This window comes from Geomonas anaerohicana (assembly GCF_016458305.1).
Classification (GTDB): domain Bacteria; phylum Desulfobacterota; class Desulfuromonadia; order Geobacterales; family Geobacteraceae; genus Geomonas; species Geomonas anaerohicana.
In genome coordinates this window covers 517,371-575,041 of record NZ_JAEMHL010000002.1, presented here as the reverse complement: position 1 = coordinate 575,041, position 57,671 = coordinate 517,371, and the positions used below count along the sequence as shown (strand labels likewise).

The 57,671-nt window shown below is 59.0% G+C and carries 52 protein-coding genes (2 of these 52 cut by a window edge); 6 read left to right on the top strand and 46 right to left on the bottom strand.

Annotated features, from left to right (window positions below; genetic code table 11):
• From JFN91_RS05845 to JFN91_RS05820, 6 genes are all read right to left on the bottom strand, one after another.
• Positions 1–228: the 5' end (the start) of a tetratricopeptide repeat protein gene (locus JFN91_RS05845; protein ID WP_199388247.1), read on the bottom strand. Its footprint begins 525 nt before the window's first position; only the first 228 of its 753 coding nucleotides appear in the window; it begins with the start codon at positions 226–228; its stop codon lies beyond the left edge, outside the window.
• Between the two features lie 102 nt (positions 229–330).
• The gene (locus JFN91_RS05840) at positions 331–1,248 is read right to left on the bottom strand and encodes a PfkB family carbohydrate kinase (RefSeq protein WP_199388246.1); all 918 of its coding nucleotides are present in this window, start codon (positions 1,246–1,248) and stop codon (positions 331–333) included.
• A 90-nt stretch (positions 1,249–1,338) separates the two neighbouring features.
• Complete coding sequence (gene mtnP, locus JFN91_RS05835; RefSeq protein ID WP_199388245.1) at positions 1,339–2,202, bottom strand: S-methyl-5'-thioadenosine phosphorylase; 864 nt, start codon at positions 2,200–2,202, stop codon at positions 1,339–1,341.
• A 106-nt stretch (positions 2,203–2,308) separates the two neighbouring features.
• Positions 2,309–3,343, bottom strand: a complete 1,035-nt coding sequence (gene rlmN / locus JFN91_RS05830; RefSeq protein WP_199388244.1) for a 23S rRNA (adenine(2503)-C(2))-methyltransferase RlmN — start codon at positions 3,341–3,343, stop codon at positions 2,309–2,311.
• A 65-nt stretch (positions 3,344–3,408) separates the two neighbouring features.
• Positions 3,409–3,822, bottom strand: a complete 414-nt coding sequence (gene ndk, locus JFN91_RS05825; protein WP_183346629.1) for a nucleoside-diphosphate kinase — start codon at positions 3,820–3,822, stop codon at positions 3,409–3,411.
• 147 nt (positions 3,823–3,969) lie between these two features.
• Positions 3,970–4,176: a hypothetical protein gene (locus JFN91_RS05820; RefSeq protein WP_199388243.1), complete on the bottom strand. Its 207-nt coding sequence runs from the start codon at positions 4,174–4,176 to the stop codon at positions 3,970–3,972.
• A gap of 495 nt (positions 4,177–4,671) precedes the next feature.
• Between JFN91_RS05820 and amrA the strand changes: the two genes are divergently transcribed.
• The gene (gene amrA, locus JFN91_RS05815; RefSeq protein ID WP_199388242.1) at positions 4,672–5,223 is read left to right on the top strand and encodes an AmmeMemoRadiSam system protein A; all 552 of its coding nucleotides are present in this window, start codon (positions 4,672–4,674) and stop codon (positions 5,221–5,223) included.
• Positions 5,224–5,590: 367 nt separating this feature from the next.
• On the opposite strand, the gene JFN91_RS05810 is transcribed toward amrA, so the two are convergent.
• The 5 genes from JFN91_RS05810 to JFN91_RS05790 all read right to left on the bottom strand — a co-directional run bounded on the left by JFN91_RS05810 (position 5,591) and on the right by JFN91_RS05790 (position 12,330).
• A complete protein-coding gene (locus JFN91_RS05810; RefSeq protein WP_199388241.1) occupies positions 5,591–6,916 on the bottom strand; it encodes a citrate (Si)-synthase in 1,326 nt (441 codons plus the stop codon).
• 216 nt (positions 6,917–7,132) lie between these two features.
• Positions 7,133–8,323 carry a M24 family metallopeptidase gene (locus tag JFN91_RS05805; protein ID WP_199388240.1) on the bottom strand — a complete coding sequence of 397 codons (1,191 nt, stop codon included), beginning with the start codon at positions 8,321–8,323 and terminating at the stop codon, positions 7,133–7,135.
• A gap of 127 nt (positions 8,324–8,450) precedes the next feature.
• Positions 8,451–10,100: an AMP-binding protein gene (locus tag JFN91_RS05800; protein WP_199388239.1), complete on the bottom strand. Its 1,650-nt coding sequence runs from the start codon at positions 10,098–10,100 to the stop codon at positions 8,451–8,453.
• A gap of 666 nt (positions 10,101–10,766) precedes the next feature.
• The gene (locus tag JFN91_RS05795; protein WP_199388238.1) at positions 10,767–11,729 is read right to left on the bottom strand and encodes a D-2-hydroxyacid dehydrogenase; all 963 of its coding nucleotides are present in this window, start codon (positions 11,727–11,729) and stop codon (positions 10,767–10,769) included.
• Between the two features lie 10 nt (positions 11,730–11,739).
• Entirely contained in the window at positions 11,740–12,330 is a 591-nt protein-coding gene (locus JFN91_RS05790) for a DUF502 domain-containing protein (RefSeq protein WP_199388237.1), read from the bottom strand.
• Between the two features lie 385 nt (positions 12,331–12,715).
• On the opposite strand from JFN91_RS05790, the gene JFN91_RS05785 reads away from it, so the two are divergent.
• From JFN91_RS05785 to mtaB, 4 genes are all read left to right on the top strand, one after another.
• Positions 12,716–14,095, top strand: coding sequence for a S41 family peptidase (locus JFN91_RS05785; protein ID WP_199388236.1), 1,380 nt, complete (start codon positions 12,716–12,718; stop codon positions 14,093–14,095).
• A complete protein-coding gene (miaA, locus tag JFN91_RS05780) occupies positions 14,095–15,021 on the top strand; it encodes a tRNA (adenosine(37)-N6)-dimethylallyltransferase MiaA (RefSeq protein WP_199388235.1) in 927 nt (308 codons plus the stop codon). Before JFN91_RS05785 ends, miaA begins: the two co-directional genes overlap by 1 nt.
• Positions 15,022–15,339: 318 nt before the next feature.
• On the top strand, positions 15,340–16,008 hold the full coding sequence (gene cysE, locus JFN91_RS05775; protein ID WP_199388234.1) for a serine O-acetyltransferase: 669 nt from the start codon (positions 15,340–15,342) through the stop codon (positions 16,006–16,008).
• Between the two features lie 252 nt (positions 16,009–16,260).
• Complete coding sequence (gene mtaB / locus JFN91_RS05770; RefSeq protein ID WP_199388233.1) at positions 16,261–17,556, top strand: tRNA (N(6)-L-threonylcarbamoyladenosine(37)-C(2))-methylthiotransferase MtaB; 1,296 nt, start codon at positions 16,261–16,263, stop codon at positions 17,554–17,556.
• On the opposite strand, the gene JFN91_RS05765 is transcribed toward mtaB, so the two are convergent.
• The 5 genes from JFN91_RS05765 to JFN91_RS05745 form a co-directional block, all read right to left on the bottom strand.
• Positions 17,553–18,773: a hybrid sensor histidine kinase/response regulator gene (locus tag JFN91_RS05765; protein ID WP_199388232.1), complete on the bottom strand. Its 1,221-nt coding sequence runs from the start codon at positions 18,771–18,773 to the stop codon at positions 17,553–17,555. The two genes, mtaB and JFN91_RS05765, sit on opposite strands and share 4 nt — an antisense overlap.
• A 255-nt stretch (positions 18,774–19,028) precedes the next feature.
• Positions 19,029–20,285, bottom strand: coding sequence for a DUF6178 family protein (locus JFN91_RS05760; RefSeq protein ID WP_199388231.1), 1,257 nt, complete (start codon positions 20,283–20,285; stop codon positions 19,029–19,031).
• A 185-nt stretch (positions 20,286–20,470) separates the two neighbouring features.
• Positions 20,471–20,752 (bottom strand): YcgN family cysteine cluster protein, encoded by a 282-nt coding sequence (locus JFN91_RS05755; protein ID WP_236014975.1) that lies wholly within the window; start codon positions 20,750–20,752, stop codon positions 20,471–20,473.
• A 5-nt stretch (positions 20,753–20,757) separates the two neighbouring features.
• Positions 20,758–21,603 carry a hypothetical protein gene (locus tag JFN91_RS05750; RefSeq protein ID WP_199388230.1) on the bottom strand — a complete coding sequence of 282 codons (846 nt, stop codon included), beginning with the start codon at positions 21,601–21,603 and terminating at the stop codon, positions 20,758–20,760.
• 22 nt (positions 21,604–21,625) lie between these two features.
• Complete coding sequence (locus JFN91_RS05745) at positions 21,626–22,510, bottom strand: ExeA family protein (protein ID WP_236014974.1); 885 nt, start codon at positions 22,508–22,510, stop codon at positions 21,626–21,628.
• A gap of 92 nt (positions 22,511–22,602) precedes the next feature.
• Between JFN91_RS05745 and JFN91_RS05740 the strand changes: the two genes are divergently transcribed.
• Positions 22,603–23,049, top strand: a complete 447-nt coding sequence (locus JFN91_RS05740) for a hypothetical protein (protein ID WP_199388229.1) — start codon at positions 22,603–22,605, stop codon at positions 23,047–23,049.
• Here the strand turns inward: JFN91_RS05740 and JFN91_RS05735 are convergent.
• The 30 genes from JFN91_RS05735 to JFN91_RS05590 form a co-directional block, all read right to left on the bottom strand.
• Positions 23,037–24,476, bottom strand: a complete 1,440-nt coding sequence (locus JFN91_RS05735) for a capsule assembly Wzi family protein (RefSeq protein WP_328745914.1) — start codon at positions 24,474–24,476, stop codon at positions 23,037–23,039. The genes JFN91_RS05740 and JFN91_RS05735 overlap by 13 nt on opposite strands.
• A 247-nt stretch (positions 24,477–24,723) precedes the next feature.
• On the bottom strand, positions 24,724–25,098 hold the full coding sequence (locus tag JFN91_RS05730; RefSeq protein WP_199388227.1) for a GxxExxY protein: 375 nt from the start codon (positions 25,096–25,098) through the stop codon (positions 24,724–24,726).
• Positions 25,099–25,211: 113 nt separating this feature from the next.
• A complete protein-coding gene (locus JFN91_RS05725; protein ID WP_199388226.1) occupies positions 25,212–27,158 on the bottom strand; it encodes a polysaccharide biosynthesis protein in 1,947 nt (648 codons plus the stop codon).
• Positions 27,159–27,441: 283 nt separating this feature from the next.
• Complete coding sequence (locus tag JFN91_RS05720; protein WP_199388225.1) at positions 27,442–28,410, bottom strand: GDP-L-fucose synthase family protein; 969 nt, start codon at positions 28,408–28,410, stop codon at positions 27,442–27,444.
• Positions 28,403–29,452, bottom strand: a complete 1,050-nt coding sequence (gene gmd, locus JFN91_RS05715) for a GDP-mannose 4,6-dehydratase (RefSeq protein ID WP_199388224.1) — start codon at positions 29,450–29,452, stop codon at positions 28,403–28,405. Before gmd ends, JFN91_RS05720 begins: the two co-directional genes overlap by 8 nt.
• Positions 29,453–29,503: 51 nt before the next feature.
• The gene (locus JFN91_RS05710; RefSeq protein WP_199388223.1) at positions 29,504–30,103 is read right to left on the bottom strand and encodes a sugar transferase; all 600 of its coding nucleotides are present in this window, start codon (positions 30,101–30,103) and stop codon (positions 29,504–29,506) included.
• Positions 30,100–31,251 (bottom strand): DegT/DnrJ/EryC1/StrS family aminotransferase, encoded by a 1,152-nt coding sequence (locus JFN91_RS05705; protein WP_199388222.1) that lies wholly within the window; start codon positions 31,249–31,251, stop codon positions 30,100–30,102. The genes JFN91_RS05710 and JFN91_RS05705 overlap by 4 nt, the downstream gene beginning before the upstream one ends.
• Positions 31,248–31,859, bottom strand: coding sequence for a GNAT family N-acetyltransferase (locus JFN91_RS05700; RefSeq protein WP_199388221.1), 612 nt, complete (start codon positions 31,857–31,859; stop codon positions 31,248–31,250). Before JFN91_RS05700 ends, JFN91_RS05705 begins: the two co-directional genes overlap by 4 nt.
• Positions 31,859–33,091, bottom strand: a complete 1,233-nt coding sequence (locus JFN91_RS05695; RefSeq protein WP_199388220.1) for a glycosyltransferase family 4 protein — start codon at positions 33,089–33,091, stop codon at positions 31,859–31,861. Before JFN91_RS05695 ends, JFN91_RS05700 begins: the two co-directional genes overlap by 1 nt.
• Positions 33,088–34,221, bottom strand: coding sequence for a dTDP-4-amino-4,6-dideoxygalactose transaminase (rffA, locus tag JFN91_RS05690; RefSeq protein WP_199388219.1), 1,134 nt, complete (start codon positions 34,219–34,221; stop codon positions 33,088–33,090). The genes JFN91_RS05695 and rffA overlap by 4 nt, the downstream gene beginning before the upstream one ends.
• Positions 34,218–34,949, bottom strand: a complete 732-nt coding sequence (locus JFN91_RS05685) for a GNAT family N-acetyltransferase (RefSeq protein ID WP_199388218.1) — start codon at positions 34,947–34,949, stop codon at positions 34,218–34,220. The genes rffA and JFN91_RS05685 overlap by 4 nt, the downstream gene beginning before the upstream one ends.
• Positions 34,946–36,229: a glycosyltransferase gene (locus tag JFN91_RS05680; RefSeq protein ID WP_199388217.1), complete on the bottom strand. Its 1,284-nt coding sequence runs from the start codon at positions 36,227–36,229 to the stop codon at positions 34,946–34,948. The genes JFN91_RS05685 and JFN91_RS05680 overlap by 4 nt, the downstream gene beginning before the upstream one ends.
• A gap of 31 nt (positions 36,230–36,260) precedes the next feature.
• A complete protein-coding gene (locus JFN91_RS05675) occupies positions 36,261–37,037 on the bottom strand; it encodes a TylF/MycF/NovP-related O-methyltransferase (protein WP_199388216.1) in 777 nt (258 codons plus the stop codon).
• 32 nt (positions 37,038–37,069) lie between these two features.
• The gene (locus JFN91_RS05670; protein WP_199388215.1) at positions 37,070–38,269 is read right to left on the bottom strand and encodes a glycosyltransferase family 4 protein; all 1,200 of its coding nucleotides are present in this window, start codon (positions 38,267–38,269) and stop codon (positions 37,070–37,072) included.
• Positions 38,270–39,514 (bottom strand): hypothetical protein, encoded by a 1,245-nt coding sequence (locus JFN91_RS05665; protein WP_199388214.1) that lies wholly within the window; start codon positions 39,512–39,514, stop codon positions 38,270–38,272.
• A gap of 70 nt (positions 39,515–39,584) precedes the next feature.
• The gene (locus JFN91_RS05660) at positions 39,585–40,763 is read right to left on the bottom strand and encodes a glycosyltransferase family 4 protein (RefSeq protein WP_199388213.1); all 1,179 of its coding nucleotides are present in this window, start codon (positions 40,761–40,763) and stop codon (positions 39,585–39,587) included.
• A gap of 2 nt (positions 40,764–40,765) precedes the next feature.
• Positions 40,766–42,664, bottom strand: coding sequence for an asparagine synthase (glutamine-hydrolyzing) (gene asnB / locus JFN91_RS05655; RefSeq protein WP_199388212.1), 1,899 nt, complete (start codon positions 42,662–42,664; stop codon positions 40,766–40,768).
• Between the two features lie 3 nt (positions 42,665–42,667).
• Positions 42,668–43,876: a lipopolysaccharide biosynthesis protein gene (locus tag JFN91_RS05650; protein WP_268898688.1), complete on the bottom strand. Its 1,209-nt coding sequence runs from the start codon at positions 43,874–43,876 to the stop codon at positions 42,668–42,670.
• Between the two features lie 130 nt (positions 43,877–44,006).
• Positions 44,007–45,134: a non-hydrolyzing UDP-N-acetylglucosamine 2-epimerase gene (gene wecB, locus JFN91_RS05645; RefSeq protein WP_199388210.1), complete on the bottom strand. Its 1,128-nt coding sequence runs from the start codon at positions 45,132–45,134 to the stop codon at positions 44,007–44,009.
• Entirely contained in the window at positions 45,131–46,231 is a 1,101-nt protein-coding gene (locus JFN91_RS05640; RefSeq protein ID WP_199388209.1) for a DegT/DnrJ/EryC1/StrS family aminotransferase, read from the bottom strand. The genes wecB and JFN91_RS05640 overlap by 4 nt, the downstream gene beginning before the upstream one ends.
• The gene (locus JFN91_RS05635) at positions 46,218–46,883 is read right to left on the bottom strand and encodes an acyltransferase (protein WP_199388208.1); all 666 of its coding nucleotides are present in this window, start codon (positions 46,881–46,883) and stop codon (positions 46,218–46,220) included. Before JFN91_RS05635 ends, JFN91_RS05640 begins: the two co-directional genes overlap by 14 nt.
• 19 nt (positions 46,884–46,902) lie before the next feature.
• The gene (locus tag JFN91_RS05630) at positions 46,903–47,889 is read right to left on the bottom strand and encodes a Gfo/Idh/MocA family protein (RefSeq protein WP_236014973.1); all 987 of its coding nucleotides are present in this window, start codon (positions 47,887–47,889) and stop codon (positions 46,903–46,905) included.
• A 41-nt stretch (positions 47,890–47,930) separates the two neighbouring features.
• On the bottom strand, positions 47,931–49,211 hold the full coding sequence (locus JFN91_RS05625) for a nucleotide sugar dehydrogenase (RefSeq protein ID WP_199388207.1): 1,281 nt from the start codon (positions 49,209–49,211) through the stop codon (positions 47,931–47,933).
• Positions 49,212–49,315: 104 nt separating this feature from the next.
• The gene (locus JFN91_RS05620; protein WP_199388206.1) at positions 49,316–50,494 is read right to left on the bottom strand and encodes a GumC family protein; all 1,179 of its coding nucleotides are present in this window, start codon (positions 50,492–50,494) and stop codon (positions 49,316–49,318) included.
• Positions 50,495–50,548: 54 nt separating this feature from the next.
• Positions 50,549–53,317 carry an SLBB domain-containing protein gene (locus JFN91_RS05615; protein WP_199388205.1) on the bottom strand — a complete coding sequence of 923 codons (2,769 nt, stop codon included), beginning with the start codon at positions 53,315–53,317 and terminating at the stop codon, positions 50,549–50,551.
• Between the two features lie 719 nt (positions 53,318–54,036).
• Positions 54,037–54,798, bottom strand: a complete 762-nt coding sequence (locus tag JFN91_RS05610) for an AglZ/HisF2 family acetamidino modification protein (RefSeq protein ID WP_199388204.1) — start codon at positions 54,796–54,798, stop codon at positions 54,037–54,039.
• A complete protein-coding gene (gene hisH, locus JFN91_RS05605; RefSeq protein ID WP_199388203.1) occupies positions 54,798–55,403 on the bottom strand; it encodes an imidazole glycerol phosphate synthase subunit HisH in 606 nt (201 codons plus the stop codon). The genes JFN91_RS05610 and hisH overlap by 1 nt, the downstream gene beginning before the upstream one ends.
• A complete protein-coding gene (locus JFN91_RS05600; RefSeq protein WP_199388202.1) occupies positions 55,400–56,575 on the bottom strand; it encodes an N-acetyl sugar amidotransferase in 1,176 nt (391 codons plus the stop codon). The genes hisH and JFN91_RS05600 overlap by 4 nt, the downstream gene beginning before the upstream one ends.
• Positions 56,562–57,521, bottom strand: a complete 960-nt coding sequence (locus JFN91_RS05595) for a methionyl-tRNA formyltransferase (RefSeq protein WP_199388201.1) — start codon at positions 57,519–57,521, stop codon at positions 56,562–56,564. The genes JFN91_RS05600 and JFN91_RS05595 overlap by 14 nt, the downstream gene beginning before the upstream one ends.
• 49 nt (positions 57,522–57,570) lie before the next feature.
• Positions 57,571–57,671, bottom strand: the 3' portion of a protein-coding gene (locus JFN91_RS05590; protein ID WP_199388200.1) for a class I SAM-dependent methyltransferase. Its footprint extends 877 nt past the window's final position; the window shows 101 of its 978 coding nt (coding positions 878–978); the start codon falls outside the window, past its right edge; it ends in the stop codon at positions 57,571–57,573.

Genomic DNA, 57,671 nt, shown 5'->3' with positions numbered 1-57,671 from the left:
CTTGCGGAAATAGGTAAGGCCCAAAAGGTTAAGCAATTCCGGGTCTTTGGGCGTGAGCTTCTCGGCCTCGGTCAGCTCCTGGAGGGCGCCCGTGAAGTTGTTCTCGGCAAAGAAAGACTGCCCCATCTGGTAGTGATAGATGGACTGGTTCTTCTCGGCCTTGCTCAGGGCGCATCCCGAGGCAAGCAGGAGGAGGACAACCGGCATGAAGGTTCTGGGACGGATCATAAACCTCACGGAATAACTGGCGAAAATGCACCTGCAAAAATTAACAGATATGATGATCATTGTCAATGAGGAGCCCTTAGCCGAGGCCGCCCCAGCGTGCGGTTACAGCTCACCTACCCCCTGGAAATGGGTCATGTTCTTGAAGCTGCGATAGCGGGCCTCGATCTCCGGGTAGGTCAGGGTCTTCAAGCGGTCCAGGCTGAAGGCCTCGACGTTGAAGGAGGCCATCACCGAGCCGAAGATGATCGCCTGGCGGATCCCCTCGTCCGAGAGGTTACCGGTGTTGGCGAGATACCCCATGAAGCCGCCTGCGAAGGTGTCGCCGGCGCCGGTGGGGTCGAAGACCTCCTCGAGGGGATAGGCGGGTGCAGCGAACACGGAGTGGCCGTTGAACATGAGCACGCCGTACTCGCCGCGTTTGACGATCAGGTTCTTGACCCCGAGGGCGATGATGGCGCGGGCGGCCTTGACCAGGTTCACCTCGCCGGAGAGCTGGCGCGCCTCACCCTCGTTGATGATCAGGAAGTCGACCCGGCTGATCACCTTCTTGAGCGCCTCGATCTTGGAGGAGATCCAGAAGTTCATGGTGTCGCAGGCCACCACGCGCGGCTGCTTCACCTGGTTCAGCACCTCCGTCTGAAGTTCCGGGTCGATGTTGGCCAGGATCAGGTACTGGGCGTCGGCCCACGACTCGGGGATCACCGGCTTGAAGCTCTCGAACACGTTCAGGTGGGTTTCCAGGGTCTGCGCCTCGTTGAGATCGTAGCCGTAGCGCCCCTTCCAGTGGAAGGTCTCGCCCGGCACGCGGGAGAGGCCGGTCAAGTCGATGTTTCTCGAGGTGAGGAAGCGGGTATGTTCTTCGGGGAAGTCCTCGCCGACCACGGCGACCAGGTTGACGTCGGTGAAGAAGCTGGCCGAGGTGGAGAAGTAGGTGGCCGAGCCGCCAAGGACACGGTCCCTCTCCCCGAACGGGGTCTGCACGGAATCAAGCGCTACGGATCCAACGACGAGTATGCTCATAAAGCCTCCGGTGTGCTGCGGGATCAGGGTTGGTTCTGCTTGCAGATGAAAAGCGGCGCCGCCGGTCCGACCGGGGCGCCGCAACGGGCGTTACAGGTATTTGCCGAGGATCAGCTCCAGGTTCTCACGGGTCTCGACCGGGATCACCGAAGTATCGCTGATCACCGCGTACTTGAGGGCCTCGCCGCAGGCGCAGCCGCGTCCGGCGGCCACCTGGGCCACGGCCTGGCGAATGATCTTCTTGGCGGTGGCGACGTTGTTCTTGATGATCTCGATGATCGCCTCCACCGAGACGTCGTCATGGGACTCGTGCCAGCAGTCGTAGTCGGTGGAGAGGGCGATGACGCCGTAGCAGATCTCGGCCTCGCGGGCGAGTTTCGCCTCGGTGAGGTTGGTCATGCCGATGATGGAGGCGCCGAAGGAGCGGTACATGTGGCTCTCGGCGCGGGTGGAGAAGGCCGGCCCCTCCATGCAGACGTAGCAGCCCCCCTTGTGCACCGTGGCCCCCACCTCGCCCGCCGCGCGGTAGAGGATGTCGGAGAGTTCGCCGCAGACCGGGTCGGCGAACTGGACGTGGCCTACGATGCCGTTGCCGAAGAAGGTGTCCTTTCTGAAGCCGCGGGTGCGGTCGATGAACTGGTCCGGCACCACGATGTGCCCGGGGACGATCTCTTCCTTCAGGCTCCCCACGGCGGAAACGGAGATGATCCGGGTGACGCCGAGCTTCTTCATGCCGTAGACGTTGGCGCGGTAGTTCACCTCGCTGGGGGTGAAGCGGTGCCCCTTGCCGTGGCGGGGCAGGAAGACCATCTGCACGCCGTCCAGCGTGCCGGTCACGTACTCGTCGCTGGGGCGGCCGAAGGGGGTATCAACGGTCACCTGGGTCACCCCGGTCATCCCCTCCATCTCGTACAGGCCGCTGCCGCCGATTACACCGATTACCTCGTTAGCCATAAGCTCCCTCCTGCGTCATTGAAATATGTAGTAGCGATATCTTGTGTCAGGCACGTCCACATCCCCTCTCCCTCCGGGAGAGGGTCAGGGTGAGGGCAAGCAGCGGCTAATCCTGCTGCTGCATCTGGTCCAGCTTCCCCTTCAACTGCCCGCAGGCGGCGGAGATGTCGCCGCCGCGGCTGGAGCGGGTGATCACCGTGACGTGCTTGTCCAGGAGGTACTTGTGGAAACGGTCGATGGTCTCCTGGGTCGGGCTCTTGAAGCCGCAGCCGTCGTGCTCGTTGAACGGGATCAGGTTCACCTTGGACGGGATGTTGCTGATCAGGCGCACCAGGCGCTTGGCGTCGTCCAGGGTGTCGTTCAAATCCCGGATCATGACGTACTCGATGGTGATCCAGCGCCGCGAAGGAAGCGGGAACGCCTTGCAGGCGGCCAGAAGCTCCTTCAGGGGGTAGGCGCGGTTCACCGGCATGATCTGGTCCCTGACCTCGTCGGTGGTGGCGTTCAGTGAGACCGCGAGGTTCACGGTGCAGCCGCGCCCCAGCTCCGCCATCTCGGGGACCAGCCCGGAGGTGGATACGGTGACCTTGCGGGTGGAGAACTGGAAGCCGTCCGGGTCGGTGAGGATGTTCACCGCCGGGATCACGGCGCCGAGGTTGGCCAGCGGCTCCCCCATGCCCATGAAGACGATGTTGTTCACCGGGTGCTCGCGCTTCACCGCGCAGACCTGGTTCACGATCTCGGCCGTAGTCAGGTTGCGGGCAAGGCCGAAGGTGCCGGTCAGGCAGAAGGCGCACTTCATGGCGCAACCGACCTGGCTGGAGATGCAGAGCGTGTTTCTCCCCTCGTCGGGAATAAGGACGCTCTCGACACTGGCGCCGTCGGCGAGCCGGAACAGGTACTTCCTGGTGCCGTCCCCGGAGGCCTCGACAGCCTCGGGGATCAGGTTGCTGATCTCGGCCCGCTCCTTCAGTACCGCCCGGAATTCCTTGGAGACGTTGGTCATCTCGTCGAAGTCCATGGCGTCCATCTGGTAGAGCCACTTGAAGATCTGCTTGGCGCGGAAACGCTCCTTGCCCAGGCCGGAGATGTAGGCCTCGAGCCCGGAGAGGGTCAAATTCTTTATATCGGTCTTTTCCATGCTTTCCGGATACTAAAAAAGCCCTTCTCGCGAAGGGCTCTTGATCTGCCTGAACCTGCTTCGAATTAAACCAGTTCCAGCTGATTGAAGAAGTAGGGGATCTCGTAGGAAGCGGACTCCGGGGAGTCGGAGCCGTGTACGGTGTTCTCCTCGATGCTCACGCCCAGTTCCTTGCGGATGGTGCCGGCCTCGGCGTTAGCCGGGTTGGTGGCGCCCATCAGGCCGCGCCAGTCGGCGATGGCGTTTTCCTTTTCCAGCACCAGCGCGATGACCGGGCCACGGGACATGAAGGTGCAGAGGTCGCCGAAGAACGGACGCTCTTTGTGCACGTAGTAGAAGCCCTCAGCCTGTGCCCTGGAGAGAAGGATCTTCTTCATGCCGACGATCTTGAAGCCGCCCGCCTCGATCATGGCGAGCACCTTGCCGGTGACGTTCCTCTCGACTGCATCAGGCTTTATGATGGCAAATGTTCTTTCCATTGTTTCCTCCGAACTCATTGTAGTTGACGACCCTTCTAATTAGCATTCCGGTCCGCCCGTTGTCAAGGCAAATGGCCGGATAGAGAGACAAAAAAAGCCCACAGATGGATCTGTGGGCTTCGTGAAACAGGGTGACCCTGCTTCAGCTTACTTCTTCTCAGCCGGAGCGGCCGGAGCAGCCGGAGCAGCCGGAGCAGCTTCCGGAGCTTTAGCGGAGGACATCGGAGCCTGAGCCGGAGCAGCCGGAGCAGCCTGCTCAGCAGCCGGAGCCGGAGCCTCTTCTTTCTTCTTGCAGCCAGCAGCAAAGGACAGGGCCAGAGCCAGGCAAAGTGCCAAGGAGATCAGTTTTTTCATTGACGATATCACCTCTTTTCTTTTTAGATTTACCATTACTGCGCAAAGCGCATGGTTTTTTCGTGCGACAACAAAGGGCGAATATACTAGCATTCCTGGAAAAGTCAATACTTTTTAAAGCTGGAAATCGCAAAAAAATATTAAAGGATTATCCCGAACTTTTGGATGGTTTAGCCAAACATGCAGGAAACGGAATTTCACCGTTCGATGCCCACGGAGGGTGCTTGGCAAAAGGAGAAGCGTCCGTGCAAGGTACTGTTTTATCGCCGAAAACCTGTACGGACGCGGCTTACACCAGGCTCGACTCCACGCTCTCCCTCCTTCTTCACCCGGCAAAGCAAGCGCTCCGCATTTGCCATGAGCGGCCAGGGGTGAAAAAACGGGACAGAATCAGGGTGCCCAGCACGCTTCTTTCTTGTAAACGGCTCGCAAATATATTATTTTGGCCCCATTAATCTCCGGCGAGCACGGAGCAACGCCACCCAGGGGGACGCCGTGAACGATACGCTCAATTCTGCAGACAAAAAACTTCTTCTGGACCTGGCCCGGGAGGCGATCACCGCCACCGTCCAGACCGGCAAATTGAAAATGCAGCAAGTCACCGACGAGAAACTCTCCGTACCGCAGGGGTGCTTCGTCACCATCAAGAAACAGGGGGCGCTCAGGGGCTGCATCGGCAATTTCAGTTCCGATAAGCCGCTTTACCAACTGGTGCAGGAAATGGCCGCCTCCGCCGCGACCAGGGACCCGCGTTTCTACCCGATGAAAGAGGCCGATCTGGGCGATTTCGAACTGGAGATATCCGTGCTGTCGCCCCTGAGCAAGATCTCCTCCCCCGAGGAGGTAGAAGTGGGCAAACACGGCCTGTACCTGGAGAAGAACTTTTCCCGCGGCGTCCTGCTCCCGCAGGTAGCCGTGGAGCACCACTGGGACCGGGAGACCTTCCTAAACCAGACCGCCCTCAAGGCCGGACTCAAGATGGACGACTGGAAGGAAGGGGCCGACCTTTACGTCTTCAGCGCCGAGGTATTCGGCGAGCAGCAGTAATTAAGTGACCAGCGTCGGGAGCCGCTCATCGCCTGAGCGGCTTACCTTCCCCTTCCCCTGCCCCACTCCCTCCCGCTTGCCCTACTATTGCACAACGCCAAAAGCTGTAGCGCAAAGAACGCAGAGCATCCGCTGAGAACGCAAAGACTGCTTTTCCTGGTTCCCAAGCTCCAGCTTGGGAACCCATGGCGCAGAGCTCCAGCTATGTATCCGAGGGAAGCTGGAGCTTCTGAAAGGCTTTGCGTTCCCAAGATAGACCCTGGGAACGAGATCAAAGCAAATACCAACACGGATCACTGATACAGCCATAAAAAAAGGGGGCACCGAGGTGCCCCCTTTCTGTTGTGCAGTTTACGGCAGAGCCAAATTACATCTTCCTGCCGCCCTCAGCAGCCCACTTCTCGAGCATGTCGGTGGTGACGGACTTCGGACGCTCGATGGCGTAGCCCAGACCACGGTCCCAGGTGATGTTGGCCATGCAGCCCAGGGCGCGACCCACACCGAAGAGAACGGTGTAGAAGTCCCACTCCTTGAGGCCGTAGTACCACTGGATGACGCCGGACTGTGCGTCGACGTTCGGCCAGGGGTTCTTGGTCTTGCCGTGCTCGGTGAGGACGCCCGGGGCGGTCTCGAAGATCATGGCGACCAACTTGAACAGCGGATCGTCCTTGAGGCCCGGGGTCTTGAGGCAGAACTCGCGCTGTGCGGTGTAGCGCGGGTCGGTCTTCCTGAGAACGGCGTGGCCGTAGCCCGGAACGACCTGGCCGGCGTTGAGGGTATCCCAGAGAGCCTTGGTGACGTTCTCTTTGGTCGGCTCGGCGCCGTTAAGCTTCTTCTGGAACTCCATGATCCAGCCCAGAACTTCCTGGTTGGCAAGGCCGTGCAGCGGGCCGGCCAGACCGTTGAGGCCTGCGGCGTAAGCGTAGTACGGGTCGGAGAGGGCCGAGTGCACCAGGTGGGTGGTGTGGGCCGAAACGTTGCCGGACTCGTGGTCGGAGTGGAGGATGAAGTACATCCTTGCCACGTCCTTGTACTGCTCGCTCTGGCCGATCATGTGGGCGAAGTTGGCGCCCATGTCGAGCTTCGGATCGATGCCGATCTGCTTGTCACCGCGGTACTTCAGGTTGTAGATGAATGCGGCGAGAACCGGGATACGGGCGACGATGTCGCTGGCATCCTCGTACACGTACTCCCAGGCGTCCATCTTGTTGAACTTGCCGCCGCTGTAGAAGGCAGCGAACTTGGAGTCTTTCTGCATCGCCATGATGCCGACGGAGAGCATTACCATCGGGTGGCTCTCTTTCGGAAGGGCGCGTACGGCGGTGTAGACGTACTCGGGCACAACCTGGCGGGTCTTGAACTCGGCCTCAACAGCGGCGACCTGGTCCAGGGTCGGGACTTCGCCGGTCAGCAGGAAGTACCAGAAGGACTCGACGGTCGGGTACTCGGAGCCGGCAGCTTTCGGCAGAGCCTCGAAGGTCTCCGGAATGGTCTTGCCGCGGAAACGGATGCCTTCCTGCGGGTCGAGATAGGAGATGTCGGTGACGAGCGACCTGATGTCGCGGGCGCCGCCGATGCACTGGCCGATGTCCACCTTGTCGATGACCACGGAGCCGAACTCCTTGGTCAGCCTGGTGATACGGGGGCGGTGGGCCTGGATCTTCTCAAACAACTTCTCTTTCAATTGCGTCATGTGCCAGATCTCCTTTTCTGTTGGGGTTGAGGTACATACGTCGAATTACAAAATCGAATCGCCCGCTGACACCGTGCCGGTCGCCAATGACACTCGGCCGGTTGCGTGAGGTAGGTATACTGTATACAAAGATTTTTCAAATGTATACCATTGCGCAGATCCAATTTCAACACAAAAAAATTGTGTTCTAGTATTTTGCATACATTTTAATTCACGTTATAGCAGTACCAGTTCCTGACTTGAGAAGGTGAGACGCTTAAGTCCCTGTTCGGAGAGATAAAATGAATTTTCGATGCCGACCGCGCCCTCCCCGGGAAACACGAGTTTCGGCTCGAAGGCGAAGGCCATACCTACCTGCAGTGTCTCATCGGAGAACCCTTTTGCTATGAAGGGATATTCGTCTATTTCAATGCCCAGACCGTGACCGATGAAAGAGATCTGGCTGCCGGGAGTCCCCATGAAGTGTTCCGCGTACCCCATGCGCCGTGCCAGGTCCAGACAGGCATCGTAGATCCCCCCCCAACTGGCGCCCTCCACGGCGCGCTCCACCATCAGTTCCTCGACGCGCAGCATGTCCTCGTAACCGCGCCGCATGCGCTCCGAAACCGATCCGATGGCGAAGACCCTGGTCTGGTCCGCCAGGTAGCCGTCATAGCAACTGGCCAGGTCGACGATGATGGGCTCGTCGCGCCTGATCCTGTTGTAGCTGGCGCCGTGGCCGAAGGCAGGAGTGAGCCCCATCCCTCCAAGGGCCGTGTTGGTGCAGGCGGGAGCGGCGCCGTCAGCGCCCGAGAGCACCTGGACACCGGAGAGCTCCCCGTTGAAAGCCCGCATACGGACGTACCCCTGGTGCCCCTCCTGGCGCGAAAGGTGTTCCAGTTCGGCGGCGAGATCCACCTCGCTCATCCCCTCGCGGATCACCTCGACGGCGCGCCGGTAAACCTTATCGGCCTGGGTGCCGGCGTCCTGTAGGATGTGGATCTCGTAGTGGCTCTTGATCATGCGCACCCGCCTGATGGCGGGAGAGGCGTCCAGCGCCTGTGCGTTGGGAAAGAGGGAGAGGTACTTCTGGTAGAGGTTGACCGGCAGGACGTCCAGTTCGAGACCCAGACGTTGCGGCAGCGGGTGGCCATGTTCGGTGATGAGGCCGGCCAACTGGTTCAGGGAAGGAAGCGGGACCACGTGGGCGAGCCCGCTCTCCATGCGCGCCCGCATGAAGTCGCGGCGCACCAGGTAGAGCGGTGCACCGGAAACGGGGACGTAGAGCACACCGGTCTGCACGGTCCCGGTGAAATAAAAAAGGTCGGCGTTTTGCACCATGAGGACCGCGTCCATGCCCGCGGCCGCCATCTCGACTTGCAGCTTCCTGTAGCGGTATTCCAGTTCGTTCTTCGGCGTGAGCCGCATATCCCCTCCCCTCTCCCCACGAGCAAAGCTCATGAGGAGGAGAGGGAAAGATAACTCACAATCGGGACTGCGTCAACCCCTGCACTCCAGTCAGATCAAGGGGTTATTAGAGAAGCTGCACCGGGGATCAGACATTTTCTTCCAGCTGCAGTTCGCGGATCGCCATCTCGCGCAGCTTGAACTTCTGGATCTTGCCGCTGGCGGTCATCGGGTAGGAGTCTACGAAGCGGACGTACTTGGGGATCTTGTAGTTCGCGATGCGCCCGCGGCAGAACTCCTTGACCTCCTCCTCGGTCATCTCGCTCCCCTGCTTCAGGACCACCGCGGCCATCACCTGCTCGCCGTACTTGCGGTCGGGAACGCCGTAAACCTGGATGTCGGAGATCTTCGGGTGGGTGTAGAGGAATTCCTCGATCTCGCGGGGATAGATGTTCTCGCCGCCGCGGATGATCATGTTCTTGATCCTGCCGGTGATCTTGCAGTAGCCGTTCTCGTCCATGACGGCGAGGTCGCCGGTGTGCAGCCAGCCGTCGGCGTCGATCGCCTTGGCGGTCTCATCCGGCATCTTGTAGTACCCCTTCATGACCAGGTAGCCGCGGGTGCACAGCTCCCCCTGCTTGCCCGGGGGGAGTTCAGCGCCGGTCTCGATGTCGACGATCTTCAGCTCCACGTTGGGGAGCACGCGCCCCACCGTAGCGACCTTCAGCTCGATGGGATCGTCGGTGCGGGTCTGGGTGATCACCGGGGAGGACTCGGTCTGGCCGTAGGCAATGGTGATCTCGCTGGCGTGCATGTCGCGAATGACGCGCCGCATCACCTCGATGGGGCAGTTGGAGCCGGCCATGATGCCGGTCCTAAGCGAGGTGAGGTCGAACTCGGCGAAGCGGGGGTGCTCCAGTTCGGCGATGAACATGGTGGGCACGCCGTGCACGGCGGTGCAGCGCTCCTGCTCGATGGCCTGCAGCACCTTGAGCGGATCGAAGATTTCCACCGGGACCATGGTGGTGCCGTGGGTGACGCAGGCCATGACGCCCAGGACGCAGCCGAAGCAATGGAAGAAGGGAACCGGGATGCAGAGGCGGTCCTTCTCGGTGAAGCGCATGCACTCGCCGATGTTGAAGCCGTTGTTGACCACGTTGTGGTGGGTCAGCATGACCCCTTTCGGGAACCCGGTGGTGCCCGAGGTGTACTGCATGTTGATCACGTCGTGGATGGAGAGAGTCCGCTCGACCGCCTCCAGTTCGGCGTCGGCAACCTGCGCGCCCAGTTCGACGATGTGCTCGAAGTTGATCATGCCGTCCGGGGCACCGTCGCCGAGATAGACCACGTGCTTCAGGCAGGGGAGCGTGGCGCTCACGAGCTGCCCGGGGGTGCTGCCGGCAAGCTCCGGGACCACGCTCGCCAGGGTCTCTATATAATTGGTGTCCTTGAAGCCCTGCACCAGGAACAGCATGCTGGCGTCGGACTGCTTCAGAAGGTACTCCAGCTCTGCCGATTTGTAGCTGGTGTTGACGGTGACCAGCACCGCGCCGATTTTGGCGGTGGCAAACTGCAGCGTCACCCACTCCGGCACGTTGTAGGCCCAGATGGCGAGGTGATCGCCCTTCTTCACCCCCATGCGCAGCAGCCCCTTGGCCACCTGACGGCACCGCTCGTTGAACTCGCGATAGCTATAGCGCAGACCGCGCTCCACGTAGACCAGCGCCTCGTTATCCGGATATTTTCCGGCGATGTCATCCAAAAGCGCCCCGACCGTCAAATTGATCTCTTTCGACATGATCCCCCCTGCTGTTTCTTCATATCAAACAGTCGTTCGCGTAAAAACAACTTATTGGAAATAAAAGGTTTTACCAATTAACACAGCCTCCCGCGGCATGTCAAGAATTAAGGAATGCCGATCATTTGTTCGATGAGTGCAACAAGAGTGCGTCGCAAACCTGCAGAAAAAGCTTGACACATCTTTTCCCCGCGAGACCGGATGCTTAGCGTAACCAACTGAAATCATTGACGGTAGCGATGAAACTTCGTTACGATGAAGGTGCCTATTCTGTAGGCAATCTGCAGAGGCGGGCAATTTACAAAGGGTTTTCCCTGTCTTCAACGTCTTTTCCACAACGCTTTCCACAAACGGTGTGGACCAGGCAGGCAAAACAGGATTTTCGCAGTAGATATGAGCAGTTGCGACAACAGACGCAAGAATGACTCTCATCACAGAGTGCGCTTTGTGCGGAAAAAGTAAGTCAATGGCGGAAACTCGGGGGAGCCTCGGGTGACCTTTGCCACGAAGTGTTGCACGACAAATCACGTCCCACCCCTTTGCCCAGGTTCGAGGCTGATCTCCCCCTCCCGCAGGGGGAGGGGGGACCAGAAGCAGGCGTCGTTCGGAATCCCTAGAAGAACCTTGGAAGGGACAGGGGGGATTTTGGCTTGGTGGTTCGACCAGCTACAGTCCGTTCACCACGTTCTGCGGGGTACCTGCGAGGAAAGCGGCGATGTTGCCGGCGGTGGTCGCCATGAGACGGCGCCGGGCGGCCAGGGTGGCCCAGGCGATGTGCGGGGTGATGATGCAGTTCTCGGCGTGCAGCAACGGGCTGTCGGCAGGAATGGGCTCGGTGGCGGCGACGTCGACGGCGGCCCCGGCGATCACCCCGGCGTTGAGTGCCTCGGCCAGGTCGCGCTCATTGACCAATCCTCCTCGCGAGGTGTTGAGGAACAGCGCGTGTGACTGCATCAGGCGGAGCCGGTCTGCATCAACCAGCCCTGCGTTTGCATCCGTAAGCGGGCAGTGCAGGCTGACCACGTCCGCTTGGGCAAAGAGATCGTCCAGCTCCAGCCACTGGACTGCCACCCCGCCCGGAGCCACCCTGCTCCTCGGGTTGCAGGCAAGGATCTCCATGCCCAGGGCAGCAGCAATGGCAGCCACCCGGGCACCGATGCGCCCGAGCCCTACGATCCCGAGTGAGCGCCCCTTGAGCTCGGTAAGCGGCTGCGCTACCAGCGTGAAATCGGCGCAACGGCTCCACTCCCCCCGCTGTACCGCGGCGTGGTACTGGGCCACGCGGTTGGTCAGCTCCAGCAGCAGCGCAATGGTGTGCTGAGCCACCGAATCGCTGCCGTACTCCGGGACATTGACCACCGGTATCCCCTGTTGCGCCGAGGCCGCCAGGTCGACCACGTTGTAACCGGTCGCCAGCACGCAGACAAGCCGCACTTCGGGAAGCTGGGCCAGGGTGGCGGCGCTCAGGCGGGTCTTGTTGGTGAGCACGATCTGTGCACCGTGACAGCGCTCCAGCACCAGTTCCTCAGGGGTGCGGTCGTACACCACCAGTTCCCCGAAAGCGGCGACATCATCCCAAGGGTTGTCGCCCGGGTTCAGGGTGTAGCCATCGAGCACCACGATCTTCACGAGAGCCTCCCTAGTGAACCACCACACCGCCGGATACGACGAACTTCACCGCGTCCTCGACGCTCATGCCGCAGTCGTACACCTCGGTCTCCCGGAAGAACAGGGCAAAGCCGGAGGTGGGATTGGGCATGGTGGGGACGTACACCACCACCAGCTTCTCGCCGTCGCGCTCCACCTCGGCGGTAACGAAGCCGACGGCACGGACGCCGGTGCGTGGCCATTCGACGAACACGGCCCTGCGGTAGGAGGTCTTCCCCTCTTTGAACACCTGGGTCAATTGCTTGCTGGAGTTGTAGATGGACTTTACCAGCGGGATGCGGGAGAAGAGTTCGTCCCACCACCTGAGGATCCTGGTTCCCATCACGTTGGTCGCCAGCAAACCGGAAAGGTAGATGACGATGACGCCGGTCAGCATGCCCAGGCCCGGGATGTACGAGTGGTCGTTGATGAGCGCGGCCAGCAGCGAGTCGAGGTAGCTCCCCAGGATGCCGTCCGCGAAGTTGAACAGGAACTTCAGGATGAATATGGTGATCCCCAGGGGCACCACCACGAACAGGCCGGTGATGAATTTCCCCTTGAAATGCTTGATGATCTTATCCACTTGTGCCTCCGTAATAGACTTCGATGCGTTATGCTACAAAGTTGCCGCAGTGTCAACGGATTTGGGGACGCAGGCGCAGGCGCCTCGACTGCCGTTGCGTCGCTCCCTCCTTAACAAAGATTGTTCCGGGAATTCGGGGAAAGGAAAGCGTCACCTACGAAGTGATGCACGTGAACCAGCCCCCCCCCCTTTGCGAAGGGGGGGCGGGGGGGATTTAGCCACGGTAGCCATGGCACCCAGGGCCGCTACAGAGTCAAATCCCCCTAAATACCCCTTTGCAAAGGGGGACTTTTAGGGGCAAATGGAGTTGACAACTACACGCGCAAAAACATACAGTAGCACGTTGCAGACTTATCCCTCAGGTTCCACGTCAAAGGCTCCCCCGATGTTGAAAAAAGCATTTGCCATAACGGCCGTCGCCGCGGTCCTTTCCGCCGTTTTTTATATCGCCCCCCTTTTGGACAAGGATGAGCGTGCCCGCAGGAGTGAAGCGGAATACGTCTCCATGTTCAAAGAGGTGGTCGACATCGTCAAGGAGAGCTATGTCGACAAGGTCGACGACAAAAAGCTCATGACCGGCGCCATCAACGGGATGCTGGCCGCGCTCGACCCGCACAGCACCTACATGCCCGTCACGGAATACTCCGAGATGAAGGTGCACATGGCAGGCGCCTTCGGCGGGGTGGGCATAGAACTGGACATGCGCAACGGGAAGCTCATGGTGAACGCCCCCATCGAGGACACCCCCGCCTTTCGGGCCGGCATCCTGGCCGGTGACCACATCTTCCAGATCGACGGCAAGCCGACCAAGGATCTCCCCATCAATGAATGCGTGAGCCGGATGCGCGGCACCCCCGGCACCCAGGTCACCCTCACCATCGTCAGGGAGGGAACGGCAAAGCCCCTCACCTTCCGCCTGACCCGTGCCATCATCAAGACCAAGAGTCTCAAGGCCCGTCTTTTGGAACAAGGCTACGGCTACGTCCGCATCGCCGAATTCCAGGAACGTACCGGCGAGGACTTCGACAAGGCGCTGAAAACCCTGGCCGCCGACAACGGCGCCCCCCTCTCCGGCCTCATCCTGGACCTGCGCTACAACCCGGGCGGGCTGGTGGACCAGGCCTACCGCGTCGCGGACCGGTTCATCGGCGAAGGGCTCACCAACGGCGACATCGTCACCACCAAGGGTCGTGACGCGAAATCGGTGCAGACCCTGACGGCGACCATCGGCGAGAAGGAACCGAAGTACCCCATGGTGGTGCTGATCAACGGCGGCTCCGCCTCCGCCTCCGAGATCGTGGCCGGCGCGCTGCAGGATCACAAACGTGCGGTGATCATGGGCACCCAGAGCTTCGGCAAAGGGAGCGTACAGTCCGTCATGACCCTCAACAACGGCGACGGCCTCAAACTCACCACCGCCCGTTACTACACCCCGAGCGGCCGCTCCATCCAGGCCAAGGGGATCACCCCCGACATCGTGGTGGAATTCGCAAAACCGGCAGCGGCGAAAAAGGAAACCGATCCGGAAATCCGTGAGCAGGACCTGGACGGACACATGCAGGGAGCGCCGGAAACCAAGCCGGAAGCACCCGCGACAAAGCCGGCTGCGCCCCCCAAGCCCGCACACCCGACCCTGCTGCCCAAGGTCAATGGAGCCGGCAAGGAGCTAAGCGAACAGGAACTGCTGCAAAAGGATAACCAGCTCGCCCGCGCCCTCGAACTCATCAAGGGGGTCAACGTCCTCAAGAAGGGCCTCGCCCGTTGATGGCCACGGGCGTCAGCAGCGCGCCCGGCACCCCGAATCTGCTGGTGATCCTCGGGGCGACCGCCTCCGGGAAAACCCGGCTCGGGGTCCAGCTTGCCGGGCGGTTGCAGGGAGAAATCATCTCGGCCGATTCACGCCAGGTGTTCCGCGGCATGGACATCGGCACCGGGAAAGACCTGCACGAGTACCAGGGCATCCCCTACCACCTGATCGATGTGGCCGCTCCCGGCCACGAGTTCAACCTGTTCCAGTTCCAACGCCTTTTCCTCGACGCCTTCGCCGACATCTCCAACCGGGGCAGGCTGCCGGTCCTGGTCGGCGGCAGCGGCATGTACCTCGACTGCGTGCTGCGCGGCTACCGGCTGGTAGAGGTGCCGGAGGATCACGCGTTGCGGGAGGAACTTGCCCCCCTGTCCATGACGGAGCTCGCCGAGCGCCTGGTCCGGGCCAATCCCAGGCTGCACAACAGCACCGACCTCACCGAGCGGGATCGCTTGCTGCGCGCCATAGAAATCGCCGAGTACCGAGGGGGGGACCAGGAGCCCTGGCCGGATATCATCCCCTTCACCATCGGCATCCGGTGGGAGCGCGCGCAACTCAGGGAGAGGATCACCAAAAGGCTCAGGGAGCGCTTAGACGCCGGGATGATCGAAGAGGTGCAGCGGCTGCACGATGCCGGCACCGGCTGGGACAGGTTCGAGTTTTACGGGCTGGAGTACCGTTACGTGGCGCGCCACCTCAAGGGGGAGCTCTCCCGAAACGACATGTTCCAGAAGCTCAACGCCGCCATCCACGACTTCGCCAAGAAGCAGGAGAACTGGTTCAAGCGGATGCAAAGCCACGGCACGGTGATCCACTGGGTGGAGGGAGCGGGCGACCCGCTGGCGGAGGCGCTGGAACTGCTAACATCATTGAAACAGGGATAAAGGGGATAAAAGGGATAAAGGCGAAAACCTTTTCTCACGCGAAGCCGCAAAGGCGCAAAGTCGGGCAAAACCGACAGCACGCTTGTTTTACCCCAAGTTTTTGGTTTCAGGTGTTATCCCGGTGATCCCTTTTATCCCTGTTAAATGATGTTGTCTTTAGGTTTACTTTGCGCCTTTGCGGCTTGAGTGAGCGTAGCGAACGGGCGTGAGCGGCCGTGGCAGTTAATTATTGACGTAATCAGTGTGGTATGTTACGAAAAAAAGGCGAAGCAGATACTGCTTGTTTCGTAAACGTACTAAGAGCCAGGGAGGGTACCGATGTTTGCAAGACTGAAATCGGACATTAAGGCGGTGTTTGACAGGGATCCGGCGGCAAGAAGCGTGCTGGAGGTGATCTTCTGTTATCCCGGCCTGCACGCGCTCTGGTTCCACCGGGTCGCGCACTGGCTTTGGAAGCACGAGTTCTATTTCTTGGGAAGGTTTACCTCCCACATCGGCCGTTTCATGACCGGCATCGAGATCCACCCCGGCGCCACCATCGGCAAGGGTTTCTTCATCGACCACGGCATGGGGGTGGTCATCGGGGAGACCGCCGAGATCGGCGACAACGTCACCCTCTACCACGGTGTGACCCTGGGCGGGGTCAGTTGGGAAAAGGTGAAGCGCCACCCTACCCTGATGGACAACGTCGTGATCGGCTCGGGCGCCAAGATCCTCGGCCCGTTCACCGTGGGCAAGGACAGCAAGGTCGGCTCCAACTCCGTGGTGGTCAAGGAAGTCCCGGCCAACTCAACCGTGGTCGGCATACCGGGACGCATTGTCATGGCGACCGAGAAGCCGCAGGACCGTCCGGACCTCGAGCACGGCAAGATGCCCGACCCGGAGGCAAAGGCCATCTCCTGCCTCTTCGACCAGATCAGGGAATTGGAGCGGAAGTACAACGCCCTCGCTGCCGAGCATGAGGCTCTCAAGAAGAAAATAGGCTAAAACCGTTATCTTAACGCCCGTTCGCTCCGCTCACTTAAGACGCAAAGACGCAAAGCAAACAAGGCAAAACGTGTTGAACAGGGATAAAAGGGATAAACGGGATAAAGACTAAGACGACAGCTTCTGGTTTTAAATCCCTTTATGTCCTTTATCCCTGTTTTCTTTGCGCCTTTGCGGCTTTGCGTTAGATAGAGAATTTGAAGTTATCCCCTTCATCCCCTTCATCCCCTTTATCCCTGTTTATAGGTTTTTATGACTAAAAGAATCGCCATCACTACCCTCGGCTGCAAGATCAACCAGTTCGAATCCGCCGCCATGACCGAAGCACTGGAACAGGACGGCTACAGCTTCGTCCCCTTCTCCGAAAGCGCCGACATCTACGTTATCAACAGCTGCACCGTCACAGCCAAGACCGATGCGGAGTCCCGCCGCCTGATCAGACGGGCCACCCGCATGAACCCGGAAGCTCGCGTCGTAATCACCGGCTGCTACGCCCAGATGGCCGGCGATGAGCTGCTGAAACTACCGGGCGTAAACCTCATCCTCGGCAACAGCGAGAAGAAGGATATCGTCGGTTTCATCAAGGGACTCGGAGATGAACCACAGGCGGTGGTGAGCGATATCTCGCAGCAGCGGTCTGGAGAACGAACACAGCTGGAAAGCTTCGCCGAACACACCCGTGCCTTCCTCCAGGTGCAAAACGGCTGCGACGCACGCTGCGCTTACTGCATCGTACCCTACGCCCGCGGCGCCAGCAGAAGTGTCGCGCCCCAGGAGGCACTGGACGGCATGGCAGCCTTCGCCGCCAAGGGTTTCCAGGAGATCGTGCTGACCGGCATACACCTGGGCGCCTACGGCCTCGACCTCGAGCCCGCCACCGACCTGCTCGGCCTGATGCGTCTGGCTGAGCACCAGGGAGTGGTACGGCGGCTGCGGGTCGGCTCGGTGGAACCGACCGAGGTCCCCACGGAGATGATCGAGTTCATGGCCGGATCAAAGATGGTCTGCCCTCACCTGCACCTGCCGCTGCAAAGCGGCTCGGACGGCGTCCTGGCCCGCATGAACCGCGGCTACGACACCGCGCTCTTCCGCTCCGTCGTCGAGGCTCTGGTGGCAGCCATGCCCGACGTCAGCATCGGTTCCGACGTCATCGCCGGCTTCCCGGGCGAGACCGACCAGGAGTTCCAGGAAACCCTCTCCTTCATCGACTCGCTCCCCTTGGCCTACTTGCACGTTTTCCCCTTCTCCCAGCGCCCCGGGACCCCGGCCGCGACCATGGCAGCACAGGTCCAACCGCGGGTGATCAAGGAGCGGGCCGAGGCGCTTCGGATCCTGTCGGAAAAGAAAAAGGCGGAGTACGCGGCACGGTTCGTCGGGCGGGAACTGCAGGTCTTGGTGCAGAAGGATGAGGGGGGACGCAAAGGCTTGTCCAGGAACTACCTTCCGGTGCTCATCGAGGAGTGTGACGGGTTGATCAACCAGGAGGTCACGGTGTTGATTACCGGGACTCGCGGCGGGGAATTGACCGGCAGACTGGCGGCCCGCTAGACGGTGAAGGTCACCGTAGCGCCCCGCCCCACTTCAGCTTCTATCTTCACCTTGCCGCCGTGGCGGCTGACGATCCGCTTGACGATGGCCAGCCCGATGCCGCGCCCGGGGAACTCGTCCTGGCCGTGCATGCGCTGGAACGGCGAGAACAGCTTCTCGGCGTAGGCCATGTCGAACCCTGCCCCGTTGTCCCGGACCGCGAAGGCGGAGTGCCCCTCCCACTCGGTGGGGAAAATTTCCACCACGGCGTGCTCCTGCGGCTGGGTGAATTTCCAGGCATTGCCCACCAGGTGCTCCAGCACCACCTTCAAGAGGCGCGCATCCCCCCGCGCCGCCATCCCCTCCGCCACATGGGCAGCAACCTTGCGTTCCGGTTGCGATCGGGCCAGTTGCCCCACGACCTCCCTGGCCAGCGCGCTCAGGTCCACGTCCTCCCTGGCCAGCTTTCCCCTGACGCTTCGGGACAATTCCAGGATCGCGTCCAGCATGTCCGCCATGCGACGGCTGGAGCGCCTGATACGTTCCAGGTAGTCGTTGCCTATGGTGTTGAGCTTGGCAGCGTACTCCTCGGTAAGCGCCTGGCTGAACCCTTCGAGGTGCCGCAAGGGCGCCCGCAGATCGTGAGAGACGGAGTAGCTGAACATCTCCAGGTCGCGGTTGGCTGACTCCAGCTGCGACGTCCGCTCCACCACCCTGCGCTCCAACTCGCCGTTCAGCCTGAGCAGGCTCTCGTTCTCCTCGGTCAGCTCCCGGACCTTCTCTTCCAACCGGGTTGCCACCACCTGGCTGTAGTCCCTGAGGAATTCCTCCTCGTGCATCTGGTTCGCCTGTGCCTGGCGTTCGCTTGCCAGCTCCGCCGCCAAGAGCCGCCCCACCGCATCCCATAACTCGTCGGGCCGCATCGGTTTCTCAAGGAAGGCCGTGGCCCCCAGGGCAGCCGCGAGCTCAGCCTCCCTGCTGCCGGTGTAGATCGCGGAATAGAATATGAAGGGGATGGTGCGGAGTTCCTGGAACTTCTTGAGTTCGTGGAGGAATCTGAAGCCGTCCATGACCGGCATCAGGCAGTCGGAGATGATGAGGTCGGGGAGTTCGGCCGCAGCGACCTCGAGCCCCTGTTTGCCGTTGGCGGCCTCGACGACGTGGCAGCCGTGCCACTCGAAGTTGTAGCGGATGACCTTGCGATCGTTTCTGGAATCGTCGACGACCAGAACCTTCATCCTACCCCCTTAGCGGCTGCGGCAAATGACTAAGAGGATACCAATGAGGGAGAGGATTGCAACGAAAGGGGATGCAGGAGGGACCCGGAAAGAAACCTAAAAACGGTTAACAGGGATACAAGGGATAAAGGGGATAATACATCTTTGGCTCCAACCAGAGGTGTACCTGTTTCCAGATTTACTCTGCGCCTTCGCGTTAGAACCTGATTTTGGGACTTTATCCCTTTTATCCCCTTTATCCCTGTTAAACGGGTTTTATTGTCCCTGCAACTGAGCCAGCAGGTCGGATACGCGCCGCACGTCGTCGAGATCGCGGAACTCGCGGTAGCCGTCGACACCGTCGGCATCGAGACCGCGGTAGAAACGGGGACGCTTGGACTTCAGCCCGCCCAGGAGCTTCCCGGTGGCGTAGTCGACGGTTTCGGTGTCACGTGCGGTGAACTTGAGCTGCAGCACAACACTGTACCCCAGCTGGAACAGCCGCTTCAGTTCCTCCTCGGCCAGTATCTGCGCCGCTTTGCTCTCATCCCCGGGCGCCAGCGTCTCCAAGGCGATGTTGAGGTAGCCGCAAACCCGGTGCATCACCGCGAGCATGGACTCGGGTTCGTGAAAAGCCTGCCCCTCGGCAACCAGGGCACTGTTGACCAGGTAGTTCAACTCCTGTGACACGATTTCCGAACCGGACCGCGCCAAGGCGCGCGACAGCAGGGTCCCTTCGTCGGCAAAGACCGGCATCAGGTGCCCCCCCTCCCCCGCCGAGGCCAGTTCCTTCCCCCCCTGGAGTTCGAAACGGTCCGGGTGGATCCGGGCATAGATCGACAGCGCCTCGTCCAACGGCGGGAAGCCCAAGTCCTGCAGCCTGCCGGTGCGGAACCGCTGGCATTGCTCCTCGAGCTCCAGGTCCACATCCCCTTTCACCCCTTCCATGAGTGCGGTGTACAACTGGTTGTCCAGCTTGACCAGCATGGAGAGGAAAGAGCCGATCAACTGGCTGTGCTTGGGGTTCTTGAACTTGATCATGAAGACATCGTCGAAGGTGTGATCGTAGTCACCCAGGCGCTCCTCATCGTTGCCCTGGTCGCCGATGCCGCCACCGACGATGATCTCGCGGCTCAACAGGAGTTGCAGCAGCTCGAAATCGAGGTGCTTGAGCAGCTCATGAACGCGCGGCTCGCCCCCCTCCATGAAGTAGGTGAGCCAATGACAGGCCTGATCTTCGGAGAAGGTCCAGCCATCCCAAAGCTCCATATCCATGATGAAGACGCACTGCTCCGCGGAAGCCAGGCGCAGCAGGTCCACGGAATCCGCCTCACCCACCTCTTTCATGAGCCAAAAGAATTCCTGCGGCTGCAGACCTGCGGCAAGCCTCCTGGCGTCGGGGTCGGCAACGATGAGGTCCATCTTTTCCTTACCGGAAACCGTCCCCAGGTAGTCCTTTTTCTGCTGTAGGGGAAGCGCCTGGAAATCGCGCTCAGAAAGTTTCACTACCGCTACTTGCTTCATTTCTGCCATTTCACTCCCTTTGAAAACCGTTTCTTAACAGGGATAAAAGGGATAAAGGGGATAAACCAAAGACTCTTGTTTACCCCCCGGCCCTGTGCCTGTATTCATGTTTTCTTTGCGCCTTTGCGGCTTTGCGTTAAAAATTGTCTTTTATGCCTCTATCCCTTTTATCCCCTTCATCCCTGTTAAACGCCTTAAAGAATGCCTTTCCGCATGGCCTTCTTGTAGCCGCAGCTGCGATGCAGCCACTTGAGCTCCTTGACCAGTTCCGGGGTGAGTTGCACGCATTCGGGGAAGATCTTGAAGCGCTTCTTGTAGATCTTGCAGCGTCTGGTGGTGATGTCGAGGTAGCGACAGGGGGTCGAGGTGAACATGATCCTGCCGTCTTCATCCTCCAGCTTCTCAAAACAACAAAGGCCGCATTGCTCGCAAAGGGCCTCCCACTGCTGCTGATCCATTTCGGGTCCTGATGACATGCGACCTACTCCTCGCCCGCCCCCAGCGGCACCACCAGGGTATTCCCCTTGCCGTTGGAAAACCGGACGCTGTCTTCATAGATCTGCTCGATCTTGTAGCCATTGACGACGTTGCCCTGGCGCATGGCACTACCATTTACCATGGCGAAGCTCGCCTCGCTGCTGTTCTGCCAGGCGATACCGCTCACACGGATCTCCGGTCGCGACTTCTGCGGGGCCACCGGCGCCGCGGCTGGTGCCGATGCGGCAACTACCGGCGCCGGTTGCACGACCGCCTGGTGCACCGGAGCCGGTTGGGCAACGGTAGGAGCCTTGGCGGCGACGGAAGGCTGGGCCAGTTGCTTTGCCGCTACCTTTACCGGGATCTGGGGCGGAGTGGCCGCCTTGGCAGCCGCCTGGGTGACCGGTTTGGCAACCGGTTGCGCCGCCTGTTTGGTCGTGGCCGCAGGAACCGGGGCCGATTTGGCCGCAATCTTGGCAGGCTCGGTGACCGGCTGCGCAGGCTTCACGGGCGCGACGGGTGCGACCGCAGGAGCGGCAGCCGTCCGCTCGGCGACGACCTCCTTGGCCTCAACGCGGACAGCCGGCGCCGCCTTGGCCGGAGCCGCGGCTACCGGGGCGGCAGTCACGGTATCGGCGCCCTGCACCGCAACCTGTGCGGGGCGATGGGAGAACCCGCCCATGAGGGCGTAAGTCGCCAGGGTGGCAATGGCCGCTCCGCCAAGAGTGCAGACCGGGATCATCCATGCCGGACGACGCCCCCTGGCCTTGGGGAGTCCCCCGGTGCCGGCAGGACGACGGGAGCGCTGCGACTCGTCCACTTTCTCCAATGCTTTCAGTATTGAACTCATAAATCCCTCGAAAAGTTGAGAATCAGCTGCGCCAGCGCGGGAGGGCGTCGGCCAGGCGCCGCAACACCTGCGCCGTCAGGCCGTAGGGAGAACGCCCGCCGACCTCGGCAACAGCCTGTGCCGCCATGCTCCCGGTGATGGTACGGGCCTCCTCGGTGAACCCGATCAGGAGGGCTCGATCGCAAACGACGTTGACCAAGCGCGGCACCCCTCCGGAAAAGCGGTAGATGTGCTTCATGGCCGCACTGGAAAACTCGGCGGCGCGGTAACACCCCGCCAACTCCATGCGGTGATCGATATAAGAATGGGTGCTGTCAAAGTCCATGGGCCGCAGATGGTAACGCACCGTGATGCGCTGGTTCAACTGGCGCAACTCCTTGCGCCCCAGAACAGTGAGCAACTCGGGCTGCCCCGAAAGGACGATCTGGATCAGCTTGTCCGTCTCCGTCTCCAGGTTGGAGATCAGGCGGATCTGCTCCAGCACCTCCATGGGGAGGTTTTGCGCCTCATCCATCACCAGCACCACGCTACGCCCGGCCTGTTTCTGCTCCAGAAGGAAAGCGTTCAGCACCTGCAGCAGTTCCACCCTGCTCTCCGACTCCCAGACCAGACCGTACTCGCGGTTGACGCTCTTCAAAAGCTCCAGGTCCGAAAGGCAGGGGTTGAAGATGAGGGCGGTGCGGTGCCCCTCCTGGTCCAGACGGTTCAGGAAGGTGCGCAAAAGCGTCGTCTTGCCGGTGCCGACCTCTCCGGTCAGTTCCACGAAACCGGCGCGGTTGTCCACCGCGTAGAGCAGGTGCGCGTAGGCCTCCCGGTGCTGCTCGCTCATGAACAGGAAACGGGGATTGGGAGTGATGGTGAACGGGCTCTCCCTGAAGCCGTAAAACTCGCAGTACATCGCAGGCATGTGGGTCCTTTGTGACGGTTGCCGTTATCGAGGGAGAGAATATAGCGCGAATCTGCTGAGAAATAAAGGGGAAAGGGGGGCAAGGAACACAGATGACATCATATGGTCAGTGGTCCGGACGTGACCTCTTGGTTAGTGGGCACGTCCCCCTAGTTAGGGAACACGACCTCCTAGTTAGGGAACACGACCTCCTAGTTAGGGAACACGACCTCCTAGTTAGAGGACGCGACCCCCTAGTTAGGGGACGCGACCTCCTAGTTAGGAGACGCGACATCCTAGTTAGGGGACGCGACATCCTAGTTAGGGGACGCGACATCCTAGTTAGGGGACGCGACATCCTAGTTAGGGGGCGCGACATCCTAGTTAGGGGACGCGACATCCTGGTTAGGGGACGCGACATCCTGGTTAGGGGACGCGACCTCCTGGTTAGGGGACGCGACCTCCTGGTTAGGGGACGCGCGGACCTAGTTAGAAGACGCAGGTGCAGGGAAAGCGCCCGTGGTACCCGGCGAAGGATTTCTTTTTTTCAGTACTTGTAGGAGAGTTCGGCTCGAACCAACTGGTTCATCTGCGTATCGCCTGCGCGCAACTCGTAGTTGTGGATCCACTCCTGCCCGTAGAGGAGCAGTGCGTTCCACTCTTTTGAGAACGGGAAGGTCCAGGAGGCGCGCAGGGCGTTCTTGCGCTCGATGGACTGCATCACGCCTGCGGCATCGAAGCGACCGGTGGCGTCGACGGTCATCCGGCCGTAGTCGCCGCGCCTGGTGTGGAAGGCTTCGAGAGCGAGGTTGTTGCGCACCGAGAACCAGTGGCTGTAACGCAGGAAGAAGTCCTGGGTGGCGCCCCCCTGCGAATGACCGACGGGGAGATCATGTCTGAGGTATCCTTCGGGGAAGGTGCTGTTGGTGTAGAGGATACGGTTGCCGCGAAAATACTCGAAACGGAGGTCATCCTTGCCGCTTTCGCTCACTCGGGGAATGTAGAAACCAGCTACGTAGCTTTCGACAATTGGCCAGAACGCGGCGGCATCCTCACCCGAGAGTTCACCGTAGAGTTCGGTGTTGCGTAGCCAGGGAAACCGAAGGCGCAGGTCGAACCCCGCAATGGTGTTTGAGTTGTCGTCGCCGGTGCCGCCAACCATTCCGCGGATGATGGCGCCAAAGCTGTTGTTGACTCCGGGGCCGCCCACCTGACGCCCCAGGTTGATGCCGAACTCGAGGTTGTCGAGGGGCTTCATGGCCAGCTTTCCCGAGAAAAGGTAAGGCTGCCGCTCCTGCCCGTCCGTTATCGTCTTCTCAAACCGGGAAAAAATGATGGAATATTTCAAGTCCCACAGGTACTTGGATTGCACGGGCTCCGGGCTGGAAAGCTTGATGATATCGAAATTCTTCGCATTATTGGTGAGGGTGATCGCCCCACGGTAACCGGGTCCCAGCCAGTTCTCGTCGCGGCCGGCCTCCAACTCCAGCCCCTTCCCGCCCAGCTTCGCGTACCCCCGGTTCAACCTGAGGGTAGCCTCGTCGCGCGCTTCGGACCACAGCAGCATCGGCTCGATGGCCACGGAAGCGATGGAGCCGAAATAGGCTTCTCCGCTGCCGCGCAGGTCGAGATTGGAGCCTTTTTGGTGGACCACACCGTCGTTATTTTCGAACAGAGGAGTGCCCTCGCTGCCGCGCTGCTGATCCGGGAAAGGGTAAGGTGTCGCCGGGCGCAGGCCGCTACCTATCCCGAAGACGCCATCGTTGCCCGGGTCATGGACCGCGCGAAAATAGCTCCTGGGGACGCCCTCCAGGTAGACATAGCGCAGGCGCGCGGTCTTCACTGGGTCGTAATCGAATGCCGGTGCGGTTGCATCACGGCCATAGTAGGACAGTTCGCGCGGCAGCAGTTCTTTCAAGCGATCGAGCAGGTCCGCGGCCAAGGCGGAATGTCCGGTAGCCGCCGCCCGCGCCTCAGCCTCTTTCACCAGGCGCGCAGCCTCCGCCCTTGAGAAGGGGCGGATGCCCTTGATGTCTGAGGAGATAAGCCCGAAGCCCGACAACTTCTCCAAGTAAAAATAAATAGGGCTGTCGAGGGGGATGTTAGGGGAGGAAAGCGCAAAGGCAAGACAGGGATATAAGAGGGCTATAGATGTCGCGACCACCACGATAAACTTGGAAAATTTCATTTAATTCTCAATCATTTAACAGGGATAAAAAGGATAAAAGGGATGACTACGAACACAATCTGTTACCTAATCTTCGATACTCCGACTTCGGAGATCCAAAGTTGATCAGTAAACCGATGCCAATGCCTGTGGCCTTAAGGTAATTTAAGATCTGCGCTACATGCTCGGGAGCTAAAGCTTTTACAGCTTTTAACTCTAGCAACACCATTCCCTCAACAACGATGTCCGCATAAAAGTCGCCAACGTTTTTGTTGCGGTAAAAGACCTGTAGCGGAACTTGTCTCTGTGCCCGAAGACCTGCTTCTTCAAGAGCTATCAGAAGAGATTTTTCGTAAACCGACTCAAGGAACCCGTTCCCTAGTTCATTACTCACGTCAAAGCAGGCCGCCAGAATCTTCCCCGTCACGTCTTCATAAATCATCGGTGGACTCCTTAGATTCAGAAGTTGAGATAGATGATTCTAAGAAGTGTGCTTCGTTTTATCCCCTGTATCCCTTTTATCCCTGTTCAATAGGGGTTGAGTCTCGATTCTGTTTATGCCGCCGTTCCCTCGCTGGTGCCGGCGACACGAAGGTTCCTGATGAAGGTGAGTTTCTGGGGCGGGAACAGGTCGGGCCTCACCCGCTGGAAGGCAAAAGGCGGCGCCACGTCGAACTCGTAGCGCGGCACGAACTCCGGCACGATGCTGCGCAGCATGTCCAGCACCGCCCCCAGGTCATGCGCCTTGGCATGATTGAAGAGTTGCTCCAGATCGGCCGTGGCCTTCTTCAAATCGGTCTCCACCGGCGCCATGACCCTGATCTTCTTGTGGCTAGTGGGCTTGATCCCCTCCCCATCGATCAAAAGCTCCTCGAAGAGCTTCTCGCCGGGCTTCAACCCGGTGAACTGGATCTCGATCTCCTTGTGCGGGATGAAGCCGGACAGCCTGATCAGTTCCTCGGCCAGCGACAGGATGCGGACCGGCTCCCCCATGTCGAGCACGAAGATCTCGCCGCCATGCCCGATGCAGCCAGCCTGCATCACCAGTTGCGACGCCTCCGGAATGGTCATGAAGTAGCGCACCACGTCCTTGTCGGTCACGGTAACCGGCCCGCCCTTGCGGATCTGCTCCTTGAAGAGCGGGATGACGCTCCCGTTACTCCCCAAGACGTTGCCGAAACGGACGGTGGTGAACTTGGTCTGGCTCTTCGCCGCCAGCGCCTGCACGTAGATCTCGGCGCTTCTCTTGGTAGCCCCCATGACATTGGTCGGGTTCACCGCCTTGTCGGTGGAAACCATGACGAAATTGCGCACCTTGAACTTGTGCGCGGCGTCCGCGACGATCTTGGAGCCCATCACGTTGTTGAGCACCGCCTCGGCCGGGTTGTACTCCATCATGGCGACGTGCTTGTATGCCGCCGCATGGAAGACCACCTCAGGGCCAAACTCGTCGAAGACCGTCTCAACCCGGTCCTGATTCTTCACATCCCCCACCATCGGGATGATGCGCAGGTCAGGAAAGGAGGCAGCGAGTTCCTTTTCGATGTAGAAGAGCGGCGTCTCGGCGTGGTCGAACAGCACCAGCTTGGCCGGCTTGAAAAGCGCCACCTGCCGGCAGATCTCGCTGCCGATGCTGCCGGCTGCGCCCGTCACCAACACCCTCTTGTCCGTCAGGTAGTTGCGGATCGCCGTCTGGTCCAGCACCACCGGGTCGCGGCCGAGCAGGTCCTCGATCTCGACGGCCTTGATCTGGCTCATGGAAAACTTGCCGTCGATGATGTCGGTGATCCCCGGCAGTGTCTTGAAGCGCGCCTTGGCGCGCTCGCAGTTGGCGATCACACGGCGCATCAACTCCGGCCCCCCCGAGGGGATGGCAAAGATGACCTCTTCGATACTGTACTTGCGTACCAGGGCACAAAGCCGGTCAGTCCGCCCCAGCACCCGAACGCCGGAGAGGCGCATGCCGGTCTTCTCAGGGTCATCATCCACAAATCCGATAACGTTGTAGGCGCCGTCGACCTGTTTGCGGATCTCCTTGAGCAGCAGGTTGCCCGCCTCGCCCGCACCGATGATGAGAGTCCTCCTCCCCTTGCGCAGACTGGGGATCAACTGGGTTTCCCGGTAGATGCGCCAGAGCAGCCGGCTGGCCGCCACCATGGAAAAGAGCAGAAACCAGTCCAGGATGTAGATGGACCGAGGCAGGGCGAAAGGGCCCTTCATGAAAACGAGTGCAAGGGCCGAGAGCAGCGAGGAGAGCGTCACCACCTTGAAGATCTCGTAACCGTCCTGCAGCGATGCATAGCGCCAGATGCTGCGGTACATGCCCGAGGCGATGAACATGATCGGCTTGGCCGAAAGGATTACCAGCAATCCATGCAGCAGGTTATTAAACTGCTCGGAGGGTATTTGAAAGTCAAAGCGAAGCAGGAAGGAAAGAACGAAAGCACCAGCGATGAGCACAACATCGAGGAAAAACACAAGGATTCTTCTAGTGCGGAACATGTCCCCCCCACAGCACGACAGGTCAATATGAAGCTAAAGACTATACATTAATACAAACAGAGAATCACTATATCATCTGGCTCGGAAAAAGCAAACTCTAATGTCAGTTTCTCATTTTCTGAAACCAGGCCTGTCACAGCGTAAGTGGTATCCTATGTGAGGCCCCTTGAAGGGGGTGGCTGTCGCATGAGTATCAGTTTTTGCAACTCGCACAAGCCGCAAGAAAAACGTTAAAAAGGGCCGCTCGAACGATGCCCCCACGAGCCCCTCCTGTTTATACTACCTACCCGTGCAGGTAGTTCTCCAGGTACCATTGGTAGGTGCGGGAGATCCCCTCCTCGAGCCCGACCGTGTGGCGCCAACCGAGCGCCTGGATGCGGGACACGTCTTGCAGCTTGCGCGGCGTGCCATCGGGCTTGCTCGCGTCGAAAGAAAGCATTCCCTGGAAGCCCACCACCTGCGCCACCGTCTGGGCGAGCTCCCGTATGGTGACGTCCTCCCCGGTGCCGAGGTTCACAAAGCATGGCGTCGGATAGCTTAAAAGCTCCCGCTCGACGACCTCGTCAGAAAGTCCCATCAGGTGCAGGCATCCCGCAGCCATGTCCTCCACATAGAGGAGTTCCCGCTTGGGCGTCCCGCTCCCCCAGACCACGACCTCGGACGCCCCGGCAACCTTTGCCTCATGGAAGCGCCGAATCAGGGCGGGAAGGACGTGGCTGTTTTCCGGGTGAAAATTGTCACCGGGGCCGTAGAGATTGGTTGGCATCACGGCGACGAACTTGGTGCCGTACTGGCGGTTGTAGGACTCGCACATCTTGATCCCGGCGATCTTGGCTATGGCGTACGGCTCGTTGGTCGGCTCGAGCAGACCCGTTAAAAGGTGTTCCTCTTTCATCGGCTGAGGGGCGAGCTTCGGGTAGATACAGGAGGAGCCGAGGAACAAAAGCCGCTTCACACCGTTTAGGTACGCGTTGTGGATCACGTTGTTCTGGATGGCGAGGTTCAGGTAGATGAACTCCGCCGGGTAGGTGTTGTTGGCGTGGATCCCCCCCACTTTGGCGGCGGCCAGCATGACGTATTCCGGCTTTTCCGCCGCGAAGAAGTCGGCTACCGACTGCTGGTGGGTTAGGTCAAGTTCGTCAATCTCAGGTGTGATGAGGTTGGTGTAGCCCGAGGCGGTCAGTCGGCGGCGTAGTGCGCCGCCGACCAAGCCCTTGGACCCGGCAAGGAATATCTTTGCTGTTTTATCCATTGGCCCTCCTCTCCCGTTCGGCAAGCTTCAGATCGGCGTCCGTCATCATGTTCACCAGCTCTTCGAAACTGGTCTTCAGCTGCCAGCCGAGCTTCTCCTTCGCCTTCGTCGCGTCCCCCAGAAGGAGATCCACCTCGGCCGGGCGGAAGTAGCGCGGGTCGATCCGAATCACGCTCCTCCCGGTCGCCGTGTCGATCCCTACCTCGTCGACGCCCTCGCCTTTCCACTCAAGCTGCATCCCGAGGCGAGAGAAGACCAGTTCCGCAAAGGTGCGCACCTTGTAGGTCTCGCCGGTGGCGACCACGTAGTCGTCCGGCTGGTTCTGCTGCAGCATGAGCCACATCGCCTCCACGTAGTCGCCGGCAAAGCCCCAGTCTCTTTTTGCATCGATGTTGCCCAAGTAGAGACAATCCTGAAGCCCAAGCTTGATGCGCGCGGCGGCTCGAGTGATCTTCCTGGTCACGAAGGTTTCCCCCCGGCGAGGGGACTCATGGTTGAAGAGTATACCGTTGCAGGCGAACATGTCGTAGCTCTCACGGTAATTCATTGTGATGTAGAAGGCGTACGCCTTAGCGCAGGCGTACGGAGAGCGCGGGTAAAACGGGGTCGTCTCCTTCTGCGGGGTCTCCACCACCTTCCCATAGAGTTCGGAGGATGAAGCCTGGTAGAAGCGGGTGCCGAGGCCGGCCTCCCTGATCCCCTCGAGGATCCTCACCGCTCCAAGTGCGTCCACCTCGCCCGTGTACTCGGGGACGTCGAAAGAAACCCGGACATGGCTCTGGGCGCCGAGGTTGTAGATCTCGTCGGGACGAATGTCGCGCAGCAGCCGGTTGATCGAGCTCGCATCGTTCAGGTCGCCGTAGTGAAGAAACAGCCGCGTCTCCGCGTCATGCGGGTCGCGGTAGATGTGGTCGATGCGGCCGGTATTGAAAGAAGAGGAGCGGCGGATCACGCCATGCACCTCGTACCCCTTTTCCAGCAGAAGTTCCGCAAGATACGAACCGTCCTGACCAGTGATGCCGGTGATCAGCGCTTTTTTCATCAATTTCTCCAGGAGTGATTTTTTAAACAGGTTGTAGCAAAGGACACCGTGTCACCTCTTGCCGGCAATGGCAACCAAAGTAGCCAAGATAAGCTTGAGATCGACCCAGAAGGAGCGTTCCATGATATAGCGCACGTAGTAGCCGATTTTCACGGGCAGGATTTCCTCAACATAGGCCCGATCCGGGTCTTCAGCCTGCCCGAGAATGGTATTTTCGTCCTTGTACTCGATGGAGGCGTAATCGGTGATGCCCGGCCGCACCGAGAGCACGATTTCACGCAACTCGTCCGGGTAGAGCGAGATATAGCGTGGCACCTCAGGACGCGGCCCCACCAGGCTCATTTCGCCCTTCACGACGTTCAGCAACTGGGGGAGTTCGTCCAGTTTGTATTTTCGTAGAAATGCGCCGGAACGGGTGATGCGGGGATCGTCCCCCACCGTAAGCTGGCGCCCCTTTGCCTCGGCGTCAAGGCACATGGTCCTGAACTTGAAGATCCTGAAAGGGGTGCCGAACCTGCCCACCCTCTCCTGCCTGAAAAAGACCGGACCGGGAGAATCGTACTTGATCCAGAAGGCGACCAACAGCCAAAGCGGCGCCAAAAGGATTAGCCCCATACCTGCGAAGAACAAATCAAAAAGCCGCTTGATCATGCCAGGATTTCCCGCACCGCTGCGGCTACCCGCTGCTGGTCCGCCTCGGTCATCCTGGTGTACATGGGGAGGCTCACCGACCGTTGATAGTTGCCATAGGCGTGGGGGAAGTCCTCCGGCTGGAATCCATAACGGTCACGCCAGTAGGGGTGCAGATGCAGCGGGATAAAGTGCACGCTGCACCCGACCCCCCGCTCGGCCATGAGTTCGATGAAGCGGTCGCGGTGCACCGGGGCGTCATGCTTTAGGCGCAATACGTACAGGTGCCACGCGTGGGTTTCACCGGGCGCCGGATGTGGCGGGAGCTCCACCGGCAGGTCGGCAAGGGCGGCGTCGTACCAGGCCGCCATGGAGCTTCGTTTTTCCTGGAACGACCAGGCCTTTTTCAGCTGGTGGATGCCGATGGAGGCGGCGATGTCGGTCATGTTGTATTTGCAGCCGGGCGCGACGACCTCGTAGTGCCAGGAAGGCTTGTTCGAGGTATAGCGGTCGAAGGCGTCGCGGCTGATGCCGTGCAAGCGCATGACGCGGCAACGCTTGGCGATGGCGGGATCCCGCGTAACCACCATCCCCCCTTCCCCAGTGGTGATGGTCTTGGTGGCGTAAAAGCTGTACACGGTGGCATCGCTGCCCAGGGAGCCTACCATCCTGCCGCCACAAGTCGCCGGCAGGGCGTGTGCCGCGTCCTCCACCACCTTCAGCCCGTGCCGCCTGGCGACGGCCAGGATGGCTTCCATGTCGCAGGCAAGTCCCGCGAAGTGCACCGGGACGATCGCCTTGCTGCGCGGGGTGATCGCGGCTTCCAGCCTGGCGGGATCGATGTTGAAGGTCCGGGGGTCGATGTCGACGAAAACCGGATCGGCACCAAGGTAGCGCACCACTTCGGCGGTGGCAGTGAAGGTGTATGGGGTGGTGATCACCTCATCTCCCGGTCCGACGCCGATCGCTTCCATGGCCAGATGGAGCCCGGCTGTAGCGGAGTTGACCGCGACAGCCTCGGTACCGGCTCCGATGAAGGCGCCGAATTCCTCTTCGAAACGCTTAGTCTTGGGGCCGGTGGTAAGCCAGCCGGAGCGGAGCGAGTCGAGAACTTCGTTGATCTCTTCCTCACCTATCTCGGGGAGGGCAAATGGGAGAAAAGTGGTCATGGTTGCTTCCTGTCTGCGAGGGATATCCAGTATTGATTCATCCGTCTTCCTTCCGGGGTGACATACTGCTGCTCTAGCGAGAAACCGAGGCTGTGGTAAAAGCCGTTGACCGGATCGTTGTTGTCGCGGTCGGTGGTGAGAAAGACCCTCCGGCACCCCCGTTGCGCGGCCTGCTCCAGGAAGGCCTGCACGAGTTTCTTACCCGCACCGCTCCCCTGAAGCTCGGGAAGTACGCCGATGGAATAGAGCCCCGCCACCTCCTCGCCCACCGGGTTGTCGGACGGGTGGGTCAGGGCCCGCAGCAGACGGAACAGCACCGTCGGACGTCTGAAAAGAGCCCCCAGCGAGGCGAAGGCGAACTTGATCCCGTCCCGCTTGAGAAGCCGTCCGTAGAAGCCGCGCGGGTTGGCCGTCCCCGCGACGAAACCGGCGGGTGCGCCGTTGCCGTTAAGGTAGACCAGCGCGATCCCCTCGGGGGCGGTACAGATGCCCTGATAGTACAGCGCCAGAAAGCGCGCCCCCAAAAAGGAAAGGAAGAACCCAGGAAAGCTCTGCAGGTGCACCGAAACAACGGTCGGAACGTCGGCAGGCTCCATGTGTCGTATCATCAGTTTCCCTCCTGGCAGCATTCCCGGAAGAACGCCTCGTATTGCGCAGTGACCACGCTGCGGTCGCAATGAGAGATCAAGTACTCGCGCCCACACCTGCCGAGCTCTGCCGCGCGGTCCCGATCCAGGTACAGGGACTCGATGGCCCGGGCCAGACTGTCCGCGTCTTCGGCGGGGACACACAGGCCGCAGCCGGCGGCTTCGATGAACCGCCCGGTGTCACTTTCGGCGTCCACGCTGGCGATAACGGGACGCGCCCCGGCCAGGTACCCCAAGACCTTGCTGGGAACCGAGGTCATCCCCTTGCCCTTCAAAAGTGTCACCACCGAGACATCCGCGGTCGACTGTACCTGCGACAGACGCTCGCGTGACTGGAGGGGGAGAAAGAGCATGTTGTCAAGCCCCAGTTCTTGCGCCCTGCGGGCCACCACTTCCTTAACGGCCCCCTCTCCGACCAGAACGAAGCGGATCTCGGGGCGCTGGGCGAGTTTCTGCGCGCATTCCACCAGGATCTCCGCGCCGGAGATGAGCCCGATGGTGCCGGAGTAAAGCACCACGAAGCGGTCGGTCAGGCCGTGCTCCCGGGCGAAGTCGTTGTCGCGCGGAAGGGGGACGATCTCCCGGGTGTCCATCCAGTTCGGTATGACGGCGATCTTTTTGTCCGGCACCCCCTTCCCGGCCAGGTTCTCCCTAAAACCTTCCGAAATGACCGCCACCTGCTCCGCTTCATGGTAGATGGCGCTCTCGGCCTTTTTGAGCCAGCGGATGAGCAGCGGGTTTCGTATCACGCCAGTGCTGATAGCTGCGTCGGGGTAGATATCCTGGACGTTGAAGACGAAGGGGAGCTTCCTGATCCGCTTCAACAAAAGGGCGATAATTCCGTTGGAGAGCGGCGGGGAGACCATGAACAAGAGGTCCTGCCGCTCCAGGCGCAGCGCCGCCCAAAAGGACGTGACCGCGAAGGAGGCGAAGTTCAGCAGTCTCCTGAAGATGGTTTTCCTGGGGGAGGTATAAAGCCAGCAGCGCACGATACGCACCCCGGCCGATTCCTCCTCGGAAAAGAGCCTCTTGCGGTAGCCAGGGAAGACCTCCCCCTTGGGGTGGTTCGGGAAGCCGGTGATGACGGTAACCCGGTGCCCTTTTTCCGAGAGATCCCGGGCGAGCTCGTTCAGCATCACCCCGATGGGAGCGTACTCGGGGGGGAACCACTGACAAATGATGACAACCTTCATTTAGCGCCGTAAAAGCGAAGCACGCTGCCGATGATCTCGGCGATCTGATCGTCGGTGAGTTCGTAGTACATGGGGAGGCGCACCAGACAATCGCTGTAGCGGTCCGCGTTAGGGAGTTCCCTGCCGTCGTGCCGGTCCTGGTAAAAGGGGCTCTTGTGCAGGGAAAGGTAATGGAACACCGCGAGGATGCCCTGCTCCTTGAGATGCGCAATCAGTCCGCTCCGGTCGCGAAGGTTGCGGCAGACGAGGTAGAACATATGGGCGTTGTTGGTGGCATAGGGCGGCAATACCGGCAGCAGGGCATCCCCCCTCTCTTCCAACAGGGCGAGTCCCTGGTAGTACTGGTTCCAGATCTGCTTGCGCCGCCTCTGTATCTCCTCGATATGCTCGAGCTGCGCATAGAGAAAGGCCGCGATGATGTCGGAAGGGAGAAAGGACGAGCCGATGTCGACCCAACCGTACTTGTCTACCTCGCCCCTGAAAAACGCCGAGCGGTTGGTCCCCTTTTCGCGGATGATCTCGGCTCGTTTCTCGAACCGGGGATCGTTGACCACCAGCATCCCTCCCTCGCCCGTGATCACGTTCTTGGTTTCGTGGAAGGAGAATGCGGCCAGGTGTCCCAGCGACCCCAGCGGCTTGCCCCGGTAGCAGGAATCGATGGCCTGTGCCGCGTCTTCCACCACTACCAGCCCGCGCTTTTCAGCCAACTCGAGGATGGGGTCCATGTCGCACGCCATCCCCGCATAGTGCACGGGAATGATCACCTTGGTCTTCGGCGTTACCAAGGCCTCGATGCGGCGCACGTCCAGGTTGGGGGTGCGCTCTTCGCTGTCGGCGAAGACGATCTTCGCCCCCCTGAGGACGAAGGCGTTGACGGTCGAAACGAAGGTGTAGCTCGGGGCGATGACCTCGTCGCCCGGCTCTATGTCGCAGAGTATGGCGGCCATCTCGAGGGCGTCGGTGCAGGAGGTGGTCAAAAGTGTCTTGCCGAAGCCGTAGCTTTTTTCAAGCAGGGCCTGGCATTTCTTGGTGAAAAGCCCGTCGCCGGAGATCTTGCCGCTGGCGACCGCCTGCCTGATGTACTCGGTTTCCATCCCGGTGAAGTACGGCTTGTTAAAAGGAATCTTCATGGGCAACTCCAGAAATGGTAGATGTTTCGAATCGAATCAACCTTGTAGCCCCACTTTTCGTAAAGGCGGCACGCGGCGAGGTTATCTCCCTGGGTCACCACCTGCGCTACCTCGAAGCCGTTGTGCAGCGCCCACTGCTGGGCGGAATGGACCAGCGCCCCCCCGAGCTTCTTGCCACGCATAGAGGCGTCCACGGCGACCAGGCCGATGTCGGCTCGATCCCCCTTGCGTCCCACGGTCACCATGCCGACTATCTTTCCGGCATCCCTGGCCACCAGCACCTGGTCGGCGATCCTGCCATTGACGGAGTTGCGGATCCAGATCCGGTAGAGTTCCTCGAATTTCTCCCGCGGCATGCGCGGATCGATCCGGAACCGGGAGTAGACGCCGGCCTGCAGCGCCAACTCCTCGAGCTCCGGCGTGGTTACCTCGTCGACGTAGCGCTCCACCGAACTCCCACTGGGGGGTATCCCCCTGTCGCGCATGGTTGCCGCATCGATGCAGTAGGTGACCTTGCGGTCGGCCAGGAAACCTCCCGACTGCAGCGCGGCCTGCTGCGAGCCGAGGTCATCCGGGTCGCAGGCCCAGTATGCCAGCGTCACCCCTTCACGCTCCAGTTCGGCCAGAGCAGTTTGCAACTGTGCCGACTGCAGCCTCTCGGGAAGGATGCGCGCCACCTTGAAACCGAAGAACCCGGTGTCCCAGTCAAGCGTCTCGTGCATGGTCATGGTTGCCCCCCGCGGGTGGCCTGCCGCCTGTTGTCGACCGCCAGCATCAGGTCGCGGAATGCATCCACCTGGCGGTCAGGGTGGAGTAGTTCAAGCCCGAGCTCCCGGCAGCGCGCCGACATGACAGCCGCCTCCCCGGGGGCAAGGGCGAGCAGCTCTCGTATGCCGCGGGCGAGATCGGCGCTGTCGCCAAGACGTGCCCGGTAGCCGGTACGGCCCGGCTGCACCAAGTCAGGAGCCACCCCCATCTCGAAGGCCACGACCGGGGTGCCGCACATGATGGACTCGTTGATCATCATCGGCCCGGAGTCCTCGATGGAGGGACAGACGAAGACGTCGGCAGCCTGGTAGGCCAGGGCCAGCATGCGGTCCCCCTTCAGAAAGCCGAGCCCTTTGAACGGCAGCGGCAGTTCGAAGTCCGCCGGGAGCGACCCCGCCACGGCAACCACCATCGACCCGACGTCAAAAGAGGGATCAAGGGAGAGAAGCCTCAAGGCCTCTATGAGTTCCGCCATCCCCTTGCGCTTGAGCCCCAGCCCCTGGTTGCCGAAGAAAAGCACTTTTTTATCCTGCGGCAGCCCCAGTTCCTGGCGCGCGTCACGCTTGGGGCATGGACAGAAAACCTCGGGGTCGACCGAGAGCAGTACCTTCCGCACCTCTCGTCCCCGAAACAGCGACGAGTTGCGCGCCTGCCGGTCCAGCCAGCCGCTGCCCGAGGCGACCGCCACCTCGATTCCCTCCAGCGCCTCCGCCTTCTCGCGCCAGATCTCGTTGGAGCGGTCATAGCAGTTTATGGAGCGAAGGGCACGGCAGCTGCCACAGGCATCAAAGTAGCCGGTGCAATCCCAGGCGTAGTGACAGCCGCCGGTTAGAGGCGCCATGTCCAGCAGGTACCAGATCACCGGTGCCCCGCACGAAAGGCTCAGGGTCCTCACATCGGCGGCCGACACGAAGTTGGAGACCCAGTGCACCACGATCAGGTCGGGGGTGAAGCCGACCTTTTCCAGGATCCGCCCTGGTTGCGCCAGCAGGGAGCGGGTCTGGTCCTGGAAGTAGTAGTCCTGATCCGAACAAAACTTCAACCGGGCCTTGGAAAGGAAGGTCCCCAGGCGCGAAGAGGGCGCATCCACCCCGACCTGCAGCACGTCGTCGTCCGCCTCACGTTTTTGCGCGACCAGCATCCTGGAGGTGAAGCCGGCCCGGCGCAGGTTGCAATGCAGACGGTAGGCGGCCATGCCGGCGCCGCCGAAGTCGTAGCTGCTTAAGTGTAGGATCTTCATGCAGTCCCTTTTGGTAAAAACAGCGAAGGTCTCACTGTTTGATCCAGTATCTGCAGTCCATGTCTACGTAGCTAAGATAAGCCTTTATGCCGTTATCTCGTATGAACTCGTCCACGGCCTTTCTGCAGCCGTCGTATGCCCCGTAGTCGTCGATGATGATGAAACCGCCTGTCACCACCTTATCGTAAAGATGCTCCAGGCAGACTTTCGTGGACGCGTACCAGTCACCGTCAAGTCGCAGTATCGCGATCTCTCCGATATCTTTGACCAAAGGCAGCGTCTCTTGGAACCACCCTTGGTGATACTGCAGGAACCCAGGATCATAGCCAATAACCCCCTCGAGCAGGTCCTTGTTGCCTTCGAGTGTACCGGGGCCGCCGAACGAGTCATAGATCCCGGTCAGGGGTTGCAGTTTACCGCTCACGCCACCTGTGGAGTGCTTTTTCACCTCGTTCACCGCGCGAGCCCCATCAACCAAAACATCAGGCTCACAAATTTCCTGGAATGAGTCGAACAGGTGAATCATTCTGCGGGTACGGCCATATCTCAGGTTGGCGAGTGCCATTAAGCCTACAGAGCCACCTTTCCACACTCCGCATTCAACGTAGCACCCTGGCAGGCCAGTGTGCTCACAAAATCTAACTTGATCGTACAGGGTCAGGAGCCGCTCCTGAGAGAGCATAGTGTACGGCCGGATGGTAGCGATCTCGGCAGCAGCCTCTGTTTCTAGTTCCCTGTAGAGGGGAGATTTTTTACGAACCTGGTACCCCGACTTCTCCAAGGCCCTCTTTAGTGCGTCCTTAAGCATTCCGTCTTCCTCCTGCTCGTAAATACCCGTGGCTATTTCTGCAATACTGCTTGGCGGTACTCCTCTAGACGCCTTGACGCCACAAGGTGCCAACTAAAGCGCTCCGCCATCTTCTGCGCCCCTGCTCTGCCCAAACGTTTCCGTGTGTCAGCATCGTACAGCGACTTAAGTGTCGTGACCAGATGCTCCAGGTCGTTCATCCTAAACACCATCCCGTTGCCATCGACATGCTCGCGGTACTCAATACCGTCACTTACCACCAGCGGGATCCCGCAGGCAGCCGCATCCAGCATGGAAGTGCTCTCGTTGGTAGGCCAGACGCCGATGTCTGACGCGCGGTAGTAAATCCCCAACCCCTGATAGGGCATGAAGTCAAGAACGACACTGGAGGGATAGCTCTGTATCAATTCCTTCTGCACGCCATCTCCTATAAAGAGGGCACGGTAGCCATATCCCTCTGACCGCAGAACCTCTACAGCCTCTGCGAGTATCACAGCGTTCTTAACCTCGGTCATTTTGCCCGTATAGATGCAGACGACTTCATCGTCCCGAAAGCCCAGTTTATCCCTTGTGTACCTGCGCTCCTGTGCCGTCGCATCAGTTGCAATGGGATAAAAGACCTCAGTATCAACCCCCAGATGCATGACCTCGACTTTCTTTTTCTGCACACCAAAGAAGCGCCAGGCAATCTCGGCACAGTCGCTGGTGGGGCCGTGACATTTCTCTGTCATCAGACTGATAAAGCGACCAGGGAGATAGCGCAAAATAAAGCACTTGAGTCGTTCTTTGCTCCAGAGAGGGGCGCTAGAGCGCGCCAGTGGGAAAGTACTTGCGGTTGTATGGCTACCAGTGAAGAGCTTGTACCCAATTGCATTCCGGCCTATAGCAGCCAGCAAAGGGAGCCAACCTATTGCCGACAGTGAGTACACTATGTCAGGGGATAGTTCCCTCAGCTTAGCTAACTGGTGCTTCATATACACATATCCCAGCAGTTTGCAGTGGGGCATAGTATGGATGGTGTAGCCGTCATACAACTCAGCCCCACCCTGCACGGCACCAGCATCGTGAAACTGGGCGTAGGTCTGCTTGAAGTCCTGCAGGTAATAGTAAGGTTGAAGGCCAAGAGAAAGGACATGCACCTCAGCCCCGCAACGCGCCAGATACTTGGGCAACATGCTCCCGAGGTAGCTCATGTGCTTAGCAAATGTTTCAGTAAGTATTACGATTCGCATTCAAGCTCCTGAGAATTCTATAGGGCCATCCAGTCGACTTTGACCTCGGCGTTCCCTTGAGGTCATGCAAACGGTAAGCATAAGAGAGAACCCCAGGCCGTAATAGATTAGATTTGAAATCAGCTCCATGTTCGTCAACAGAAACAAGGACGGAATGGCCGCATAGGCAATCCAGAAGTGCCTGTCGCGGAGGGCAAATCTGTCCAACAGAGCCAAAACCACCAGCATTACCAGGAAGTGAAAAGCAACCCCCAGTAGACCGTAAACTGCAAAAGAGGAGGCAATCATCCCTGTGTTTGCCCCTTCTCCCTGCCCGACGTTGCCACCAAATATCTCTTTGGTGATCAATTCAGCCCAGTTCAGTTCCCCACCTCCGGGCATCACCTTCCGCAAGATCTGCCATATCGGGAGACGAGCAGTGTCGGCGAAGTAATCACCATAGATAATATGCAGTTCCCCCGGTGTCACCGCGCCGCGGCTGAAAAACAACGCCAGCGGCCATGGCGAGTTGAGATAGAACCCCAGCAAAGCAGCACAAGCGAAGAAAATCATTAAAAGCAACAAAAAATGAGACAAAAAACTGGCCGATTGGTACTTCTGGGACATGTAGAAGGTAACAACAGTAAACACAGGCACGGCCAAATATGCCTTCATTCCAGTGAGACCGTAAAGCAGCACCACGAGAACGAGGAGCAGCATCATGCTTAACCAGCTTTTGTTCCTAAGCGCAAATATCATGAGCAGAGGGAAACAGAAGTACCCCAAGGCCCCCAGCGCAGTCAGAGCACGCTGATCGAAATTCGAGAACACCTCGGCGCGGAAGTCATAAAGAATTTCCAAATTGAATACCGAAGCAAAGGATAACTTGTTCTGCAGAATGGCAAGCGTGTAGATGATGGCTGCATACGCCACCCATCCTGCAAGCGGAATCGCCACCAGCACTCTCAACAGAACGGGATAGCCGATATTGAGCCACGCGGCGATGCGCCGGACCGATAGCCCCATCAGCGTCAGGAGACACGCCGTCATCAGTGTGAACCAAAGTGGGAGCCCCCTGTGCACCGCGCACAACGCGCAGCTTGGCAGGTGAACAAAAGCGAGCTGGAAGGTCAAAAACAGTGTGCTGGGAGTTGTTCTCCGGGACCCGGCGATGGCTAGTGAGATTCCACCAAGAAGGGCGATCAGCAGTCCGCCGGCAAAGCGCATAGGAAGCCACTCGGCACTGCCGAGCACCCGTTCGTCCACCCCTAAAATCAGCAGTAGAGAAACTAGTACTACGTAATACACTGCGACCAGGGTGAAGACCGCACACCAGTTACTCAGTATCGTTCGACGTACACGCAATAGGTTTCTTACCTTTCAACATCCCGTACATTGCTTCAAGGCGCTCGCGCTCCTTGGACCAGTTGAGAACTTTCGCCGCGCTGCGGGCTGACTCCCGGTATCTGTTACGCAGCACTGCATCGTCGACCAGCGTCTGTAAAGCCAGTGCCAATGCGGAGGCGTCACCAGGTTTGAACGTAAGCCCTATATTATGGTCACTAACTACCCTCGCCATTTCGGGCAGGTCGGAGACAACCACCGCGAGGCCGCCCTGGATATATTCAAAAAGCTTGTTGGGAAGCGCCCAGAGGTGATTCAGAAATCCTGCGGCCATAGGATGCACCCCTATGTCAGCATCGCTGGTAAAACTGGGGAGTTCCTGAGAAGAAACAAAAGGATGGAACCGGACGCGCTGCCCAAGATCAGCCAGGGAATTGCGCAGATGCTCAACCAGAGGCCCGTTGCCTAGAAATACGAGTATAGGATCTCCGCTTAGCTTGCGAAAAGCGTCGACCAGGGTACCGATCCCATCACCGCCAATGGCTCCCTGGTACAAGATGATCACCTTGTCCTGGGGTATTGAGAGACTGGTCCGAAGCTTGAGTTGCCGCTGTTCGGGCCAAGCTTCCGGGACGTTTCGCACCACCACCGGGTGAGGGATTCGTTGATGCGTCGCCATATAAGTCGCAATGCTCTCCGAAACCGTGATGCAGGCATCGGCGCGCCGGGCGAAGAGGTGCTCAGTGTAAGCAAGCCCCTTTGAGATCCATTTCGGCATTACTCTAGCGTGGGCTGGATCTGCCCAAAGTTCGTGTGCGTCGTACACTAGTTTTGAGCCCGACAGAGCGGCGACAAAGCATCCGATAGGAAGTGCGTCGACGTCGTGCGCGTGCACGATGGATGGGCGCAGCCGTGCACCAGCAAAAGTCATCCGAATCAGAACCTCGACGTATTTGACAAGCTGCACAAGCTTATGCTTTGGCCAGGAACGCGTGGTCAGGGCAAAGCGAGAAACAACAATGCCCCGCTCATTTGTGCGTCCAGAAAGAACAGGAGAAGCAAGAGCAAAAATAGTGACGTCACTACCTGTATCCCTTCCGCACTCTGCAGCCCGCCTGACCCGGTTGTCGTTGGTGTACTCGTTGAGCACAATGTGAAGAATGTGTTGCATGCTTAGCGTGCCTCAATGGAATTGTGCCAGCGAATAAAGTTCAGTAACCGCCAGACTTGGAAGGAAAAGGGAACCTCTCCCGACATGACGTTACTGCAGTAGGAGACCACGCCATCGGGGTTGAGACAGGGGACGGCAGGCGCGAGCTTCAACGCACGGCTCAGAAATTCTCCATGCTGGCGCAGCCAAGCCAATTCAGGGGTTGCAAATCCGATCTTGTCGCGCCGGTCAAGGATTGGATCAGGGACGATGCCGCGCATCGCAGCACGGAACACACGCTTACTCAGCCCGTCATCACCTATCAGATAATCTTCCGGTAAGGAGAGCAAAAGCTCGGCTAAATCTACGGTAAGGAAGGGAACCCTGCTTTCAATGGAATAGGCCATGGAATTTCGGTCTTCATACCGCAAAAGCGACAACAAACCGATGCCCACACTCTCTTGAAGGTTGCTGCGCAAATGCCCTTCACCCCGGCCATGGTACCAGGGGCAGTTAAGGTCCACGCCCCGTTCCTGGAACCAAGGAATGTTTGCCCACCCTGGCCGATCCGATTTTCCTACCAACTTACGCGCAAGAGGACGCACGAAGTCGGGCAACAGTTGCCCCAGCCCTCCTATCAAAACGGTGCCAAGGCTTCGATCGGGCCAAGAGCGCTGGGCCAAGAGGAAACGAACCGCCCTTACCATTTCCCCTTGGCTAACCATCGAGGCTAGGCGGGCACTCTGATAGGAGACATACCCCGCTAGTATTTCATCCGCGCCCTGCCCATCCAACATGACCTTGATTCCCGCCTCGTGCGCGGCCCGGAACACCCGGTGCTGGGCATAGATGCTCGTGCTCCCGAAGGGCTCTCCCTGGCACCTCATCAGTTGCTCCAGATCGGCGACCAAGTCGCCCGCGGACGGCCTAATAGGGTGGACAACGGCTCCAATATGCGAATTCACAAGGTCAACCCAGACCTCTTCGCTCAGACTTGCCTGATCGGCCAGGTAACTGAAGGTGTGGATCTCGTGGTCCGGATGCAAGTGTCTGATTGCACAGACAATGGCGGACGAGTCGATGCCACCCGACAGGGCACTCCCAACAGGAACATCACTTCGCAGGTGCCAGTTGATGTTTCTCAGGAACAGATGTCTCACCTGCTCCACAGCTTGGTCGAAGCTTAGGGTCGACACCGGGATCCTCTGTGGATCCCAGTATGGGATGAAGGAGGATTCTTGAAGATCTCCCCCCAGTGGCAGGACACCCCAATGCGCAGGCGGCACTTGGCGGATCCCCGCCAGCATCGTTTCATGGCCGTGATCGTTGACCCCGAAGCGGAGGTACAGCCATGTCCTTTGTGAGTCAAGTGATTTGTCCACGCCAGGTAATTTGAGCAGCGGGGCCGTTTCAGAGGAGAAAGCAATGCCGTCACGCCACGTACACACATACAGCGGTTTAATGCCGAACGGATCCCGAGCGAGCAACAGCGCGCCGGTCTCAGCGTCCAAAAGTGCAATAGCAAACATCCCCCTAAAGCGCGCGAGTGCTACCTCCGCCCCCCAGTGGATCAGTGACATCAGGACCACTTCAGTATCGGTCTTGGTGCGAAAGTTGACGCCGCTCTGCTGGAGTTCGGCGCGTAGTTCCACGAAGTTATAGACCTCACCGTTGAACACAATCCACCAGCGCCCGTCTTGGGATGCCATAGGTTGTTTCCCGGCAGCCGAGAGGTCAATAATGGAAAGTCGCCGATGCCCTAGCGCAATACGGCAGGTCCCTCGTGTTCCACGTGTCCCCCCCTCCGGCGTCCAATAAACCTCACCGCAGTCATCTGGACCACGGTGATGCAGAAGCTCAAGTGAAGAGCTCAGATCTTGCTCAGAGGGTTGTGAAGTAAGAATCCCGAATATCCCACACATGAATTAAATTCTCCGGACGGCTGTATCAAGAACTATAAAGTACACGACATTTCCAGCAATGCCTGCTACTGACAGCAGCCGAACATGTGTCTCCAGGTCGGTGCCGCTAGCAGCGATGACCGCGATTGCTGTGGCCAGAATAACACTACCGTCATAGATCCATTTAAGGTTTTGACGCTGCAATATCTGGAGAAGTGGGCTGAGTGGACTGACTACAAGGCAACTGGCGCCCCAAGCTGCAATCCATGGCACCAGCATCCCAGCGCGCAGCCAAGCCTGCCCGAATACAAAACCAAACAACTGGGGCACAAGCCAAAGCATCGGCACGAGCACAACGAGTGCAAGTCCGGCGGTGCGAGCCATCAGTCGCTGGTACAGGCGCTTCGCTGCACGGCGTTCGCCGGCGCGCACGTACTCTGCAAACCTGCTCCTAAAAACATCACCGACCGCCGCCCCGATATGCGTGTTAGGCAAGGTCGAGAATCTGGTGGCAACCGCATAGAGACCGGCTGCGCCGGAACCAAGGCGGTCGGCCACTATCAACAGGGGGATGGCCGCGGCAATCTGGTCCAGCACCTGGGAGGGAATTTCATAGAGCGGAAATCGCCTCCAGCGGCGTGCAGTCTTAATGAGGTCGGCCATACTAGAGGTACAGGCCAACTGTAAAGACGAGCGGAGTTGCCTCCCGCCAAGCCGTCTGATTGCTGCCCACGCTGCAACGAGTTCTGCGGCAAGAAGAGCCGGTATCCCCCAACCGAAGCTCCCGCCGGCAAGCCTGACCACGATGTTGGCAGAATTCCGCATGGCTCCAATGGTTGCCAGTACCGAAAACTCTCCCCCCCGGAGCCGCAAGGCACGGAAGACGGCGGTGAGGCCTAACCCGCAGACCACCGCGACTGCAAAGCAACCGGCCCATGGCGACAGGACACCAAGCCCAAAAAGTTTCTTGTAGGATAAAAGTGCTAGCAATAGGCCGGATAAAAAGGAAACCGTAATGGTCGACCATATTGAAAGCGCTACCAGCCTGTCTACCTCACCCAGGTCTTCGGGAACCATTAAAGCTCCGTCAAACCTCATACAGGCACAGGCAGAGGCCATTGTATAAAAGGTCACAAAGACGGAAAGCGAACCGATATCCTCTGGCGTGAACAGTCTGGTAACCAGGGGCATCGTCGCAACCGTCAATATTTGCGCAAACAGTGAACCGCCCATAAGCCAGGCAGAGGCGAGCCATAGACTCCTATGCTTTACTGCGGCTCCCCCATTTTCTGGTATCGGTTCGCCAGGTTCCATTGATGCTACGATATTGGAGTCGTTCACTGCTCGCTTTTCCTCAAGGTTGTCAAACTGCCGCGGCAAGTGCTCTCACGATGTCTCGACTTGCCGCCCCATGTCCGTACAGTCCGCCCTTTGCATTGACCATCTTGTCCTTCATGGCTGAAAACGCGGCCAGTATAACCGTGCATCTGGCCCCGGCAAGTACATTGTCCCCCTGCTGAACTAGTTCGACCCACTCTGTCTCGTCCCTCAGTGTCACGCAGGGTTTGCCGAAGAAGTAGGCCTCTTTCTGGAGACCGCCACTATCGGTAATCACGATCCTCGCGCCTTTCAAAAGCTCAATCATGTCGAAATAGCCGACCGGATCGATCGCGTCGAAATTGAGACGCGCGCCACACTGGGTGAGGATTTTACGCGTCCTGGGATGAAGCGGCAGTACAACTCGCATCTGCAGGGATATCTCATTCAGCGCCTCGACGATCTCCATCAACCGGTGCGGGTCGTCAGTGTTTTCCGCGCGGTGCACTGTACACAGAACAAACTGGCCACTTACCAGTCCGAGCTGCTGCGAGACGACTGCCATCCCGGAGGAGATAGTGCTGTAGTAAAGAGCGGCGTCTTGCATGACGTCGCCGGTCTTGAGCACCAAGGCTCCCTTTGAGGAGCTCTTCCCACCAGCAGGGACCTCAAACCCTTCTCTAATCAGGTTCTGAACGGCGGTGTCCGTGGGGCAGCAAAGAATGTCGGAGATGCGGTCGGTGAGGATACGGTTTATCTCTTCAGGCATCTTCATGTTGAAACTACGCAAACCCGCCTCTACGTGGACCACCTTGATGTGGAGTTTCTTGGCCGCGAGGGCTCCGGCAAGGGTAGAGTTGGTATCGCCGTATACCAGCACGAAATCGGGTTTTTCCTCGAGCAGTATCTCCTCGATTTTCTCCAGCATCCTACCGGTCATGGCACCATGCCCGACGGAGTTGATGGCCAGGTGGTAATGAGGAGGCGGAATCTCCATCTCTCTGAAAAAGATGTCGGACATATTCTCGTCGAAGTGCTGGCCTGTATGGACGATGACCTCCTGCAATACGGTGGTGGAATCCGGTTGTGCTGCGTTGTGCGCAGCGATGGCGCGACTCACCGCAGCGGCCTTGACGAATTGCGGACGCGCGCCAAGTACGGTGACTATTTTCACCGCAGCACCTCCTGAAGAGCGGCGGCGATGCGAACCAAGGTTTCCTCTTCGAGGTAAGGGTGCATCGGCAGGCTCATGACCCGGTCGCTTGCCGACTCCGAAACAGGGAAAGAGCAGCGCCCGAGCCCCAACTCGCCGAAGACCGGCTGCAGGTGCAGCGGCACCGGATAGTGCACGGCGGTGGGAATGCCAACCTCGGAAAGCCTCTTTTGAACCTCGTCCCTCTTCTCGACCTGCACCGTGTACTGCGCGTAAACCGAGGTGCTGCCCTGAGCCACTTCAGGCACTTGGCAGACATCCTTGAGGAGTTCACTGTACCTCGCACCGACCCTCCCCCTCGCCTTTACCTCCTCGGGGAAAACTTTCAGCTTTGCCAAAAGAATCGCGGCCTGCAGGGTGTCCAAGCGACCATTGATCCCGAGCCTTGGGTGGTGGTAGCGCCGGTCCTGTCCGTGGACCCTGATCTGACGCATACGAGTGGCGAATTCATCGTCATCCGTGAAGCAGGCTCCGCCGTCGCCGTAGCCACCAAGGGGTTTGGATGGGAAAAAACTGGTACAGCCAATGCTGGAAACTGCACAGGAGGTTTTTCCCTTGTAGGTGGCACCGAAACTCTGGCAGGCGTCTTCTACGACCGGGAGGCAGTGGCGTTTAGCCACCTCGTTGATTCGGTCAAAATCCGCACACTGACCATACAGGCTCACCGGAAGAATCGCCTTGGTCCGGGGGGTAATAGCTTGCTCGATCTTCGCAGGATCGAGATTGTAGGTCACGGGGTCAATATCCACGAAGACAGGCACGGCGCCTAGAAGCACGATCGTTTCACCGGTGGCGATGAAGGTGAAGGGAGAGGTAATCACCTCGTCCCCCGGCCCTATCTCAAGCGCCATCAGGGCAACGAGGAGCGCATCGGTGCCGCTTGCCACCGAGATGCAGTGCCTGACGCCGACATAGGCGGCTAATTCCTCTTCCAGCGCGCCGATCTCTGGTCCCATGATGTATTGTCCATGGGCGAGAACGGCCTTCATGCGTCGATCCAGATCCGGGAAAATCAACTGCTGCTGGGTCTTCAAGTCGATGAAATCAATTGCTCTCATTGCTGGCTCCCTTGAAGACGTCATAGAACTCCTTGCCTATCGCCATCTCCTCCGGAAGCGGCGCCTCCTCGTCAAGGTCAAGACATCGAAGTACTCCTGGCTCAACCTCTCGATAACGCAGTCCGCTCTCGGGGCACGTCATGGTCCCGCTGGCATCCGGGCTTTTCAGCAGATGTCCGTGGCGACTCATCCATCCCTTCTGGCGTGCCGGGACGCCGACCATCATGGCGTAGTCAGGGACGTCTTTCGCCACGACTGCACCGGCGGCAACAAAGCAGTAGCGCCCGAGGGTAATGCCGCATACGATGGTGGCGTTGGCACCTACCGAGGCTCCCCGCTTGACCAGGGTCCTCTCGTAGAGCGCACGACGCAACACTTGGCTGCGAGGGTTGGTGACGTTGGTGAGCACGCAGGAAGGCCCGAGGAAAACGTCGTCCTCGATGATGGTCCCCTCATAAATGGAGACGTTGTTCTGGACCTTTACATTCGAACCGATGCTGACACCAGGGGAGATAACACAATTCTGGCCGAAGCTGCAGCGCTCCCCTATGGTGGCACCGCTCATGACGTGACAGAAGTGCCATATCTTGCTGCCAGCTCCTACCTGAGCCCCTTCATCTACGTAGGATGACTGATGAACAAAGTAATCCATGCCCCCCCCAAATTGATCTTTATTTGCGGTCTAAAAACGGATGGGAGTTGCCACTGCTGACGACGGCCCTCGCATTTCGCAGCTCATAAACCAAGTTGATCGAAGCGCGGGCGTCTTCCATACCGAACCCGCGCCCAGCCAGGATCTCCTTGTAGACAACCGTGTGCAGGTCGGTGAACCCCTCGGAGAACTCAAACTCATCGCCATCGACCGTTATGGAACGGAAGGTGTTCTTGCCTGCGGCAAGCGCCTCAGAAGGTAGATCGTTGCGGTCCACGGAGAGGAACCAGCGGACGTTGGCTTTCTCCAGTTCCAGGAACCCTGCCATCTTGCGTTCATCCGCTAGGTGGACCTCATGATGCTTTACGCCCCCAAAAATCCACATGAGCATGTCGAAAAAGTGAACTCCTATATTGGAGGCCACACCACCCGACTTTTCACCGTTGCCCTTCCAGGATGTGAAATACCATCTGCCGCGGGAGGTTATATAGGTTAGGTCGATCTCGTACTTCTCTTTTTTGTTGGCCTTGGTGACTGCTTCCTTCAGGGCGACAATGGCGGGGTGCGTCCTCAGCTGCAGAATGTTGTGCACCTTCCGGCCGGTTTCGCGCTCGACCTCGAGGAGCGCGTCGAGGTTCCAAGGGTTCAGCACCAGCGGCTTTTCGCAAATGGCGTCGGCCCCGATGCGCATGGCAAAGCGTATGTGCGAGTCATGAAGGTAGTTGGGCGAACAGATACTCACATAGTGAATGCGCTTATCCTCTCCTTGACGACGCAGTTTCTCCGCATGGCGGTCGAATCTCTCAAATTCTGTGAAGAAAGCCACGTCGTACGTGTAGCTGTCAAGGATACCCACTGAATCTGACGGGTCTAAAGCCGCGACCAGAACATTTCCGGTGTCCCTGATGGCTTTCATGTGACGCGGTGCGATGTACCCACCAGCACCTATCATGGCGAAATTCTTCTGCGTGCGCATTTCGTTCTCTTCTACAATAGTGTCAGACATTCACCGCTCCTTTGTCACATGAACATTCAAACTCTATAACTCTATAACCGCCATACGCGAAATCCGGCCGTTGCCATGGCAGCGGGTGAAAACACCCCTTTTACATCAACCAGTACCGGGTTCTCACCCGAGAGTCGCTTCAGTTCATCGGCGGGGAACTGACGGTATGGCCTATGAGCTACAGCTACAATAACCGCAGCGGCAGGTCGCAGTTGCTCGTAAGGTGTCAGTTCGATGCCGTATTCGTGGGCGGCCTCCTGAGGATTGGCGAGTGGGTCGTGCACCTGTACCTTAACGCCATAATCTTCGAGTTCTTTGATAATATCGATGACCTTGGAATTACGCAGATCAGGACAGTCCTCTTTGAAGGTAAGGCCAAGGACGGTGACCGTCGTCCCTAGAATGCTGTGTCCCGCATGGATCATCTCCCTCACGGTACGCTGGGCAACGAATCTCCCCATGCCGTCATTGATACGACGCCCCGCCAAGATCACTTGGGGGATGTACCCAATCTTTTCGGCCTTGTGTGTCAGGTAGTACGGGTCGACGCCGATGCAATGCCCTCCTACAAGACCGGGGCTGAACTTGAGGAAGTTCCACTTTGTGCCAGCAGCGGCAAGCACCTCGCTGGTGTCAATGCCCATCCGATCGAAGATGAGCGCCAGTTCGTTCATGAGCGCGATGTTCAGATCTCTCTGGGTGTTCTCAATCACCTTTGCAGCCTCGGCCACCTTTATGCTACTCGCGCGGTGGACGCCTGCAGTAACCACCGACTCGTAGACCCGGGCCACTATCTCCAAGGTCCGCAGGTCCTGGCCTGAGACTATTTTCTTAATCTTGGTGAAGGTGTGCTCTTTGTCGCCGGGATTGATCCGTTCCGGGCTGTACCCTACAGTGAAATCGTTGCCGTTTTTCAGCCCGGAGACCCGCTCCAGAATGGGGATGCACTCTTCCTCGGTTACACCGGGATAAACTGTAGATTCGTACACCACGATATCGCCTTGCTTGAGCGCACGCCCCACCGTTTCTGAAGCCTTCAGCATGGGGCTTAGGTCCGGCTGGTTTGCTGCATCTACAGGGGTGGGTACGGCGATGATGTGAAAGTCAGCCAGTCGAAGATCATCAATTCGATCAGTGAGAAGGATATCAGCCGCCTCAAGGTCAGACGCAGATACCTCCTCCGTACGGTCAACACCGGCCTTGAGCTCTTCGATGCGGGCAGAATTTATATCAAACCCGACCGTCCTGGCAACCTTGCCGAATGCAACTGCCACAGGCAGACCAACGTATCCCAATCCAATAACAGAAATTGTTCTTTTCACTGAATCACCAAAGTGGAGCGTTCAATAGATTTAGCAGCGAGTGTAATCACAAGTTAAAGCATGCACAGAGCGAACACATAGCGCCCCGATGAATCTGGTTAATCTTACTTCAAGCAGAAGGCAAGTCGCTTGATACTTTCGAGCAATTTCCTGTCATCATCACACATTCGGCTCATCGATTCTTGAATAAATATGGCCACCAAAGATATAAATAACGCGACTATGGCTGAAGTCATGACAATTTGAGAGCGTTTCGGCCCGCTCTTTTTCATCGGCACGACAGCCTCATCGAGCACCTGGAAGGAACTTGAATCTTTTGCCTCATTTATCTTCGCCACTTCGTACTGCTTGGTGAGCTGTTCAAAGACTGCTTCCTGTGTTTTAAGCTCACGAAGCTTTCTCGTATATTCAAGACTCACACCGGGAACATTGCCAAGGGATGGAATCCCGCCACCGTTGCCGCCACTTCCCGATATGGCTTCGAGTTCACCCTTGAGTTGCTTGATGGCACTTACTGTTGCCTTCACATCGGGACTTTCCTCAGTTTGTTTGGTCCTAATAACAGCAAGCTGCACCTCCTTGCTCGCGAGTTCGCCTTTTAGACGGGCTATGCCCTCTATGGATGCCTTAGCCTGCGCATCAACCTGGACCACCTTATTGGCCTGCGAAAAAGCCTTAAGTGCATCTTCAGCTGCCTGAAGGTCGTTTTTGACCATGTTCAAGCGCTTTTCAAGGAAGATCCGCTCGGTGCTGGCTTTGGAGAGATTCAGTCTCACCGTCGTCTCACCAAGTTCCTTGACAAAAGCGTTAGCTAAAAGTGCAGAGCGTTTTGCGTCCTTGTCCTCAGCTGTAATGGAAATTATTCCGTCTTTTCCAGCCTGAATTCTGACTGCGCTGCTCACGAGGTTTCTTGCCTCTTCCTGCGTTTTCCCGAAAAATCCAGGCGAGATATCGGGGCGCCGTATGACGGCATCGGAAACAGAGCGACTTTTTAATATGCCGACGTAGAGATCACTCCCCCCGGTTACGCCGCCACTGGCTGCAAAAGCGGCTAGCCCCCCCGCCTGCCCCAGCAGTGCGGAAAGGCCGCCCCCCCCCTCCTTCTGAGGGGGCAATACCCTCGCAGTTGACGAGTAAATATTTGGAAGCAGCAAGCTGTAGATCACAGATGTAACTATGGCTAAACCGCATATCTTAAAGATCAGCATTTTGCGTTTAACAACGACATGCAAAAGCTCCAGTAGGTTGATTTCCTGTTCTTCCGTTTTGTGTTGTTTTTCCATATCCACCTTCGCCAAGGGCGTTGAGTCTATTTCAGCACCTGCCACGGTGCGTGTCTACTTACCCGCCGCGATTACCACACCAGCGGTCATTGCTATATTGCCGATAATCTGGGCAATATCCTTGATATTCCTAAGCCACGCGGTCTTCTCGTACTGGCGTGGCACGATTACGGTGTCACCGGAGTCCAGCTTCTTACTCCAGAACGAATTGTAGAACAGGAACTTAGAGGAGTTGACTTGGCTGATGACGGAGCCGTCAACCTTGACTACGTAGATGCTGTCAAGATCCGCGTCGCCGGTGGGACCGCCGACCTGTTGCAGATACCACTCTAGGTCGCGGCCACGCTGCGTGACGACTGTATTCTGGTTGTAGACGTCGCCGATCACGTTGACGCCACCGGGGTCGCTGGGGACGGTAAGCTGGTCGCCACCCTGCAGCTCCAGATCGTACGTGCTCCCCTTCAGGTCGCGCAGCGAGGTGATCTCCATGAGCACCCGACCTTCGGCTTTCTTGGTTTTCAGGATCTCGATACTACGCATGAGGTTATCCAAGGTAGCCTTAGAACTGGCGACCTCTTCGGCCGAAGCAGCCGTCTGGGAGACGTTGCTCTGCAGTTTGATGATCTGATCCTGCGCCTTGTCGAGAGCCTCGTCCATACGCTGCTGCTGCAGCTTGCGCGCGTTCTCGCGTGTGAACCTCGCCCCCTTCAAATAGGCGAGATCGGTGAAGCCGCCGGCGCGGGCGATGACGGAACTGAGCCGCTCTCCCTTGTAAATGGGATAGGTGCCGGGGAACATGACTTCGCCCTTCAAGGTAACGTAGCGCTCGGTGGCCTCCGCCCAGTTGGGGATGCGACGCACGGTGAGCTCGTCGAACGGCTCCAGCTTGATGTTTTCAGCGCCCCCTTTCAGTGCCTGCTCGAGGTTCACCGAAATGGAATAGGAGGTGACCGAACCGCTGTCGCGCTTGATCCTAGTGATTTCGGCGTTCCCCAGATAGGCGGACAGTTTCACGTTGCCCGCCTGCATGAGCAGGTCGCGAACGGTCATATTTTCAAGGTAGCGGACCAGGCCAGGCTTTTGCACCTCGCCGCTCACCTTGACGACGGGGGTCTCCTCCATCTGCTCGCGCGAGAAGATCTTCACCCGGTCGAACTCCTTGAGTTCGACGTCCTGGGCGGCATCGCCCTTCAAGGCTCCAGTGACGTCGAAGTAGACGATCTCGGGGTGCAGGTCCGGCGGGTAGAGGCGGATGATCTGGGCTGCCCCGCCGTGGTACTGGGGCAGGAGGTTGTCGCCCTGCAACAGCGAACTCACCTTCATGCCTGGCTTCAGGGCATAGTCGCCGGGACGCAGGACATGCCCCTCGAGCCGCACATAGCCGCGCAGCACGCTGTCTATGGGGAGGACGTTGACCAGGTCCAGGTCCTGCATCTTGATGGCGGAGGTCTGCTGCTCGGCGGCGACGCCACTGAGATCCAGGTTGAAGTCGTTGACGATCTTCTTGTCGTGCGCCTCGATGCGGTACAACTGGACTCTCTGCAGGTAGCCGGTAGGATTGACCCCGCCCCCCAGGGCAAAGAGGTCCTTGAGTGAACTGTCACCCTTGAGCTCGTAGATTCCCGGCCGCTTGACGTTGCCGACAATGCCGGCGACGCGGCCGATGACCGGGACCAGGATGGTGTCCCCAGGCTGCAGGCGGATATCTTTGCCTTTGTCACCCTTGAGGAAGAAATCGTAGAGATCGACCGTCTCCACCACCTTGCCGTTGCGGTTGATCTGGATGTTGCGCAGGCTGCCGTTTTTGGAGGGTCCACCGGCGGCGGAGAGTGCGCTGATCACCGTTGAGAGGGAGCTCACGTTGTAGTCACCCGGGGAAGCGACCTCCCCCACCACGTACACCTTGATCAGCCTCAGCTTGTCCAGGTTCACGTTAAGCTGGAAGTCCTTGTAAATGCGGGCAACGCTCGCCTTTAAAACTGCCGGCAGTTCGCCGTAAGCCACCCCGGCGACCTTTACCGCGCCCACCTTGGGGAGCACGATCTCGCCGCTGCGGTTCACCTCGAGTTTGTAGGTGCCGTTGATACTTCCCCAGAGCGTGACGACTAAGCGGTCTCCCGGGCCGACGAGATAGTCGGGCCCCACCGGAACGTCGGTCTGGGCCGCGAAGGTATCCTTGCCACGCTTGAAGAAGTTGTAGCCGAACTGGGTCAGTTGATCCCACCCGTAGGGCTGCGGCCGGGACTTGTCGATGATGAGCGGGTTTTCACCCATGGCCTGTTCCAATGCCGAGGGCTCCTGCACCGGTTGTCCCGACTTTTTGACAGGCGCCTTGGCCGTCTTTTTCTTTTCCTTCTTTTCTTTTTTCCCGGTCCTTTCCGATTTGTCCTTCATATCCCTGTCGTCGCGGATACTCTGGCGCTCCTTGCGCGACGTGCCGTCCGATATTTGTTTCTCTTCTTTGCCAGTCGCAGGATCAAAGAAGTCCCGCTCGTCCTTGCCGCCTGTCTCCCTCAGATCCTCGGCCTGCCCTTTGCGGTCTTTTGCGAACACAGCGTCGACGGTTTCGTCATCAGCATCGACTTCCCGGGTCGTGGACTTGCGGCGATAGCTCGATTGATCGCTGGCTTTGTCCCGCGGCACGTTGTCGTCATCGGCGTCATCGTGGGTGCTGAAGTAGTCGGAAGAAACATCGAGGGTGCCTTCTTCCTTTGATGCGGCTGGAGTAACGTTCGAGGAGGAATCCTCCGAATTGGAGGCGGAAAAGGCGGTTGCGATGGAAAGGAGTGTAAGCGTTACTACGAGAAGCAGGATTCTTTTCATGCTTGGTTGTACCTCTAACTGGAATCACGAGAGACGGCATATGAAAGGCACAAAACTTAACAAAGATTCGGTGCATCGTATATCATTTACTTGTTCAAATGTAAACCAAAACCTACTGAAAAATAACGGACATTCAGGCTCCAATCCGTGCGCCGACGTCTTAGCAGTTGGGTGGTTTGTTAATTAGGGCGGGAACAGCATTGGGGGATCAGGCAGTAGCTCACACCGAAAACACGAAGGAAATTCTTTGTGACATTACCGTGACTGCCCAACGGGCAGAGCCGATCACAACTGCACCCAATAAAACAAAAGGCATTACTAATGATCAGTCTCTAGTCTATACCACTTACACAGCGCATTGTAAATGCAAAAACAACGGAAGCCAAGCATCTCCAGTCAAGCCTTGAAAGACACTGTACCACTTTTTTGACACATGCTAGCTGAGCAGTTTTCATGCCCACTTTTCATGTATTACGCCTCAATAAATCGTAACCGTCAAGCAGGCGGACCAGCACCCTGGAAAGACTTTCCACCTTTTGTTCTCATTCCCAGACACTTACCGACGGAGACAGAGTGTATCAGAAATAAAATAGAAGGATACTAAGAGAGAGATTTTTTTCGTAGCAGTGGCATAGAGCATGAGGAAGGAAAGAAGAGTGAAATGCATTTGGAGAGGAAAGAGTGTCAAAGACTGAGCGAGTGACTGAAAATTGACATCATTATTCCAGCTCCGCCCTGATGGCCTCCTGGGAGGGAAAGTTCACCAGCACTCCCATCCCCTTCTTCTGGAAGACCACCATGCTGCCGACCGCTACGGCGGAGGCGCCCCCTTCCCTGACCACGGTGCCGATGTCCTTGACGCTCCCGGCACCGCCGTGGGCAATCACCGGCACGGTTACGGCCTGGGCCACGGCGTGCACGAGCTCGACGTCGAACCCCGCCCAGCTCCCCTCGCGGTCGATGGAGGTGAGCAGGATCTCCCCCGCCCCGAGCGCCTCGAGCTCCTGGGCCCACTCGACCGGGTTTCTCCCGGTGTTGCGCTTCCCCGCCTCGCTGTGCACCCGGTAGCGCCCGAGGAGGTCCTTCTTCACGTCGACCGAGGCGACCACGGACTGGTTCCCGAAGTGCTCGGCAAGCCTGGTCACGAACTGCGGCTGCTCCAGCGCGAAGGAGTTGAGCGCCACCTTCTCGAAGCCGATCTCGAAGATCGCCTTGGCTGTCTCGAAGTCGCGCACCCCGCCGCCGTAGCCAAGGGGCATGAAACACTCGTCGGCGATCTCGGAGAGGACCCTGAGGTTCGGGCTCCGCTTGTCGGGGGTGGCGGTTATGTCGAGGAAGAGCAGTTCGTCCACCTCCAGCTCGTTGAAGATGCGCACCGTGTTGCAGGGGTCCCCGACGTAGGTGAACTTCCCGAAGCGCACCGTCTTCACGAGGCTCTCGTTTCTCAGTAGAAGTACCGGTATGACTCTCGTTCTCAGCATCAAAGACTCGCAAAGTTCTTAAGGAGCTGCATCCCGAACCGGTGGCTCTTCTCCGGATGGAACTGGGCGCCGTAGATGTTGTCGTGCTGCAGGGCAGCGGTGAAGTCGAGGCCGTAATGGGCCGTGAGGATCTGGTCCTTTTCGTCGTCGACGCAGACGTAGTAGGAGTGCACGAAGTAGAAGCGAACCTCGCCGGCGAGCCCGCCGGTGAGGGGGCTGTCCCTGGTTACCTCGACCAGGTTCCACCCCATGTGGGGCACCTTGAGCCCCGGCAGCGCCGGGAAGCGCCTGGTCTGCGCGGCCACCCACCCAAGCCCCGGCCGGCTCCCCTCTTCGCTGGAGCGGGTCAGAAGCTGCATGCCGAGGCAGATCCCCAGAACCGGCACCCGCTCCACCAGAGCCTTTTGGTCGAGCACCTCCCTGAGGCCGCTCTCGTCGATGCGCAGCATGGCGTTGTCGAAGGCCCCCACCCCCGGCAGGAGGATCTTCTCGGCACGCGCTACCTGCTCCAGGTCGCCGGTGATGACGGCGGCGGCGCCGATGCGCTTGAACATGTTATGGATGGAACCCAGGTTCCCCATGCCGTAGTCGACTATGGTGATCATCTCTGCTCCGCGGCTGGAAAACAGTATTTGAGGTAGAAGCTCATGGGTACGAGGCTTGCCTTGGCCAGCACCGAGAAGAGCGGGCGCAGCGCCTCGAAGCGTTTCTTGTAGGTCGGGTAGTCCTGCCAGCACTTGGGCTCCTGGCGCATGACCCGCTGGTACTCGTCGTCGGAGAGGCGCAGCCGCTTCTTGAAGTAGGAAAGGAGTTCGTCCTCCACCTTGGGCGGCGTGTTGTACCGGGCCCAGGCCTCCTCGCGGGTGATGGTGCCGATGCGCGCCAGCGCCGAGAGGGTGTTGTTCCTGAAGTCGGCGCCGAACTTGCCCGGGGCGTAGATGCCGTGGAAGAAGGCGGTCATCCGGTTCTCCAGGTGGTGCCCCCCGTAGTAGACCCAGCCGTATTCCCGCTCCAGGAAGGCCCGCGCCTCCTCCTTGGAGTAGTTGATGTACCAGAAGGGCCGGATCTTCTTGATGCGGGCCACGCAGGACCACCACAGGAACCGCTCGAAGGTCATCAGGGGATAGGAGTGCATGGGCATGTTACCGAAGCGACGGTGGATGGAGCGGATGTACTCGCCGTCGAAGTAGTTCCTGCCCACCGGGGTGATCCCCTCGGTGACGAAGGAGTGCCCTTCCAGCACGTAGTGCACCCCGTACTTGTAGGCGGCGCGGTACATGGTCTCGGCGAGGGCCAGGTCGGTGGACGCCTCGATCTCGGCGACCCCGGCGTAGAAGAAGGCGCGGAAGATGTCGTCCGCCTCCTTGTTGTCGATGACGTGCGTGTACAGGTCCACGTCGAGTGCGCCCAGCACGTGGCGGATGTTCTGGGTGGCGATGGCGGAGTTCCAGGTGTTGTCGTAGTGGACCGCCAGCGGGCGCAGCCCCCACTTTTTGGCGAGGTAGACCATGTAGGAGGAGTCGGTCCCGCCGCTCACCCCGATCACGCAGTCGTACTGCTTGCCGTGCCCGGCCCGCTTGATCTCCTCGACGATGGCGGCGAACTTGCGCTCCCCCTCCGGGGTGCCGGTCCCGTACTGCTCCTTCAGGGTGTCCACCTGGTGGCAGTAGTTGCACACGCCATTTTCGTCGAAGCTTATCGATGCGACACGCTCGTCGTAAATGCAGCGCGAACAGATCCTTACCCCTGCCTTGTCGATCCTGCTATCGAGGAGCATCAAATACCACCGGTGCATGTTTGTCGTGCTGGCTGAACCATGTTGTTGCGGTGACCTCGGCGCCATCGGCGCTGACCTGCAATATCTCTATCGCCGTGTTGTTTCCGCAGGCGACCAGCACCTGCCCATCCAGAAGGGAGCAGATACCGGGGGTGCTGCCCTGCAGCACACCTGCGTCAGCAACCCTGGCGTGCCAGATGTGCAGCTTTTTTCCGTGATGGAAAGTGAAGGCCCCCGGATAAGGATGAGTCTGGGCCCGGACAAAGTTATATATCGACTGCGCCGGCTGATTCCAGTCAACCAGCCCGTCTTCCGGCCTGCGTTGGGGGAAGACCCTCCGCTTTGACTCGTCCTGCACTAGACGTTGCGCCGTGCCGCCAGCCACCCGGGGCAGACACCGAACCAGCAGGTCGAGCCCCAGCACCTCGATCCGGCCGTAAACAGTCGCTATGGTGTCTTCCGGCGTAATCTCAGTTGAGGCTTGGCCGAGCACCGGGCCGTTGTCCACACCATCGGCAAACTCGAACAAGGTGATGCCAGCTTCGGTTTCACCGTTGATAATGGCCCAGACCAGCGGCGCCCCGCCGCTGTAATCGGGAAGCAGGGATGCATGCAGCCCCACGGCCGGAGCCATGTCGCGCAGTATTCGGGGAACCATGTGATACCAGCCGACCACGACAAACAGTTCCGGCTGCCACGCCTTGACCTGGGCGACCAGCCCGGTCTCGGTCATCTTCGTTTGCATCACGTGGACGGGTATATCGTTGGCCGCCGCGAAGGTCTTGAGGTCCGCGTAAAGAACGTTGACCACCCCTTCCGGGGCATAGGAAATGGTGAAGCGCTCCTCGTTGGTGACCACACCCACCACCTCGATATTCTCCAGATGCAGAATGCGGTCGAGGCACTTAAAACCGAAACGGGAAGCGCCGACGAAGACAACCCTCATAGACCACCCCTGATAACCGGCACGTTCTTTTCTTTTGCCATAGGACCTTTCAACGCCCGAACCTGCCGCTGTAGCAGGCCTCCTCCTCGTGGAAGTGCCTGGTGGCAAGCCCCTGCTGCTCGACGAGCGCCAGCACCTCCTCCTTGCCGT

Excerpts from the sequence above, each read along its gene's own strand:
- JFN91_RS05620 (WP_199388206.1), bottom strand. The coding sequence starts at position 50,494 with ATGGAAAAACAACACAAAACGGAAGAACAGGAAATCAACCTACTGGAG.
- JFN91_RS05680 (WP_199388217.1), bottom strand. The coding sequence starts at position 36,229 with ATGAAGATCCTACACTTAAGCAGCTACGACTTCGGCGGCGCCGGCATG.
- ndk (WP_183346629.1), bottom strand. The coding sequence starts at position 3,822 with ATGGAAAGAACATTTGCCATCATAAAGCCTGATGCAGTCGAGAGGAAC.
- JFN91_RS05805 (WP_199388240.1), bottom strand. The coding sequence starts at position 8,323 with ATGCGGCTCACGCCGAAGAACGAACTGGAATACCGCTACAGGAAGCTG.
- JFN91_RS05820 (WP_199388243.1), bottom strand. The coding sequence starts at position 4,176 with ATGAAAAAACTGATCTCCTTGGCACTTTGCCTGGCTCTGGCCCTGTCC.
- JFN91_RS05615 (WP_199388205.1), bottom strand. The coding sequence starts at position 53,317 with ATGAAAAGAATCCTGCTTCTCGTAGTAACGCTTACACTCCTTTCCATC.
- JFN91_RS05660 (WP_199388213.1), bottom strand. The coding sequence starts at position 40,763 with ATGCAACACATTCTTCACATTGTGCTCAACGAGTACACCAACGACAAC.
- JFN91_RS05685 (WP_199388218.1), bottom strand. The coding sequence starts at position 34,949 with ATGACCATGCACGAGACGCTTGACTGGGACACCGGGTTCTTCGGTTTC.
- JFN91_RS05730 (WP_199388227.1), bottom strand. The coding sequence starts at position 25,098 with ATGATTTATGAAGACGTGACGGGGAAGATTCTGGCGGCCTGCTTTGAC.
- hisH (WP_199388203.1), bottom strand. The coding sequence starts at position 55,403 with ATGATCACCATAGTCGACTACGGCATGGGGAACCTGGGTTCCATCCAT.
- JFN91_RS05785 (WP_199388236.1), top strand. The coding sequence starts at position 12,716 with ATGTTGAAAAAAGCATTTGCCATAACGGCCGTCGCCGCGGTCCTTTCC.
- mtnP (WP_199388245.1), bottom strand. The coding sequence starts at position 2,202 with ATGGCTAACGAGGTAATCGGTGTAATCGGCGGCAGCGGCCTGTACGAG.
- mtaB (WP_199388233.1), top strand. The coding sequence starts at position 16,261 with ATGACTAAAAGAATCGCCATCACTACCCTCGGCTGCAAGATCAACCAG.
- JFN91_RS05630 (WP_236014973.1), bottom strand. The coding sequence starts at position 47,889 with ATGTCTGACACTATTGTAGAAGAGAACGAAATGCGCACGCAGAAGAAT.
- JFN91_RS05600 (WP_199388202.1), bottom strand. The coding sequence starts at position 56,575 with ATGCTCCTCGATAGCAGGATCGACAAGGCAGGGGTAAGGATCTGTTCG.
- JFN91_RS05800 (WP_199388239.1), bottom strand. The coding sequence starts at position 10,100 with ATGTCGAAAGAGATCAATTTGACGGTCGGGGCGCTTTTGGATGACATC.
- JFN91_RS05755 (WP_236014975.1), bottom strand. The coding sequence starts at position 20,752 with ATGTCATCAGGACCCGAAATGGATCAGCAGCAGTGGGAGGCCCTTTGC.
- JFN91_RS05670 (WP_199388215.1), bottom strand. The coding sequence starts at position 38,269 with ATGCGAATCGTAATACTTACTGAAACATTTGCTAAGCACATGAGCTAC.
- JFN91_RS05840 (WP_199388246.1), bottom strand. The coding sequence starts at position 1,248 with ATGAGCATACTCGTCGTTGGATCCGTAGCGCTTGATTCCGTGCAGACC.
- JFN91_RS05720 (WP_199388225.1), bottom strand. The coding sequence starts at position 28,410 with ATGGATAAAACAGCAAAGATATTCCTTGCCGGGTCCAAGGGCTTGGTC.
- JFN91_RS05745 (WP_236014974.1), bottom strand. The coding sequence starts at position 22,510 with ATGCCTGCGATGTACTGCGAGTTTTACGGCTTCAGGGAGAGCCCGTTC.
- JFN91_RS05765 (WP_199388232.1), bottom strand. The coding sequence starts at position 18,773 with ATGAAGGTTCTGGTCGTCGACGATTCCAGAAACGATCGCAAGGTCATC.
- JFN91_RS05675 (WP_199388216.1), bottom strand. The coding sequence starts at position 37,037 with ATGCTTAAGGACGCACTAAAGAGGGCCTTGGAGAAGTCGGGGTACCAG.
- JFN91_RS05695 (WP_199388220.1), bottom strand. The coding sequence starts at position 33,091 with ATGAAGGTTGTCATCATTTGTCAGTGGTTCCCCCCCGAGTACGCTCCC.
- JFN91_RS05725 (WP_199388226.1), bottom strand. The coding sequence starts at position 27,158 with ATGTTCCGCACTAGAAGAATCCTTGTGTTTTTCCTCGATGTTGTGCTC.
- JFN91_RS05610 (WP_199388204.1), bottom strand. The coding sequence starts at position 54,798 with ATGCTGAGAACGAGAGTCATACCGGTACTTCTACTGAGAAACGAGAGC.
- JFN91_RS05760 (WP_199388231.1), bottom strand. The coding sequence starts at position 20,285 with ATGGCAGAAATGAAGCAAGTAGCGGTAGTGAAACTTTCTGAGCGCGAT.
- rffA (WP_199388219.1), bottom strand. The coding sequence starts at position 34,221 with ATGAAGATTCCTTTTAACAAGCCGTACTTCACCGGGATGGAAACCGAG.
- JFN91_RS05705 (WP_199388222.1), bottom strand. The coding sequence starts at position 31,251 with ATGACCACTTTTCTCCCATTTGCCCTCCCCGAGATAGGTGAGGAAGAG.
- JFN91_RS05700 (WP_199388221.1), bottom strand. The coding sequence starts at position 31,859 with ATGATACGACACATGGAGCCTGCCGACGTTCCGACCGTTGTTTCGGTG.
- JFN91_RS05640 (WP_199388209.1), bottom strand. The coding sequence starts at position 46,231 with ATGAGAGCAATTGATTTCATCGACTTGAAGACCCAGCAGCAGTTGATT.
- JFN91_RS05710 (WP_199388223.1), bottom strand. The coding sequence starts at position 30,103 with ATGATCAAGCGGCTTTTTGATTTGTTCTTCGCAGGTATGGGGCTAATC.
- JFN91_RS05810 (WP_199388241.1), bottom strand. The coding sequence starts at position 6,916 with ATGACGCAATTGAAAGAGAAGTTGTTTGAGAAGATCCAGGCCCACCGC.
- miaA (WP_199388235.1), top strand. The coding sequence starts at position 14,095 with ATGGCCACGGGCGTCAGCAGCGCGCCCGGCACCCCGAATCTGCTGGTG.
- gmd (WP_199388224.1), bottom strand. The coding sequence starts at position 29,452 with ATGAAAAAAGCGCTGATCACCGGCATCACTGGTCAGGACGGTTCGTAT.
- rlmN (WP_199388244.1), bottom strand. The coding sequence starts at position 3,343 with ATGGAAAAGACCGATATAAAGAATTTGACCCTCTCCGGGCTCGAGGCC.
- JFN91_RS05650 (WP_268898688.1), bottom strand. The coding sequence starts at position 43,876 with ATGGGCGGTTCACTGTTTGCGCAAATATTGACGGTTGCGACGATGCCC.
- JFN91_RS05635 (WP_199388208.1), bottom strand. The coding sequence starts at position 46,883 with ATGGATTACTTTGTTCATCAGTCATCCTACGTAGATGAAGGGGCTCAG.
- asnB (WP_199388212.1), bottom strand. The coding sequence starts at position 42,664 with ATGTGTGGGATATTCGGGATTCTTACTTCACAACCCTCTGAGCAAGAT.
- JFN91_RS05595 (WP_199388201.1), bottom strand. The coding sequence starts at position 57,521 with ATGAGGGTTGTCTTCGTCGGCGCTTCCCGTTTCGGTTTTAAGTGCCTC.
- JFN91_RS05750 (WP_199388230.1), bottom strand. The coding sequence starts at position 21,603 with ATGAGTTCAATACTGAAAGCATTGGAGAAAGTGGACGAGTCGCAGCGC.
- JFN91_RS05740 (WP_199388229.1), top strand. The coding sequence starts at position 22,603 with ATGACATCATATGGTCAGTGGTCCGGACGTGACCTCTTGGTTAGTGGG.
- cysE (WP_199388234.1), top strand. The coding sequence starts at position 15,340 with ATGTTTGCAAGACTGAAATCGGACATTAAGGCGGTGTTTGACAGGGAT.